This is a genomic window from Streptomyces sp. NPDC001406 (assembly GCF_042895285.1).
GTDB lineage: Bacteria > Actinomycetota > Actinomycetes > Streptomycetales > Streptomycetaceae > Streptomyces.
Genome location: NZ_JBIAWG010000026.1, coordinates 1 through 56229, shown reverse-complemented (window position 1 = coordinate 56229; position 56229 = coordinate 1). Strand labels below are relative to the sequence as shown.

General features: G+C 69.1%; 53 protein-coding genes, 4 pseudogenes and 1 riboswitch (1 of these 58 only partly in view). Of the genes and pseudogenes, 31 read left to right on the top strand and 26 right to left on the bottom strand.

What is annotated here, in order from left to right; all coding sequences use genetic code 11:
* On the bottom strand, window positions 1-2001 hold the 5' portion of the coding sequence (locus ACFY1J_RS42375; protein WP_390712727.1) for a heavy metal translocating P-type ATPase. 276 nt of this gene lie to the left of the window's left edge; 2001 of the gene's 2277 nt are visible here — the first part of the coding sequence; its start codon is at window positions 1999-2001; its stop codon lies off the left edge, out of view.
* Window positions 2002-2116: 115 nt separating this feature from the next.
* Window positions 2117-2407, bottom strand: a complete 291-nt coding sequence (locus ACFY1J_RS42370) for a heavy-metal-associated domain-containing protein (RefSeq protein ID WP_390712728.1) — start codon at window positions 2405-2407, stop codon at window positions 2117-2119.
* 154 nt (window positions 2408-2561) lie between these two features.
* Window positions 2562-2713: riboswitch (cobalamin riboswitch) on the top strand.
* Between the two features lie 30 nt (window positions 2714-2743).
* Here ACFY1J_RS42370 and ACFY1J_RS42365 point away from each other — a divergent pair.
* A complete protein-coding gene (locus ACFY1J_RS42365; RefSeq protein WP_390712729.1) occupies window positions 2744-2980 on the top strand; it encodes a hypothetical protein in 237 nt (78 codons plus the stop codon).
* An 11-nt stretch (window positions 2981-2991) separates the two neighbouring features.
* On the top strand, window positions 2992-3735 hold the full coding sequence (locus tag ACFY1J_RS42360; RefSeq protein WP_390712730.1) for a CbtA family protein: 744 nt from the start codon (window positions 2992-2994) through the stop codon (window positions 3733-3735).
* Between the two features lie 108 nt (window positions 3736-3843).
* Here the strand turns inward: ACFY1J_RS42360 and ACFY1J_RS42355 are convergent, their stop codons facing one another.
* Window positions 3844-4710 (bottom strand): DUF5134 domain-containing protein, encoded by an 867-nt coding sequence (locus tag ACFY1J_RS42355; protein WP_390712731.1) that lies wholly within the window; start codon window positions 4708-4710, stop codon window positions 3844-3846.
* A gap of 104 nt (window positions 4711-4814) precedes the next feature.
* Window positions 4815-5324, bottom strand: a complete 510-nt coding sequence (locus ACFY1J_RS42350) for a hypothetical protein (RefSeq protein ID WP_390712732.1) — start codon at window positions 5322-5324, stop codon at window positions 4815-4817.
* Window positions 5325-5595: 271 nt separating this feature from the next.
* On the opposite strand from ACFY1J_RS42350, the gene ACFY1J_RS42345 reads away from it, so the two are divergent.
* Window positions 5596-6033, top strand: a complete 438-nt coding sequence (locus ACFY1J_RS42345; RefSeq protein WP_390712733.1) for a hypothetical protein — start codon at window positions 5596-5598, stop codon at window positions 6031-6033.
* A 388-nt stretch (window positions 6034-6421) separates the two neighbouring features.
* On the opposite strand, the gene ACFY1J_RS42340 is transcribed toward ACFY1J_RS42345, so the two are convergent.
* The 6 genes from ACFY1J_RS42340 to ACFY1J_RS42315 form a co-directional block, all read right to left on the bottom strand.
* Window positions 6422-6835 (bottom strand): cupredoxin domain-containing protein, encoded by a 414-nt coding sequence (locus ACFY1J_RS42340; RefSeq protein ID WP_390712734.1) that lies wholly within the window; start codon window positions 6833-6835, stop codon window positions 6422-6424.
* A gap of 36 nt (window positions 6836-6871) precedes the next feature.
* Window positions 6872-9460 carry a heavy metal translocating P-type ATPase gene (locus ACFY1J_RS42335; RefSeq protein WP_390733075.1) on the bottom strand — a complete coding sequence of 863 codons (2589 nt, stop codon included), beginning with the start codon at window positions 9458-9460 and terminating at the stop codon, window positions 6872-6874.
* Between the two features lie 2 nt (window positions 9461-9462).
* Window positions 9463-9783, bottom strand: a complete 321-nt coding sequence (locus ACFY1J_RS42330) for a hypothetical protein (RefSeq protein ID WP_390712736.1) — start codon at window positions 9781-9783, stop codon at window positions 9463-9465.
* The gene (locus ACFY1J_RS42325) at window positions 9783-10877 is read right to left on the bottom strand and encodes a cytochrome b N-terminal domain-containing protein (protein WP_390733074.1); all 1095 of its coding nucleotides are present in this window, start codon (window positions 10875-10877) and stop codon (window positions 9783-9785) included. The genes ACFY1J_RS42330 and ACFY1J_RS42325 overlap by 1 nt, the downstream gene beginning before the upstream one ends.
* The gene (locus ACFY1J_RS42320) at window positions 10874-11455 is read right to left on the bottom strand and encodes a hypothetical protein (protein WP_390712738.1); all 582 of its coding nucleotides are present in this window, start codon (window positions 11453-11455) and stop codon (window positions 10874-10876) included. Before ACFY1J_RS42320 ends, ACFY1J_RS42325 begins: the two co-directional genes overlap by 4 nt.
* A gap of 101 nt (window positions 11456-11556) precedes the next feature.
* Complete coding sequence (locus tag ACFY1J_RS42315; RefSeq protein WP_390712739.1) at window positions 11557-11880, bottom strand: SHOCT domain-containing protein; 324 nt, start codon at window positions 11878-11880, stop codon at window positions 11557-11559.
* 170 nt (window positions 11881-12050) lie between these two features.
* Here ACFY1J_RS42315 and ACFY1J_RS42310 point away from each other — a divergent pair, with 170 nt between their 5' ends.
* From ACFY1J_RS42310 to ACFY1J_RS42240, 15 genes are all read left to right on the top strand, one after another.
* Entirely contained in the window at window positions 12051-14801 is a 2751-nt protein-coding gene (locus ACFY1J_RS42310; protein ID WP_390712740.1) for a heavy metal translocating P-type ATPase, read from the top strand.
* Window positions 14802-14829: 28 nt separating this feature from the next.
* Window positions 14830-16872 carry an ATP-dependent zinc metalloprotease FtsH gene (gene ftsH, locus ACFY1J_RS42305; protein ID WP_390712741.1) on the top strand — a complete coding sequence of 681 codons (2043 nt, stop codon included), beginning with the start codon at window positions 14830-14832 and terminating at the stop codon, window positions 16870-16872.
* A gap of 164 nt (window positions 16873-17036) precedes the next feature.
* Window positions 17037-18497: a glycosyltransferase gene (locus tag ACFY1J_RS42300; protein WP_390712742.1), complete on the top strand. Its 1461-nt coding sequence runs from the start codon at window positions 17037-17039 to the stop codon at window positions 18495-18497.
* Between the two features lie 20 nt (window positions 18498-18517).
* A complete protein-coding gene (gene galT / locus ACFY1J_RS42295) occupies window positions 18518-19621 on the top strand; it encodes a galactose-1-phosphate uridylyltransferase (RefSeq protein WP_390712743.1) in 1104 nt (367 codons plus the stop codon).
* Between the two features lie 137 nt (window positions 19622-19758).
* On the top strand, window positions 19759-20841 hold the full coding sequence (locus ACFY1J_RS42290; protein WP_390712744.1) for a YbhN family protein: 1083 nt from the start codon (window positions 19759-19761) through the stop codon (window positions 20839-20841).
* A gap of 5 nt (window positions 20842-20846) precedes the next feature.
* Entirely contained in the window at window positions 20847-21467 is a 621-nt protein-coding gene (locus tag ACFY1J_RS42285) for a class I SAM-dependent methyltransferase (protein WP_390712745.1), read from the top strand.
* 43 nt (window positions 21468-21510) lie between these two features.
* A complete protein-coding gene (locus ACFY1J_RS42280) occupies window positions 21511-23103 on the top strand; it encodes an oleate hydratase (RefSeq protein WP_390712746.1) in 1593 nt (530 codons plus the stop codon).
* Between the two features lie 90 nt (window positions 23104-23193).
* Window positions 23194-24771 carry an ABC1 kinase family protein gene (locus tag ACFY1J_RS42275; protein ID WP_390733073.1) on the top strand — a complete coding sequence of 526 codons (1578 nt, stop codon included), beginning with the start codon at window positions 23194-23196 and terminating at the stop codon, window positions 24769-24771.
* Window positions 24772-24921: 150 nt separating this feature from the next.
* On the top strand, window positions 24922-25179 hold the full coding sequence (locus tag ACFY1J_RS42270; RefSeq protein WP_390712748.1) for a DUF2933 domain-containing protein: 258 nt from the start codon (window positions 24922-24924) through the stop codon (window positions 25177-25179).
* A 56-nt stretch (window positions 25180-25235) separates the two neighbouring features.
* Entirely contained in the window at window positions 25236-26021 is a 786-nt protein-coding gene (locus ACFY1J_RS42265; protein ID WP_390733072.1) for a PspA/IM30 family protein, read from the top strand.
* Window positions 26018-26296 carry a hypothetical protein gene (locus ACFY1J_RS42260; RefSeq protein ID WP_390712750.1) on the top strand — a complete coding sequence of 93 codons (279 nt, stop codon included), beginning with the start codon at window positions 26018-26020 and terminating at the stop codon, window positions 26294-26296. The genes ACFY1J_RS42265 and ACFY1J_RS42260 overlap by 4 nt, the downstream gene beginning before the upstream one ends.
* 5 nt (window positions 26297-26301) lie before the next feature.
* Complete coding sequence (htpX, locus tag ACFY1J_RS42255; RefSeq protein WP_390712751.1) at window positions 26302-27213, top strand: zinc metalloprotease HtpX; 912 nt, start codon at window positions 26302-26304, stop codon at window positions 27211-27213.
* Between the two features lie 28 nt (window positions 27214-27241).
* Window positions 27242-27958, top strand: a complete 717-nt coding sequence (locus tag ACFY1J_RS42250; protein WP_390712752.1) for a response regulator transcription factor — start codon at window positions 27242-27244, stop codon at window positions 27956-27958.
* Window positions 27958-29094 (top strand): sensor histidine kinase, encoded by a 1137-nt coding sequence (locus tag ACFY1J_RS42245; protein ID WP_390733071.1) that lies wholly within the window; start codon window positions 27958-27960, stop codon window positions 29092-29094. Before ACFY1J_RS42250 ends, ACFY1J_RS42245 begins: the two co-directional genes overlap by 1 nt.
* A gap of 52 nt (window positions 29095-29146) precedes the next feature.
* Window positions 29147-30736: a multicopper oxidase family protein gene (locus ACFY1J_RS42240; RefSeq protein ID WP_390712754.1), complete on the top strand. Its 1590-nt coding sequence runs from the start codon at window positions 29147-29149 to the stop codon at window positions 30734-30736.
* 580 nt (window positions 30737-31316) lie between these two features.
* Here ACFY1J_RS42240 and ACFY1J_RS42235 read toward each other — a convergent pair.
* Entirely contained in the window at window positions 31317-31556 is a 240-nt protein-coding gene (locus ACFY1J_RS42235) for a hypothetical protein (RefSeq protein WP_390712755.1), read from the bottom strand.
* Between the two features lie 844 nt (window positions 31557-32400).
* On the opposite strand from ACFY1J_RS42235, the gene ACFY1J_RS42230 reads away from it, so the two are divergent.
* The gene (locus ACFY1J_RS42230) at window positions 32401-32997 is read left to right on the top strand and encodes a peroxidase-related enzyme (RefSeq protein ID WP_390712756.1); all 597 of its coding nucleotides are present in this window, start codon (window positions 32401-32403) and stop codon (window positions 32995-32997) included.
* A 52-nt stretch (window positions 32998-33049) separates the two neighbouring features.
* Here the strand turns inward: ACFY1J_RS42230 and ACFY1J_RS42225 are convergent.
* Window positions 33050-33227: pseudogene (locus ACFY1J_RS42225) on the bottom strand (transposase); the annotation flags it as partial.
* A gap of 376 nt (window positions 33228-33603) precedes the next feature.
* Between ACFY1J_RS42225 and ACFY1J_RS42220 the strand changes: the two are divergent.
* Together ACFY1J_RS42220 and ACFY1J_RS42215 are read left to right on the top strand one after the other, a co-directional pair.
* Complete coding sequence (locus tag ACFY1J_RS42220) at window positions 33604-34281, top strand: DUF305 domain-containing protein (protein WP_390712757.1); 678 nt, start codon at window positions 33604-33606, stop codon at window positions 34279-34281.
* Entirely contained in the window at window positions 34209-34778 is a 570-nt protein-coding gene (locus tag ACFY1J_RS42215; RefSeq protein WP_390733070.1) for a class F sortase, read from the top strand. Before ACFY1J_RS42220 ends, ACFY1J_RS42215 begins: the two co-directional genes overlap by 73 nt.
* 467 nt (window positions 34779-35245) lie before the next feature.
* On the opposite strand, the gene ACFY1J_RS42210 is transcribed toward ACFY1J_RS42215, so the two are convergent.
* The 8 genes from ACFY1J_RS42210 to ACFY1J_RS42175 form a co-directional block, all read right to left on the bottom strand.
* A complete protein-coding gene (locus tag ACFY1J_RS42210; RefSeq protein WP_390733069.1) occupies window positions 35246-36739 on the bottom strand; it encodes an ABC transporter permease in 1494 nt (497 codons plus the stop codon).
* Window positions 36736-37362, bottom strand: coding sequence for an ATP-binding cassette domain-containing protein (locus tag ACFY1J_RS42205; protein WP_390712760.1), 627 nt, complete (start codon window positions 37360-37362; stop codon window positions 36736-36738). The genes ACFY1J_RS42210 and ACFY1J_RS42205 overlap by 4 nt, the downstream gene beginning before the upstream one ends.
* Before the next feature lie 101 nt (window positions 37363-37463).
* Window positions 37464-37751: a hypothetical protein gene (locus tag ACFY1J_RS42200; RefSeq protein ID WP_390712761.1), complete on the bottom strand. Its 288-nt coding sequence runs from the start codon at window positions 37749-37751 to the stop codon at window positions 37464-37466.
* Window positions 37751-38449, bottom strand: a complete 699-nt coding sequence (locus tag ACFY1J_RS42195) for a methyltransferase family protein (RefSeq protein WP_390712762.1) — start codon at window positions 38447-38449, stop codon at window positions 37751-37753. The genes ACFY1J_RS42200 and ACFY1J_RS42195 overlap by 1 nt, the downstream gene beginning before the upstream one ends.
* Window positions 38449-38700: a hypothetical protein gene (locus tag ACFY1J_RS42190; protein WP_390733068.1), complete on the bottom strand. Its 252-nt coding sequence runs from the start codon at window positions 38698-38700 to the stop codon at window positions 38449-38451. Before ACFY1J_RS42190 ends, ACFY1J_RS42195 begins: the two co-directional genes overlap by 1 nt.
* A 57-nt stretch (window positions 38701-38757) precedes the next feature.
* Window positions 38758-39021 (bottom strand): DUF2933 domain-containing protein, encoded by a 264-nt coding sequence (locus ACFY1J_RS42185; RefSeq protein ID WP_390712764.1) that lies wholly within the window; start codon window positions 39019-39021, stop codon window positions 38758-38760.
* A 154-nt stretch (window positions 39022-39175) separates the two neighbouring features.
* A complete protein-coding gene (locus ACFY1J_RS42180) occupies window positions 39176-39463 on the bottom strand; it encodes a hypothetical protein (protein WP_390712765.1) in 288 nt (95 codons plus the stop codon).
* A gap of 183 nt (window positions 39464-39646) precedes the next feature.
* Window positions 39647-40744: a DUF475 domain-containing protein gene (locus tag ACFY1J_RS42175; protein WP_390733067.1), complete on the bottom strand. Its 1098-nt coding sequence runs from the start codon at window positions 40742-40744 to the stop codon at window positions 39647-39649.
* Window positions 40745-40968: 224 nt separating this feature from the next.
* Between ACFY1J_RS42175 and ACFY1J_RS42170 the strand changes: the two genes are divergently transcribed.
* On the top strand, window positions 40969-41289 hold the full coding sequence (locus tag ACFY1J_RS42170; protein ID WP_390712767.1) for a metal-sensitive transcriptional regulator: 321 nt from the start codon (window positions 40969-40971) through the stop codon (window positions 41287-41289).
* A gap of 263 nt (window positions 41290-41552) precedes the next feature.
* Here ACFY1J_RS42170 and ACFY1J_RS42165 read toward each other — a convergent pair whose 3' ends face one another.
* The 3 genes from ACFY1J_RS42165 to ACFY1J_RS42155 form a co-directional block, all read right to left on the bottom strand.
* On the bottom strand, window positions 41553-42221 hold the full coding sequence (locus tag ACFY1J_RS42165; RefSeq protein ID WP_390712768.1) for a class I SAM-dependent methyltransferase: 669 nt from the start codon (window positions 42219-42221) through the stop codon (window positions 41553-41555).
* A gap of 80 nt (window positions 42222-42301) precedes the next feature.
* Window positions 42302-43174: a M56 family metallopeptidase gene (locus ACFY1J_RS42160; protein ID WP_390733066.1), complete on the bottom strand. Its 873-nt coding sequence runs from the start codon at window positions 43172-43174 to the stop codon at window positions 42302-42304.
* Between the two features lies 1 nt (window position 43175).
* Window positions 43176-43520 carry a BlaI/MecI/CopY family transcriptional regulator gene (locus ACFY1J_RS42155; RefSeq protein WP_390712770.1) on the bottom strand — a complete coding sequence of 115 codons (345 nt, stop codon included), beginning with the start codon at window positions 43518-43520 and terminating at the stop codon, window positions 43176-43178.
* A gap of 316 nt (window positions 43521-43836) precedes the next feature.
* Here ACFY1J_RS42155 and ACFY1J_RS42150 point away from each other — a divergent pair, with 316 nt between their 5' ends.
* The 8 genes and pseudogenes from ACFY1J_RS42150 to ACFY1J_RS42115 all read left to right on the top strand — a co-directional run bounded on the left by ACFY1J_RS42150 (window position 43837) and on the right by ACFY1J_RS42115 (window position 51351).
* On the top strand, window positions 43837-44301 hold the full coding sequence (locus ACFY1J_RS42150; RefSeq protein ID WP_390712771.1) for a hypothetical protein: 465 nt from the start codon (window positions 43837-43839) through the stop codon (window positions 44299-44301).
* Between the two features lie 204 nt (window positions 44302-44505).
* A pseudogene (locus tag ACFY1J_RS42145) lies at window positions 44506-45523 on the top strand (PLP-dependent cysteine synthase family protein).
* A 196-nt stretch (window positions 45524-45719) separates the two neighbouring features.
* Window positions 45720-46043: a hypothetical protein gene (locus ACFY1J_RS42140; RefSeq protein ID WP_390712772.1), complete on the top strand. Its 324-nt coding sequence runs from the start codon at window positions 45720-45722 to the stop codon at window positions 46041-46043.
* A 316-nt stretch (window positions 46044-46359) separates the two neighbouring features.
* Window positions 46360-46959: a hypothetical protein gene (locus ACFY1J_RS42135; RefSeq protein WP_390712773.1), complete on the top strand. Its 600-nt coding sequence runs from the start codon at window positions 46360-46362 to the stop codon at window positions 46957-46959.
* A gap of 647 nt (window positions 46960-47606) precedes the next feature.
* A pseudogene (gene ccsA, locus ACFY1J_RS42130) lies at window positions 47607-48051 on the top strand (cytochrome c biogenesis protein CcsA); the annotation flags it as partial.
* A gap of 70 nt (window positions 48052-48121) precedes the next feature.
* On the top strand, window positions 48122-48577 hold the full coding sequence (locus ACFY1J_RS42125; protein WP_390733065.1) for a hypothetical protein: 456 nt from the start codon (window positions 48122-48124) through the stop codon (window positions 48575-48577).
* 100 nt (window positions 48578-48677) lie between these two features.
* Window positions 48678-50321, top strand: coding sequence for a multicopper oxidase family protein (locus tag ACFY1J_RS42120; RefSeq protein ID WP_390733064.1), 1644 nt, complete (start codon window positions 48678-48680; stop codon window positions 50319-50321).
* A gap of 250 nt (window positions 50322-50571) precedes the next feature.
* Window positions 50572-51351, top strand: a complete 780-nt coding sequence (locus tag ACFY1J_RS42115) for a polysaccharide deacetylase family protein (RefSeq protein ID WP_390713343.1) — start codon at window positions 50572-50574, stop codon at window positions 51349-51351.
* A 64-nt stretch (window positions 51352-51415) separates the two neighbouring features.
* Here ACFY1J_RS42115 and ACFY1J_RS42110 read toward each other — a convergent pair whose 3' ends face one another.
* The 3 genes from ACFY1J_RS42110 to ACFY1J_RS42100 form a co-directional block, all read right to left on the bottom strand.
* Window positions 51416-52456 carry an NlpC/P60 family protein gene (locus ACFY1J_RS42110; protein ID WP_390713342.1) on the bottom strand — a complete coding sequence of 347 codons (1041 nt, stop codon included), beginning with the start codon at window positions 52454-52456 and terminating at the stop codon, window positions 51416-51418.
* Window positions 52457-53014: 558 nt separating this feature from the next.
* Entirely contained in the window at window positions 53015-53872 is an 858-nt protein-coding gene (locus tag ACFY1J_RS42105) for a C40 family peptidase (RefSeq protein ID WP_390713341.1), read from the bottom strand.
* A 662-nt stretch (window positions 53873-54534) separates the two neighbouring features.
* Window positions 54535-54906: a BlaI/MecI/CopY family transcriptional regulator gene (locus ACFY1J_RS42100; RefSeq protein WP_390713346.1), complete on the bottom strand. Its 372-nt coding sequence runs from the start codon at window positions 54904-54906 to the stop codon at window positions 54535-54537.
* Between the two features lie 117 nt (window positions 54907-55023).
* On the opposite strand from ACFY1J_RS42100, the pseudogene ACFY1J_RS42095 reads away from it, so the two are divergent.
* Window positions 55024-55158 (top strand): annotated as a pseudogene (locus ACFY1J_RS42095) (IS3 family transposase); the annotation flags it as partial.
* Window positions 55159-56229 lie beyond the last annotated feature (1071 nt).

Sequence of the window (56229 nt, the reverse complement as noted above, 5' to 3'; positions counted from 1 at the left end):
AAGGTCTGCGGTGGCCAGGGCAGCCGCGTCGTTGACGCCGTCGCCGACCATGGCGACCGTACGGCCTTCGTTCTGCAGTCGCCTGACGACGTCCACCTTGTCCTGGGGGAGGACCTCGGCGATCACCTCGTCGATTCCCACCGCCCGGGCCACGGACTCTGCGACGAGCTGGTTGTCGCCGGTCAGCAGGACGGGCCGCAGGCCGAGTCGACGCAGTTCGGCGACGGCTTCGGCGCTGGTCTCCTTGACCGCGTCGGCGACGGTGAGCACACCGCGCGCGTGACCGTCCCAGGCGACGGCCAGCGCCGTACGGCCCTCGGCCTCCGCCGCGGACTTGGCCTCGGCCAGCTCGAGGGGCAGCTCGATGGCCCATTCCTTCAGAAGCCGCTCGCGTCCGACGAGCACCGCGTGCCCGTCGACGATGCCCTGGACGCCCAGGCCGGCGACGTTGTCGAAGTTCTCCGGGACCGGCAGGTTTCCGACCCGCTCGATGGCCCCGGCGGCAATCGCCCGCGCGATCGGGTGCTCGGAGGCCTGCTCCAACGTGCCCGCCACCCAAAGCAGTTCGCCCTCCTTCATGCCTTTGGCGACGTACACGTCCTGGAGGGTCATCCGGCCGGTGGTCACGGTGCCGGTCTTGTCCAGGACGACGGTGTCGACCCGCCGCGTGGACTCCAGCACCTCCGGACCCTTGATCAGGATGCCGAGCTGGGCGCCGCGCCCTGTGCCGACCATCAGTGCGGTCGGCGTGGCCAGACCCAGCGCGCACGGGCAGGCGATGATGAGCACGGCGACGGCCGCGGTGAACGCGGCGGTGGCGTCACCGGTGACGAACAGCCAGGTCAGCAGGGTGCCTAGGGCGATGAGGATGACCCCAGGCACGAAGACCGACGAGATCCGGTCGGCGAGGCGCTGCACCTCGGCCTTGCCGTTCTGCGCGTCCTCGACCAGCTTGGCCATCCGTGCGAGCTGGGTGTCCACGCCGACGCGGGTCGCCTCCACGACGAGCCGGCCGCCGGCGTTGACCGTGGCACCGGTTACCGCGTCGCCGACGGTCACATCGACGGGTACGGACTCGCCGGTCAGCATGGACGCGTCCACGGCGGAGACGCCTTCGACGACGGTGCCGTCGGTGGCGACCTTCTCGCCGGGCCGTACGACGAACCGGTCGCCGACCGCCAACTGTGCGACGGGAACGCGGACTTCCTTGCCGTCACGCAGCACGGAGACGTCCTTGGCGCCGAGCTCCAGCAGCGCCCGCAGGGCGGCGCCTGCCTTGCGCTTGGACTTCGCCTCCAGATAGCGCCCCGAGAGGATGAAGGCGGTCACGCCGGCCGCGGCCTCCAGGTAGATGGAGGAGGAGCCGTCCGTGCGGGAGACGGTGAGGCCGAAGCCGTGCCGCATGCCCGGCATGCCCGCATGGCCGAAGAACAGCGCCCAGAGCGACCAGCCGAAGGCGGCGAGCGTGCCGATGGAGACCAGCGTGTCCATGGTCGCCGCGCCGTGCCGGGCATTGGTGAACGCTGCCCTGTGGAAGGGGAGGGCGCCCCAGACGACAACTGGCGTGGCCAGCGACAGCGACAGCCACTGCCAGTTGTCGAACTGCAGGGCAGGAACCATCGCCATGAGGATGACCGGCACCGAAAGCACCAGAGACACAGTCAGACGCTGACGCAAGGAGAGCAGCTCGCCGTCCGGCTCCGCCGGAGCGGCCTCGGCGGTGTCGCCGGCCGGGGGAGCGGGAGGCGGCGGCTCTTCGGCGGTGTAGCCGGTCTTCACCACGGTGGCGATGAGATCGGCGACCTCGATGCCCGGGCCGTAGGCGACCTTCGCCTTCTCGGTGGCGAAGTTGACCGTGGCGGTGACGCCGTCCATTCGGTTGAGCTTCTTCTCGACGCGGGCCGCGCACGAGGCGCAGGTCATGCCGCCGATGGAGAGCTCGACTTCGGAGGGGGCAGAGGCCGTACCGCTGAGCGTCGTCTCGGGTGCCGTGCTGGTCATGCGTATCTCCTGTAAGGAGGCCGGGACGTACGGCGTCCGTATCAGCGGAGCGGTAGGTCCCGGCGTGGGGAGGCGAATCGCGTGATGGCCGGGGCGGCGAGCCCCGAAGGGGCCGTCAGGCCTGGCTGACGAGCTCGTAGCCGGCCTCATCGACGGCGGCGCGCACGGCCGCCTCGTCGAGCGGGGCGGCGGAGGTGACGGTGACCTCTCCGGTCTTGGCGACGGCCGTGACGGAGGTGACGCCTTCCAGGCCGGATATCTCCTTCGAGACCGAGCCTTCGCAGTGGCCGCAGGTCATGCCCGACACCTTGTACACGGTGGTGACGCCGATGCCCTGAACATCGGTCGCGGTGCCCGAGCCGCAGGAACCGCCGCAGCAGGAGCTGGAGTTCGTCTGTTCGGTCATTGTTTCTTCCTCAGGGTGTGGATGCGTGGGGTCGGTCCTGAGGCCGATAGGGATTCTTCGGCTCATCCCGACGACAACGGAGACTATACCCCCTGGGGGTATTTCTCCACCTGTAATGCTGCCCACACGGCTCTGGCCCTCCCGTGCTGTGCTCACTAAGGTGCTTAGTATGCGTCGCGGACCTGCGACGACAACTTCACATCGAGGCGACGGTGCGCAGGAACCTGGTGAGAATCCGGGACGGTCCCGCCACTGTGACCGGGGTGCCCCGGGAGTCAGACACTGACCCGTCGTCCTCCAGGCAAGTGGGGCGTGTGCACCCCATGAGGAGGTTCCATGAGTGCTTCGGCGGTCCCCGAGGCGCGATCGGTCACAGGGCTGGTCGTCCATCCGCTGCGCGACGGACTCATCACCGCGGCGGTGGTCATCCTCGCGCTGGTCGCGCTCGACGCGGTCTTCCTGGACCAGGGCGCACTGCTCTCCCCGGTGCTGGGCAAGATCGCGGCATCGGCCAACTACGTCCACGAGTTCGCCCACGACGGCCGCCATCTCCTCGGCGCCCCCTGCCACTGAGGAGCACGTCGATGACTTCTCTCCTGTCTCTGCTGGGGCGCGGTGCGCTTGCCGGCGGGGCCGCCGGGCTGGTCAGCGGCGGCTTCTCGTACCTGTTCGCGGAGCCGGTACTGGACCGGGCCGTGCGGCTGGAGGCCGCCCGTGAAGAGGCGAGCGGCACGACCGCCGCCGAGGTCTTCTCCCGCTCCACCCAGCACGCGGGTCTCGTGGTGGCCGCCGTCGTCACCGGCGCGGCGATCGGGGTGCTCTTCGCCGTGGTGTACGCGATCCTGTACCACAGGGACCCGGACGCCACCCCCTGGCAGCGGTCCCTGGCGCTCGCGGGAGCCGCGTTCACCGGCGTCTGGCTGCTGCCGTTCCTCCGCTATCCCGCCAATCCTCCGGGCGTTGGCGATCCGGGAACGATCGGGCTTCGGTCCGGAGCCTGGCTGGCGGCGATCGCGATCGGTGTGATCGCCGTCGTGCTGGCCTGGCGGCTGCACGAGTGGCTGGCCCAGCGCGAGTACGGCGCGCCTGCGCGCCAATTCGTCGTGGCGGCCGTTGTCGTGGCCGCTCTGGCGTTGCTGTTCGCGCTCCCCGACAACCCTGACGCGGTGAGCGCCCCGGCCACGCCGGTGTGGGACTTCCGGCTGCTCTCGGCCGCCTCCATGGGGCTGATGTGGGGCGGGATGGCCGCAGGCTTCGGCCTCCTCGGGCTGCGGGCGGCGCGCGGTGTGAGGGCGGCCACGCCCCTCCCGGCCGTTCCCGCCGCCTGACGGCTCAGGCTGCAGGGCCGCGGCCGGCATGCGCGTACGTTGCCGATGCCGGCCGCGGCCATCGAGGACCGGCCGGCATCTGCCGGGCCGGGCTGATGATGGCTGCCATCAGGCAGCCATCATCAGCAGCATCCCGGACATGGTCACCCCCATGCCGATGTGTGCCGCCAGTGCGGCGTCCGGTGCGGCGCCGACCTTACGGCGGCGGCCCCGACAAGTCGGCTCGCCCGTCCGCGCCTTGTCCCAGACGGAGAGCGTCAGCGACGCCAGGAACACAACCAGTGTGTCCGGGACGGCAAGCAGCCAGCGCCCCCAGTTCCGGCCCGCGGCGAGGTTCTTGTGCGTGCCGCGTACCCGCGCCCACACGGACGCGGCGATCGAGAGAAGGAAATACACCGCGAGCGCGGCGATGAGTATGCGCCACACGGCACTCGAGTCCCCGGAGACACCGGTACTGGCCGCCGTGTCGGTCATGCCCGGCATGCCCATCCCGGGCATGGACCCCATCCCTTCCATCCCCTCCATCGAGCTCATCCCGGCCGTGCCGCCGGTGCTCGTGGTGTCCGCTATGTTCTCCATCCCCGGCATGTTTGCCATGGGGGACCCGAGCGCGAGGACGGGACCGGACGACGTGCTCGTCATCGCGAGCGTCATGATCACCATGCCGAAGCTGCCGACGATGAGGTGCACCCAGTGGCGGCCGTGCTGCCACCCGCTCGTGCGCGTGTGCTTGACCGCCAGCGCCACACCGCCCAGCCCGAGCAGCGCGAACGCCACCGCCCACCACATGCCGTAGTCCGCGTACCAGGCGAGGGTCGCGGGCAGGGTCATGAGGGCCATACACAGGCCCATGAGGAGCTCGCCGCCCGCAGCGAGCTGTGTCTCGCCGCTGGTGGTCACCATCCGGACCGCGCTGACGGCCGCCACCAGAGCGGCGACCGCCGCGATGGACCAACTGAGCGTCGCGTTTCCCATTGCCGCCTTCCCGAGCGTCCCCGTGTGGGCCATCAACTGCTAGTGCCCTTAGTACGTTTGGGATACGGGTGGTGTTCAGGAGGCTGGTGGGATTTCGCGCATCGTCAGCTCTGCTGGGGCTTTGGGAGTCGGCCGCCGCGACCGGAGCGGGCGACTGCGACGAGGATCGCCGCGCTCATGCCGTACAGCACCACGGTCGCGGCGGTCCGGCTGGCCCCGTACGTCTGCGTCGGAGGTAGATACACGGGCCGCGTCTCGGAGATATTCCGTTCCGAACCCTGCTGGACGACGACCCAGCTCTCCGCGGTCCGGTTCCGGGCGTCCCTGAACGTCGCGCACAGGAACCAGCGGCTCTCCGCGATGCGGCCGCGCTCGGTGCCGTCGGCGACGGGTGTGAGTCGTCCGGTGGCCTTCTCTCCGGCGCGGTGTGCGACCAACTCGACGGGGCGAAGTGCCGGGTCGTCCGTGGTGAGCGTGACGTCGACCCCGTGCTGCCCGACGAACGCCGTCCACCGCGCCTGGCCCACAGCGGTGCCCTGCCCCGGGTCGTGGGCGAGGGCGCGGGTCGCGGTGAGGAGAGGGAGAGCGAGCAGGAGGACCGAGGCGACGGCCATGGCCTGTACTCCGCGGCGCCAGATGCGCGGCACGCCTTCGGACGCCAGGACTATCAGACAGAGCCGAGCCGGGAAGGGCCAACAGCAGTGAGGGAGTGACCTGATCGGTGGAGACGGCAGTGCCGTGCGGCACCACCGGAAGCAGCAGCACGAACGTCGCGTGCACGGCCATCGGCGCAACGAGGGCCAACCACCACGGCGAGGGGCGCCACCGGTGCACGAGGTCGACCGCAACCGCCACGATGAGCACCGGCGGGACGATCGGCGTGGAGTGACCGAGCAGGGTGAGGAAGGCGACCGTCAGCAGCCGGGCCGCGGTGACCAGCAGGGCGGCGCCGACGACGGCGTCCGGGCGCGGGTCGAAGCGGCGGATGACCACCACGGCCAGGGTCACGCCGGCGCTGACGACCGGCAGATACCAGAGCGCCGAGAACTGGGGCGCGTCGGAGTCGTACTCCATGACCGGCACCAGCGCCGCGGCCAGCACCAGGGAGTCGGCGGCCGAGACCGCCAGACGGCTGCCGCCTTCCTGTACGACGGCTCGCGACAGCGCCACGGCAGTGCCATCGTCGCCACGATGGCCAGCAGGTGTGGGGGGTTCCACAGTACGGCGTCCCGGCCGAAGGCGGTGTGCCAGGCCGCATCCGCGGGCGCCGCGATGCCCACGGCCGCTCCGGAGACGACGGTCCCTCGCAGGACGGGTCCCTAAGGATGCCGGCCACTCCCTGCCGACGGGCATGCGGCCACGCCCAGCGGGCGAGTGCTCCGAGGGTGACCAGGATCGAGCCGTAGAGCAGCACGTGCGGTGCGCTCCAGAAGCCGTCACGTCCCACATCCGTGTGCAGCGAGTCGTCCCAGTAGGTGCTGAACAGCGCGAGTGCGCCGCTCGTCACCGCTGCCAGCAGCCAGCCCATGCCTCTGCCACTCTCCGCCGAGAAGTGCCGTAACCTCTCCGATGTCCTATACCCCATAGGGGTATAGGACATCGGCTGGGCAGGACTCTCGCCCCAGCCGGAGCCCTTGAGTTGGTCGTTCGACTGAGGGCGGGTTGACTACCACTGTGCGGCCCTATGGGCGCGGTGGACGCTGGCGCGGGCTCAGCGCACGGTCAGCGTCCCCTTCATGTTCGGGTGGAAGGTACAGGTGAAGGCGTAACTGCCGGCCTTGGACGGGGCGGTGAAGGTCCCCGACTTGCCGCCGGCGATGCTGCCGGTGTCGAAGGCCCCACCCTCTGAGGCCGTGACGGTGTGCGCGGTGGAGTCCTCGTTGACCACGGTGATCTTCTCGCCTGCCTTCACCGTCAACGTGGCTGGGTTGAAGGCGAAGTTCTTCATCGTGATGCGTGGCGCGCCGGCGTTCGTAGAGGCGGGAGCGGGGGCCGAGGAAGCCGGGCTTGGCGTGGTCGATGTCGATCCGCCTCCCGAATTGGAGCAGGCGGTCGAGAACGACAGGGCTGCAATCGCCGCGAGGAGCAGGGGAACGGTGCGTCGGCGACGGGCTGAAGGTGACATCGGGGCGACCCTTCGGGGGTGGGGTACGGGGCGGCGTCAGGCGGCCCGCCGGGCGGGCTTGTCGACGGCGGGGGCGGCGGTCTCCGGTGGGGGTGACGCGGGGGCTGGGGCCGTGCCGGGCAGCCGGAGTCCTTTCAGGGACAGGGCGTTGACGGCGACGATGAAGCTGGAGCCGGACATGGACAGTGCGGCGATCTCTGGGCGGAGGACCAGACCGAAGGCCGGTTCGAAGACGCCGGCGGCGATGGGCAGGGCGATCGCGTTGTAGCCGATGGCCCAGCCGAGGTTCTGACGCATCTTGCGCAGGGTGCCGCGACCGATGCGCAGGGCGGTGGGCACGTCCAGCGGATCGGAGCGCATCAGGACGAGGTCGGCGGTCTCAATGGCGACATCGGTGCCCGCGCCGATGGCGATGCCGAGGTCGGCTTGGGCGAGGGCCGGGGCATCGTTGACGCCGTCGCCGACCATCGCCACCTTGCGGCCGGTGGCCTGGAGTTCGGCGACCTTGGCCGCTTTGTCGCCGGGGAGGACTTCGGCGATGACGGTGTCGATGCCCAGTTGCTGTGCGATCCGCTCGGCGGTGGCCTGGTTGTCGCCGGTGAGCATGACGACCTCGACGCCGAGGGCGTGCAGTTCTTTCACAGCGGTGGCGGACGTGTCTCGGGGCGCGTCGGCGATGCCGATCAGTCCGGCCGCTCGGCCGTCAACGGCGGCGATCACGACGGTGCGGCCGGTGGCGGCCAACTCGTCCCGTTTCTGCGTCAGTTCCCCGAGGTCGATGCCCTCGCGTTCGGCCAGGCGGCGGTTGCCGACCACGACCCGGTGGCCGGACACCTGGGCGATGGCGCCGTGGCCAGGGACGTTCTCGAAGCCGTCCGCACGTTCGGTGGCGAGTTCCTTCGCCTCGGCGTGCCGCACGACGGCCTCCGCGAGGGGGTGTTCCGATTCGCGCTCGACCGCCGCGACCAGGCGAAGCAACTCGTTCTCCGTCATGCCGGTGCCTGTGATCACGTCGGTGACCTCCGGCTCGCCCTTGGTGAGCGTGCCGGTCTTGTCCATGACCACGGTCTGGATGCGGGCAGAGGTCTCCAGGCCCATGGCGTTCTTGAACAGCACGCCCCGCTTGGCGCCCAGCCCGGTGCCGACCATGATCGCGGTGGGGGTGGCCAGGCCGAGTGCGTCCGGGCAGGTGATCACGACGACGGTGATGGCGAACAGCATCGCGGCGCCGAAGGATCGATCGGTGGCCAGCAGCCAGACGGCCAGGGTGGCGGCCCCGCCGATCAGGGCGACGAAGACCAGCCAGAACGCCGCCCGGTCGGCCAGTCGCTGGCCGGGCGCCTTGGAGTTCTGGGCCTGCTGGACGAGCTTGACGATCTGGGCGAGGGCGGTGTCCGAGCCGACTTTGGTCGCGCGGACGCGGAGCGTGCCGTTGGCGTTGATGGTGGCGCCGACGACCTGCGCGCCGGGTTCTTCGTGTACGGGCAGGCTCTCGCCGGTGACCATCGACTCGTCGACCTCGCTGGTGCCCTCCTCGACCACGCCGTCGACGGCGATCTTCGCGCCCGGGCGGACCAGCAGCAGGTCGCCGACCTTTACCTCGGCGGTGGGCACCTCGACGGGCTCGTCGTTGCGCAGCACCAGCGCCTTGGGCGGGGCCAGGTCGAGGAGCGTGCGGATGGCATCGTTGGCGCCGCCGCGGGCCCGCATCTCGAACCAGTGGCCGAGCAGCACGAAGGAGGCCAGCACGGTGGCCGCCTCGTAGAAGACGTCCCCGCCGCCGGTGAGCGTGACGATCAGGGAGTACAGCCAGCCGGAGCCGACGGCGACCGCGACCAGCACCATCATGTCCAGGGTGCGGGCGCGCAGGGCTCGTATGGCGCCGTCGAAGAAGATCGTGCACGAGTAGAAGATCACCGGCAGGCTCAGCAGCAGTGCCCACACGTCCTCGCGCAGCCCGAACGGCACCGGCACGTCCAGGTTGAAGACGTCCCTGCCGATCGGCGACCAGATCACGATGGGGATCGAGAACAGCGCGGCGACGAGGAACCGGTTGCGCATGTCGGCGACCATGGACGCCATCGACATCGCTCCGTGCCCGCCGTGGCCCATCATCTCGTGGGGTGAGGGCATCTCCTCCTCGTGTTCGTGGGCCGCGTGCTCGGCAGGAGCGCTGGGCTCGTGGACGTGTGGCTCGTGCACCTGGGGTTCGGCGCCGTGCTCGGACGGCACAGTCGCTGCCGCGGGGCCCGTGTGGGCAGTCGGCGCCGGCGCGGTCAGGGAAGGGGGATCGGGTTCGGCCATCGGGTCGCAGACGTGGGCCGGGACCGACTGGCCTGCGCAGTGGTAGCCGCACTCCTCCACCCAGTGCCGCAACTCGGCCAGGGACGTACGCCGTGGGTCGAAGACCACCGTCGCCGTCTGCCCCACCGGGTTGGCCTCGACATCCAGCACGCCCGGCTGCCGACGCAGGACAGCGGTGACGGTGCTCTGCTGGGAGGCCCAGCTGAGGCCCCGTACGTCCAGCACCGCGGTGCTGCGCTCCTTGGGCGGCGGCGCGGGCCGAGGCTCCGAGGGACCGTCATGATGCGCGTGGCCAGCGTGCTCCACGTGGTGGTCGCGCACGGTCACTTCTCCTTCGACGGATGGGTGCCCGAGGCGTGCGCCGTGGTCGGACGCCGTCCGGGTGGGCGCAGCCGCAGACGGCGGGGCAGGCGCGGAGGCCCGGCGAGTACGGTCAGGATGCGAGCCGCCTGGACGCTGGAGGCTGCCAGCACGAGCCCGCTGATCAGGACGAGGACTCCGGTGCCGAGGCCGGGTGCCGAGCGCAGCCCCTGGTACAGCGCGCCCATCGCGAGTGTGGCCACGATGGTCAGCGCCCAGAACCACCGTTGCGCGCGGCGGACGTCGACACCGGCCCCTCGGGGTGTGCGACCGGGGGTGTTCATCAGTGGCCCTTCGGGTTGTTGACCCACACCTCGACAGTGACAGCTATGAGACTTAGTAGCAACACTGTTGCGATGGCCATGGAGATCTTGCGTTCACGCCACAGTCGGCGTGGGCTGCGGTCGAGGAACGGCACCAGGAAGATCAGGGCGAAGACGCCCGCGATGACGTAGGCGATCGAGGCGACCCCGAACCACTCCTCCATGGGGAAGAACCACCAGAACATCCACAGCGGCCGAGTGATCTCGATGTCGGCGACCGGCGTCGGACCGAGCACCGGAGGCAGGACCACGGCCAGGATCGACAGCACGCCCAGCAGGACGAGTCCGAAGGCGCCGACCCGCTTCAGGTGCGCGGTGAACGGCTCGGGCACCTCCTCCTCCGGCTTCGGGATCGCCGGGTGGGACGAGATCTTGTGCCGTTTGACGAGCAGCGCGTGCCAGACGAAGAGCAGCAGGATCAGGCCGGGGATGATGACCGCGTGGGCGGTGTACAGGCGTTCCACGATCGGCACCCGGTCCGTCAGCTTCGGCGTGAACCAGATGCCTGCGCCGCCCAGCAGTTTGGCGACGTCGAGGTTGTGGGCCAGGGCCTCGTAGCCCTCCTGGTCCCACTTGATGACGGTGCCGGTGAAGACGGCGAGGAAGGCGAGCAGGAACATGGCGCTGCCGATGATCCAGTTGCCCTCGCGCGGCTTCTTGAAGGAGGCGTGGAAGAACACCCGCAGCAGGTGGAGCAGGGCGAAGACGAACATTGCCTGGGCCGCCCAGTAGTGCAGGCCGCGGGCGAAGCCGCCCAGCCAGACGTCGGTGACGAGGCCGCGCACCGACTGGTTGGCGTCCTCCGGGGTCGGCGAGTAGAACTGCGCCATGTAGACGCCGGTGACCAGCAGCGTCACGAATGACACCACGGTCAGGCCGCCCAGGCTCCAGGTCAGGTTGTTGGCGTGCTCGGGCACCGGATAGGCCAGCGCCTTGATGCCCATCCGGTCGTCGATCACATCGACGGCTCGCCGGAAGCTGCCGCGGTGAGCGGTCTCTGCTGCGGTGGGCTCGGGTCCGGCGTCGGCAGCGCGTTCGGGCTGGTGGGCGGTCATGACGCCTCCCGATGCCTGCGGTCGCGGTGTTCCAGTTCGCGGAGGGTGTGCGGCGGGCGCAGGCGGCGCGAGAGCCACAGCCCACCGCCGATCGCGGCGGCGCCCAGGCCGAGCAGTACGGCGTCACCGCCGTCGGAGATGCCGCGTGCGGGGCGGAACTCGTCGAGGACGACGCTCGTGCCGGTCTCGTCGCCGGTTGCGGGTCGGCCGGACTTGGGTGCGGAAGGCAGCTTGCCGCCCAGCGAGTCCAGCAGCAGCCCCTTGACCTGACCGCTGACGGCCGCGCCGTAGCCCGGCTGCTCGATCAGGTCCTGCGCCTTGCGGACCTTGGTCAGGTCGACGCCTTCCTTGTGCGGGGCCATGAGGGCGTCGTCGACGCGCTCGGCGACCTGGTCTTCGTAGGCATCATTGGCGATCAGCGCGACGGCCTGCTCAACGAGCACCGCCGACTCGTCGCTCTCCTCCCCGTGCGCCCAGGCAGTGCCGGAGGTGGCGATGGGGATCAGCAGAGCAGCCGCGGCGACCGCTCCCGACACGATCAGACCTGGCCTTCGCCGGAAGGCCTCGTTTCTACGCATGACGGTCAACCTCGTTCATGGCGCTCTTCTGCGCTTGCTGAGGAATGACGGTCCGCGGCCGTGGGGTCTCCGCGGTGGAGAGCGGGACGTGCCCGCTTGGATCAGTGCTTGGTCAGGTCGGCACTGGTGGAATGCAGCACCCGCAGTCGACGCTGGTACTCCTCCTCGTCGATCTCGCCGCGTGCGAACCGCTCGGCGAGCAGCTGCTCGGCGGAGGGCGGCGTCGGCGGCGTCCAAGGGGTGGTGTCGTGTGAGACGCCGGGTGCGGACCGGCTGAGAGCGCGGTAGAGCAGGACGAAGGCCGTGATGATCAGGCCCCAGAAGACGAGCATTCCGAGGGAGGCGCCGAACCATCCCCAGCCGCTCATGTTGTGGTCGTACCAGAACATCATGGCGATCACTTCCAGGATCGAAGAGCTGGACATGGACTGCAACCGCGCCAGGAAGGGCGGTTTACAGCCACCGTCCTCTCACTAAGGGAATTAGTGCATAGGCCGGATGGCCCTGTGCCGGGGACGGTGGGCCCCTACTGGGTGGGGGTAGGAGTGACGACAGTGGATGCGGTACTGCCACCCCCGGGGTGAAGGAGTCCGCCATGAACCCGGCCGACCTGGTCGTCATCGTCGTCTCCGCCGTCGCCGTCGCCGCACTGGGCTGGTTCTTCTTCGGCCCGCGCCGGGCGCGCGCGGCAGAGTTCTCTGACGGGGTGCAGCGGGTCACGGTGACCGTGCGCGGCGGCTACAGCCCCGACGTGATCCGGCTGCGCCAGGGGGTTCCGGCGGAACTGGTCTTCGATCGTCAGGAATCCGGCGAGTGCACCAACAGGGTCGTCTTCCCCGAGTTGCGCGTAAGCGCCGCGCTGCCGGCGTACGAGCGGACGACAGTACGGCTCACTCCGGAGCAGCCAGGGGCGTTCGGCTTCGCGTGCGGGATGAACATGATCCATGGCACCGTGGTGGTCGAACCGGGTGAAGGGCCGGGTGCGGATGGCTCTCCCCCGCCTGGCGAGAACACCCAGAGGTCGGGCACCCACGCCCCGTTCGCCGGGCCGAGCGAAGGGCAGGCCGCCAGGGCGGAAGCCGCCGAGGCCGCCGAGCGGCGAGCGGAGATACGAGATCTGAGCCGTCGCGTGGCCTTCGGCGCCGTACTGACCGCGCCGGTGCTCTTCGCGGTGATGGCCGACTCGCTCTTCAACGCGGACTGGGTGCCCGGCTGGATGCTCAACCACTGGTTGCAGCTGCTGCTGATCACTCCCGTGATGTTCTACACCGGGTGGCCCATCCACCGCACCGGCTGGCTCACCCTCGCCCACCGCGCCGCCGACATGAACTCGCTCATCACCCTCGGCACGGTTGCCGCGTACGGCTACAGCCTGCTGGTGACCGTCGGCCCCGGCCTGCTGCCCGAGGACTTGCGAGAGGTGTACTTCGAGGCGGTCGGGGTGATCCTCACCCTGATCCTGCTCGGACGGTTGTTGGAAGCCAGGGCCAAGGCCGGCACCGGCGAGGCCATCCGCGCCCTGCTCGGGCTGCAGGCGCGTACTGCCCGCGTCGTACGCGACGGGGTTGAGGCCGAGATCCCGGTGGAGGACGTACAGGTCGGCGACGAGGTCGTCGTGCGGCCCGGCGAGAAGATGCCGGTGGACGCAGAAGTGCTCTCCGGCTCCTCCGCTGTGGACGAGTCGATGGTCACCGGGGAGCCCATGCCGGTCACCAAGCGTGCCGGGGACACGGTCATCGGTGCAACCGTCAACGGCACGGGCTCGCTGCGCGTGCGCGCGGCGAAGGTCGGCGCGGACACGATGCTGGCCCAGATCATCCGGCTGGTGCGGCAGGCACAGGCGTCCAAGGCGCCCATCCAGCGGCTCGCCGACGCCACCTCCGCCTACTTCGTGCCGGCTGTGATCGCCATCGCTATTGCCACCTTCGCGATCTGGTACACCCTTGGGCCATCCCCCGCACTCACGCTGGCGCTGGTCTCCGCGGTCGCCGTCTTGATCATCGCCTGCCCGTGCGCGCTGGGCCTGGCCACGCCGATGTCCATCATGGTCGGCACCGGCAAGGGCGCTCGCGCGGGCATTCTGATCCGCTCGGCCGAGGCCCTGGAGACCGCCCACAAGCTGGACACCGTCGTCCTCGACAAGACCGGCACCATCACCGCCGGGGCGCCCGTTCTCACCGACCTCTGCCCGATCGGCGACGTCGAAACCGATCGATTGCTCGCTCTGGTGGCCGCAGCCGAACGCGACAGTGAGCACCCGTTGGCCGCTGCGATCGTCGATGGTGCCCGCAAGGCCGGTCTCGAACTGCCTTCCACGTCCGGGTTCGACTCGGTGACCGGCAAGGGCGTGCAGGCCACGGTGGACGGCCACGCCGTGCTGGTCGGGGCGATACGGCTACTCGCCGATGTCGGTATCGAGACCGCGGAGCTCGAACCGATCGCGGCCGGGCTGTCCGCGCAGGGCAAGACGCCGGTGCTGGCCGCGGTCGATGGTCGGCCGGCCGGTGTGCTCGCAGTGGCCGACACTGTCAAGGAGGACTCGGCCGCGGCCATCGGCGCGCTGCGGCAGATGGGCGTCGACGTGGTCATGCTGACCGGCGACAACCGTCGTACGGCCGCCGCCATCGCCACGGAGGTCGGCATCGAACGGGTGCTCGCCGAGGTGCTGCCCGAGCACAAGGCCGACGCTGTACGCACTCTGCAGGCCGAGGGCCGCCGGGTGGGCATGGTCGGCGACGGCATCAACGATGCCCCTGCCCTGGCCGCTGCCGACGTGGGCCTGGCCATCGGCACCGGCACGGACGTGGCCATCGAGGCCGCCGACATCACCCTCATCTCCGGCTCGCTGTCCGGTGTCGTCACCGCGATCCGGCTGTCTCGCGCGACCATGCGCAACATTCGGCAGAACCTGTTCTTCGCTCTGGTCTACAACGCTGTTGGCGTCCCGGTCGCCGCCGGAGCCCTCTACCCCGTGTGGGGCATCCGGCTCAGCCCGATCATCGCGGCTGCCGCCATGGCCCTGTCCTCCCTGTCCGTGGTCACCAATGCCAACCGGCTGCGCCACTGGCGCTCAGCTCCGCTGACCGGTGCCGTTCCTACCGTGGTCAAGCCACGCGTGGAGGTCCCGGAGGACCGTCACACCGCCAGTCCGGGCACGCCCCGCGACCGCACGGACACCTCGGTCGAGACCACCACGGTCACCGACCCGGTCTGCGGCATGAGCATCAGCCCGGACGCCGCCGCCGAACAGCGCGAACTGGACGGCCACACCTACCACTTCTGCTCCCAGCAGTGCGCCAGCACGTTCGACGCCGACCCCGCCCGCTATGTCAGAGCCGGCGCATAGGAGCGCCCGAGACCCTACGGAGTCAGCCATGACCAAGCAGGCCGAACCCCCGCCTCCGGGCGACCGGCCTTCGCCGGCCGCGCCGCCTCCGCCGCCCGCCTGGCGGCACTGGCTGTGGCCGCTGGCGATCCTCCTGGCCGTCGGCCTGTGGGTGGCGCTGCCCGGGACGCGTTCCAGCGAGCCGGTGAAGATGGACCTGACGTACTCGAAGTTCCTCACCGACGTCGACAGCGGCAAGGTGAAGAACGTCACCCTCAAGACCGACGGCGAGGCGAGCGGCACGCTCACCAATGGACACCGCTTCACCACCGTCGTCCCCGTCCAGCTTGCCGGTGACCAGTTGCTGAACCGCCTGGAGAAGAACAAGGTGGCGGTGACGGCCTCGCCGCCCTCCACCTCGCCGTCCTTCGGTTCCCAGGTGCTGTCCTGGATCCTGCTGCTCGGCCCGTTCGTGCTGATCATCTGGTTCTGGCGCAGGCTGTCGAAGGGCGCGGCCGGCCAGATGCAGGGCATGCTGGGCGGCGTCGGCAAGTCCAAGGTCAAGGTGTTCGACGCGGAACGCCCGGAGACGACGTTCGTAGACGTCGCCGGGTACGAGGGCGCCAAGGCCGAGATCGCCGAGGTCGTTGACTTCCTGCGCCGGCCCGACCGTTACCGCCGTGCCGGGGCGATGGCACCGCGTGGCGTCCTGATGGTCGGCCCGCCCGGCACCGGCAAGACACTGCTCGCCCGGGCGGTCGCAGGCGAGGCCGAAGTGCCGTTCCTGTCGGTGGCCGGGTCCAGCTTCGTCGAGATGTACGTCGGGGTCGGCGCCGCTCGGGTGCGGGACCTGTTCGCCGAGGCCCGCAAGCGGGCGCCCGCCATCGTCTTCGTCGACGAGATCGACGCGCTCGGCAGCCGCCGCGCCGCGGCCGGATCGATCGTCTCCAACGACGAACGCGAGCAGACGCTCAACCAACTCCTCTCGGAGATGGACGGGTTCGAGGCATCCGAAGGCATCGTCGTCCTGGCCGCCACAAACCGGCCCGAGGTCCTGGACCCTGCCCTGTTGCGCCCCGGACGCTTCGACCGCCAGGTCACCATCCCGCTGCCCACCCTGGCCGAGCGCGCTGCGATCCTGGCCGTGCACTGCCAGGACAAGCAGCTGGGCCCCGACCTCGACCTGGACGTGGTGGCGCGCGGCACGCCTGGCTTCTCCGGCGCGGACCTGGCCAACCTGGCCAACGAGGCCGCCATTGTGGCCGTGCGCGACGGTCGCGAGGTGCTGGTCGCGGAAGATTTCGACGCGGCCCGGGACCGGATCCTGCTCGGCCGCCGGGAGGGCTCGAACGTGCTGTTGCCCGCCGAGAAGGAGGCCGTGGCCGTCCACGAGGCCGGGCATGCCCTGGTTGCTGCACTGTCTCCGAGCGCGGATCCGGTGGCCAAGGTCACCATCCTGCCTGCGGGACAGGCCTTGGGAGTGACCGAGCAACTGCCTTTGGTGGAGCGGCACTTGTACGGTGAGGACTACCTCACCCAGACGCTCGCGGTACGGCTCGGCGGCCGCGCAGCCGAACTGGTCGTCCTGGACCAGGGGTCCACCGGGGCGGCCAACGACCTCGCGGGCGCCACCGAGTTGGCCACCAAGATGGTCCGCGAGTTCGGCCTCTCACCGGCCCTCGGTCCCGTCGGTTACCCGCAGGGCGGGTCGGTGTTCCTCGGCAGCGGCGGTCCCGCCATGAGCAGCCGTTCCTTCGCCGAGGCCACTCAGGCCGCCATCGACGCCGAGGTCGCCCGCCTGCTCCGGGAGGCCGAGCAGCAGGCCACCGATCTGCTCACCGAACACCGTACACAGCTGGACGAGTTGGCGGATCTGCTGCTCAAGCAGGAGACGGTGGACGGCACCGTGGTCTACGGCCTCCTGGGCACCGAACCCCCGAGTGCCCACCCCACCGGCGAGACGATCGCGCCCCGTCGCGTCTCCGTCACCAAGGAATCCGCCGCACACCGCAGTGGCCATGCGCACGCGGCACCCGCTCCGGCCCCGGGCCAGGACCGGTCGCCCGGCACGTCTACGAAGGCCGAGCCATGACATGCCCCGTTATCCCCCGACAGGAGCTGCCCAGGGCGGCGCACAGATGGTGGGTGCTGGCATCGCCATGGGGCAGATCGGCCGGGGCCTCGGCCTGACCGGGCTGGACCGGGTGGTCAACCCACGAGGCGCCCGCCGACCGGCGAGGAGAGAGGTGACCGAAGATGCTGCAGAACGTGGACGTGGGTCGGCGGTGCCTGGACGCCTACCGCTCGTGCGCGGGCGACGCGGTCGTGGACGAACTGCGCCGTCTCGCGGAGCCGTTGGACGGCGTGCGGGTGCTGCACGTGAACGCCACCGCCTACGGCGGCGGCGTGGCGGAGATCCTGCGCTCCGAGGTGCCGCTGCTGCGCGACCTGGGCGTCGTCGCCGAGTGGAAGACCATCACCGCGGAGCAGGGTTTCTTCGAGGTGACCAAGGCTGTCCACAACGGCCTGCAGGGCGATCCGCGCGGCGTGACCGACGATGAGTGGCAGGTGTACGACACCGCCTCCGAGCAGGTCGCCGCACAGTTGGAGGAGTCGTACGACGTGGTGGTCGTGCACGACCCGCAGCCGCTGGCCCTGCCACATCTCCACGGCAGAGGCGGGGCGAAATGGGTGTGGCGCTGCCACATCGACAGCTCCCGGCCCAACCCGCACGTCTGGGCCCGGCTGCGGCCGCTGCTGTCCGCCTACGACGCCGGCGTCTTCACCCTGGGCGGGTTCGTCCCGCCCGACATCCCGGTGAACCGGGTGGAGATCATTCCCCCCGCGATCGACCCGCTCAGCCCGAAGAACATGCCCGTGGACGACACGCTCACGACCGGCGTGCTGGACTGGATCGGCGTGGACACCGCACGCCCGCTGCTGGTGCAGGTCTCCCGCTTCGACCCCTGGAAGGACCCGCTTGGCGTCATCGACGCCTACCGGGCGGTTAAGCGCCAGGTACCGGGTGTGCAGCTGGCCCTGGTCGGCTCGATGGCCCTGGACGACCCGGAGGGCTGGCGGGTCTACCGGCAGATCACGTCCGCCGCAGCTGATGACCCGGACATCTCGCTGTTCACCAACCTCACCGGGGTCGGGAACATCGAGGTCAACGCCTTCCAGCGGCACGCCGACGTGGTCCTTCAGAAGTCGCTGCGGGAGGGTTTCGGTCTGGTGGTGTCCGAAGCCACCTGGAAGGGCACGCCGGTGGTCGCGGGCCGGGCCGGCGGAATTCCGCTGCAGCTGCCCGACGGGGTCGGCGGTCACTTGGTGGACACCGTCGACGAGTGTGCCCAGGCGGTTCTGGGCCTGCTCGCTGATCCGGTGGATGCGCGCCGTCTCGCCGTCACCGGGCGGGAGCTGGTGCGCGAGCGGTTCCTGCTGCCCCGCCTCATCGGCGACGAACTCCGTCTGATCACCAGCCTGCTCGGCCACGCCCCCGCGCCCCCGACGGCGTTGGCTGCCGCGGGCACGGCGGGCGAAGACCGGGATCCGGTCTGCGGGATGCGTGTGGACGGTGCCGGCGTCCACCCCACGGAGTACCGGGGCCGAGCCTTCCAATTCTGCTCCGCCTCCTGCGCCCGTCAGTTCGCCGCCGACCCTGAGCTGTTCTGGCGCGCCGTGGCACGAGCCGCCCGGAGCGCCTCCGCCACCGCGTGAACCACGAAGGAGTGGCCGTCATGTCCGAGCTGCGTCGGGACCCGTTCACCCGAGACTGGGTGGCCATCGCGCCCGGCCGCCGCGAGCGCCCTCGGCAGATGCCCGCCCCGGTCGGCTCGCACGTACGCCGGGTTCCAGCCGCTGATCCGGCCTGTCCCTTCTGCCCGGGCCGCGAGGAGTCCACCCCGCCCGAGCTGTGGCGCCTGCCCGCCCTCGTCGATACCTCACCCGGCGCCTGGCGGCTGCGAGTCGTGCCCAACAGATACCCCGTCGTGGCCTCTGCCGACAGGCCCGCCCGCCACCACACCACCGGACTGCACACCTCGGCGGAGGGTATCGGCAGCCACGAGGTCGTGATCGAATCCCCCGCCCACGATTGGGACTTGCCCGACGGTGACGATGCCGCTGTCACCGACGTCCTGCGTGCCTACCGGGCCCGCTGCCTTGCCCTGCGCGACCGCCGCCCGGGCCTGGTCCTGCCCTTCCGCAACCACGGTGCGGCGGCGGGCACGTCGCTGCCCCACCCTCACTCGCAGATCGTCGCGACACCGATCGTTCCGGCCCGCTTCCGCCAGCTGTTCGACGTCGCCCGTGCCTACTACGACGACCACGGCAGCTGCCTGTACACCGACCACACCACAGCCGAACTCACCGACGGCGAGCGCGTCATCGCCACCACAGGCCACGCCGCCGCGCTGGCCCCCTTCGCCGCCCGCACACCGTACGAGACCTGGATAGTGCCCCGCCGCCACCAGGCATCCTTCGCCGACGCCTCCGACGAGGACCTGAAACAGACCGCGGGACTCCTGCGCCAGATCCTCGGGGCACTGTGCGATCTGCTCGGCGACGTCCCCTACAACTACGCTTTGATCAGCGCCCCCAACGGCGAGGAGACCACCGCCTACTTCGCCTGGCACCTCCAGATCGCCCCCCGCCTGACCGAGCCCGCCGGGTTCGAACTCGGCACCGGCATCGCGGTCAACCCCGTCCCGCCCGAACAGGCCGCCGCCCACCTGCGTCAGGCTCTGGCGGCCCGCCCTGCCCCTCCCGTACCCCAGACGGCCGCCGCTTCGGCCTCCGACCGCTCCCGGACGCGGGATCGCACGGCCGGCAGGCAACCATGAAGACGAGCAGTGACGTGAGCGACGTCCCCGTACGACCGGACAACGGCCGTCCCGTACCCGCCCGGCAGTCGGAGCCGACCGCCGGGCCGGAAGCGGCTGGACGGCCTCGGTGGCAGGTGTGGGCGTGGTGGGCCGGTATGGTCGCTGTCGTCGCGCTTGCCGTGGCCGGAGGCGTCTCCCACCGCCACGAACTGGCGGGCACCTCCCATCTCCTCACCCACCTCAGCATTCTCAAACTGGCCGTTGCCCTCGCCTTCGAGGCGGCGTCGTTCGTCTCCCTCGCTGTTCTCCAGCGATGGCTGCTGCGCGGGGCGGAAACACGGCCTGGCCTGGGGACCATGACAGGGCTCACGTTCGCCGCGAACGCGATGGCCGGCGCGGTCCCGGGCGGCAGTGCCCTGTCCGTTGCGTGGGTGATCCGCCAGCTCCGTCGCCGGGGCATCGTGCTGGCGCTTGCTGCGGCGATGCTCGTCGTCGCCGGGGCCCTGTCCATACTCGCTCTCGCGCTGCTTCTGACGGTCGGTGCGCTGGTGGCCGATCCGGACGGACCGGGGGCGGGGCTGCGGACCGTGGTTCTCACGGCCGCGGTGGCGCTCACCGCAGCGATCGTGGTGGCCGTCTGTCTCACCCGGTCCTCGGGTCTGCGCCGCGCGATCCGGTACGTGGGGCGGCGCGTCACCGGGCGATGGCGGATCGGGAGGCGGCTCGGCAACCTGCTTACCGACGTGCTGCACCAGGCCGAGACCATCCAGCCCGGGCTGCACGGCTGGGTCCGTCCCTTCGGGTGGGCGCTGCTGAACTGGGTGTGCGATGCCGCTGCCCTGACCGCCTCCCTGTGGGCGCTGGGCATCGATGTGCCTTGGCGCGGCCTCCTGATCGCCTATGGGCTGACCCAGATTTCGATCAGCCTGCGCCTCACCCCCGGCAGTCTCGGCGTCGCCGAGGCCAGCCTGAGCACCGTGCTCGTCGTCCAGGGTCTGCGCGCCGACCAGGCGATCGCCGCCGCGCTCCTCTACCGCGTCGTCAGCTTCTGGGCCGTTCAGCCGATCGGCTGGGCGGCCTGGCTCCACCTCACCCTCCGGGACACCCGCTCTCTTACCCGCACCAGTCCCGCGGGCCCGAGGGCATCCGCCGCCGACGGGACCACGAGACCGCATGCGCGCTCCTCCTGGCACCGCGAAGGTCACCGCAATCGACACGGCACTCCACGAAACAGGTGACGAGCATGTTGATGAACAAGGTCGAGTCCGCCCTGGTCAACAGCGGCCCGCGCAGAGCGCTGCAGCGGTTCTACGAAGCACCGCTACTGGCCCGCCTCGGCGGCCGGATCCCGGGCGGACGGGCCCTGGAGATCGGCTGCGGGAGCGGGTACGGCACACGGCTCATCCTGGACCGCTTCGGCGCCGCCTCGGTGGACGCCGTCGATCTGGACCCCCGGGCCGTCGAGTCCGCCCGCCGACGCCTGGCCGGATACGGCGATCGGGTCCGGCTGGCCGTGGGATCCGCGACCGACCTGCGGGCCGCCCTGGAAGCCGAGGACGACGGCTACGACGCGGTGTTCGACTTCGCGATCATCCATCACGTCGAGGACTGGCGCGCAGCCGTCGCCGAGGCGGCCCGGGTACTGCGTCCGGGCGGGCGCTTCTACTTCGAGGAAGTCACCCTCACCGCCCTGAACCGCCCTACCTACCGGCGCCTGTTCGACCATCCCGGCAAGGACCGTTTCACCGCCGGTGACTTCCTCGCCGAGCTGCCCCGTCACGGCCTGTACCCGGACGAACAGTGGTGCACCCGGGTTGGCGGCGACTACGTCCTGGGCGTCGCCGAATTGCGCCTGGCGGACTGACCGACGGCATCCCATCGCCACGCACGAACACGGAGGAAGGATCATGACCACGAAGACATCCGACGCCCGGGCCTACCTGGTGGGAGGAGGTATCGCCTCCCTGGCTGCCGCGGTGTTCCTGATCAGGGACGCCGGACTGCGCGGGGAGAACATCCGCATCCTGGAGGAACTCCCGGTCGTCGGCGGCGCGCTCGACGGCACCGGCGACCCGGGCCGCGGCTTCGTCGCCCGCGGCGGACGCATGTTGGAAGAAGAAGCGTACGTCTGCCTGTGGGACCTGCTGGAGACCATCCCGACGCTCACTGACCCCGACAAGACCGTCAAGGACGAGGTGTGGGAGTTCAGCAGCGAGTGGCCCTCGCACGCCGGCGCCCGCCTCATCGACCGCGACCACAAGATCCTCGACCCGGCCGCCTTGGGCCTGAACCTGCGGGACAAGGCCGAGTTGGTCCGCCTGCTGGCGCTGCCGGAGCACGTCATTGGTGCCCGTCGCATCGACGAGTTCTTCTCCGATCACTTCTTCGCCACGAACTTCTGGGCCATGTGGCGCACCACCTTCGCCTTCCAGAACTGGCACAGCGCCATCGAACTCAAACGCTACATGCTCCGCTTCGCTCAGGAGCTGCCGCGCATCCACACTCTGGCCGGCGTGCGTCGTACCCGCCTGAACCAGTTCGACTCGATCGTCCGCCCCATCCAGCAGTGGCTCGCCGACCGCGGTGTGGTCACCGAACACGGCACCACGGTCACCGACGCGGACTTCACCGGCGACGCCGTGAGCGGCCGCCGGATCACGGCACTGCGCGTCGTACGCGACGGCCGGCCGGGCACGTACGAACTCGGCGAGCACGACTACGCCTTCATCACCCTCGGGTCGATGACCGCGGACGCCGCCTACGGCGCCGACGACCGCGCGCCCGAGCTGATCCGCGACAAACGTGACGGCGCCTTCCGACTGTGGGAGGCCGTCGCCCGCAAGGCCCCCGACTTCGGCCGCCCCAACACCTTCTGCGGCAACGTCGACGCCAACAAGTGGGAGTCGTTCACCCTCACCATGCGCAGCCCGCTGCTGATCCACCGCATCCAGGACTTCTCGGGCAATGTCCCCGGTGCCGGCGGACTGATGACCTTCAAGGACTCGGCGTGGCTGATGTCGCTGGTGGTGCCACACCAGCCGTACTTCGCCGCCCAGCCCGAGGGCACCTACACCGCCTGGGGCTATGGACTGTTCCTCGACGAAAAGAGCGACTACGTCGACAAGACGATGTCGGAGGCCACCGGACAGGAGATCCTCACCGAACTCGTCCACCAGCTCGGCTTCGAGGACGCCTTGGACGAGATCCGAGCCACGACCACCGTCGTCCCGGTGATGATGCCCCATATCACCAGCCAGTTCGCCCCGCGCCGGGTCGAGGACCGGCCCCTGGTCCTTCCGCGCGGTGCTCGGAACTTCGCGTTCCTGGGCCAGTACACCGAGATTCCCGAGGACGTGGTCTTCACGGTGGAGTACTCGGTGCGTGGTGCCATGCACGGCGTGTACGGGCTGTTGGGCGTCGACCGGCCGATCCCCGGCATCTACCACGCCCTGTCAGACCCCGAGGTCGCACTCAGCACCCTCAAGGCGGCCCTGGCCTGACATCCCTACCGGCATCGGCAGCCTGCCCGGCGCACCGCCGGGACCGGCTGCCGCATCGCCTGTGCCGCCCCACCGATGGAGGTGAGGTCCGTGCCACGGCACCCGACACCGCTGGCCGCTGCCGCCCGGGTCGGAGAGATCGCCACCGTGCTCTGGGCCGGCGGATTCCGCTGGCTGGTCGACGCCCTCGGCCTGCGGGCCTGCGTGTCATTGCGCTGCCGGGCCCTGTGCACCCTGGGGCTGCGGCCGTGCGAGCGCCACGCGGCCATGGACCGGCCTCTGCCGGGGCGCATCCGCCACGTCCTGGAACAACTGGGGCCGACCTTTGTCAAGGCCGGGCAGATGCTCGCGCTGCGCCCGGACTACGTGCCCGCCGCATTCGCCGAGGCACTACAAGGGCTCTACGCCGACGTACCACCGTTCCCGGCCGCGGACGCGGCCCGGGTCGTCACCGAGGAACTCGGTCGGCCACCGCGGGAGGCGTTCGCTGAGTTCGAGCCGGAGCCCTTCGCGGCCGCCTCCCTGTCCCAGGTGCACCGGGCGCGGCTGCCCGACGGCACCGAGGTGGCGGTGAAGGTGCAGCGGCCCGGGGTGGACACGCAGGTGGAGGAGGACCTGGTGCTGCTGCGCTGGCTTGCGCGGCGCCTGGAGCGGCGCAGTGCGGCGGCGCGCCGGTTCCGCCCGGCCGACGCCGTCGAGGAGGTTGCCGAATGGACGCGACGGGAGCTCGACTTCCGCCGGGAGGCCAGTACTGCGCAGGAGCTGCGCCGCCACTTCGCCGACGAAGACTCGGTGATCATCCCGCGGGTGCACGAGCGGTGGACGGCGCGGCGAGTGCTGACCATGGACCTTCTTCACGGGCAGCGGCCGGCCCCGGCCGCCGAGTTGCGGCAGGCCGGGCTCGACCCGCAGCGCGTCCTCGAGACGGGTGCGCGCGCGGTGCTGCGGCAGGTCTTCGAGTTCGGGGTCTTCCACGCCGACCCCCACCCGGGCAATCTGCTCCTGCTACCCGGCGACAAGGTCGCCTTCCTGGACTTCGGCATGTTCGGGCGCGTGGACTCCCGGCAGCGCCACCGCATGGGCCTGATGCTGTGGGCGCTCGTGGACGGCGACTACGACACCGCCGTCGGGCAGCTGCTGCGCCTGTCGGAACGACGCCCGGGAGCCGACGTGCCCGGCTTCCGGCGGGCCGTCGCCGGCCTCGTCGACGACTGGTACGGCCAGCCGGCCCGGGAGTACTCAGTGGCCCGGTTGCTGCTGGCCGAGCTCGGCGCGGGCGCGGCGCACGACATCGTCTTCCCGCGCGAGCTCATGCTCCTGGCCCGCACCCTGCTCACCCTGGAATCCACCGCCGCGCTCATCGACCCGGACATCACCCTCGCCGACCTCACCCGCACGGTGCTGCCCGACCTGAAGGGCATCCTGCTCCCCGCTCTTCCCACCCCCACCGCGCTCGCCCACGCGTGGGCGGACACCAGCCGGGCCCGGCTGGTCCTCGCTCTCGAACTGGACCTCCCTGAAGCACTTCAGCACCTGAACGATCTCCTCACTGCCGCCACCGCGCCGCCCGCCCCCTCCCCGCAGCGAGAGCGGGCGCCCCTGCTCGCGCTCCTGACCGCCGCGGCGGCCGGGGCGGCGCTGGCCCGCCTCGGCCGCCGGAGACGCTGATGAGCGCACGGATCTGCGCACCGCGGCCTGCCGTGAGGATGGGACCGTTCGGCCCAGTGCTAAGGCCTTTAGTACCTGTGCGGGGTTGCCCTACGTGAGGGAACCTGGAGGTCAAGGGAATCTGGCCACAGCGACACTCGGGAGCCGGAGATGAAACCGAAACTGCTCACGGGCATCGTGGTCGCGGCAGTCGTTGCCGTCGTACTTCTCTGGCTCGGTGTCTCGCCCTACGTACTGCTTCTCATCGCCTTCGTGTCGGCGTGCCCGCTGAGCATGGCTTTCATGCACGGGGGCCATAGTGCTCACGGCGAGGGGCCGCACGCGCGTGAGGGTGAGGAGCACCCCGAGCATCACCATGGCGACCGCGGTGGGAGCAGGTTCACGAAGAAGGGCCCGCAGTACCACTGAGTCGTGCGCAGGCCGGGGGGACACAGACCTCGGACCGCCAAGAAGGGACTGGCACCATGAGCAGCATCGCTCGCCGTATCGCGGACCTGTTCCGGACCAAGGCGAACAAGGTCCTGGACCGGGCTGAGGATCCGCGTGAGGTGCTGGACTACTCCTACGCGAAGCAGCAGGAGTTGCTGCTGAGGGTGCGGCGCGGTGTGGCGGACGTGGCCACCAGCCGCAAGCGCCTTGAACTGCAGATGTCCACCCTGGAACAGTCGAGCGGCAAGCTTCAGGGGCAGGCCCAGCAGGCCCTCGCCGTCGGCCGGGAAGACCTCGCTCGGGAGGCCCTGGGACGCCGGGCGGCGGTGGCCGCGCAGCTCACAGACCTGCAGGGGCAGTATGCCGCGCTTGAGGCCCAGGAAGAGAAGCTGACCCTGGCCTCGCAACGCCTCGAAGCCAAGGTGGATGCCTTCCGGACCCGGAAAGAGACCCTCAAGGCCACCTATACCGCGGCCGAGGCGCAGACCCGGATCACCGAGGCCGTGACCGGCATCGGCGAGGAGATGGGCGACGTCGGCATGGCCATCCAGCGGGCCCAGGACAAGACCGAACAGCTGCAGGCCCGCGCCGGGGCACTGGACGAGCTGATCGCCTCCGGCGCCCTGGAGGACGCAACCCTCCCGGCCGGCCGCGACGACATCCAGACCGAGCTGGACAAGGCGTCCGCGGCCGGGGACATCGAGCTGGAACTGGCCCGGATGAAAGCCGAGCTCCCCGCTGCCCCCGAGGCACCGCCCGCGCTGGAAGACCGCCCGTCTGCAGACGCGGACCGGGAGCCGGACAAGGAGGCACCGTCGTGATCATGCGGATTCTCGGCGAAGGCCAGTACGAGATCGCCGACGCCCACCTGGACAAGCTCAACGAGCTGGACGCCGTGCTGCAGTCGGCTGCCGCCTCCGGCGACGAACGGGCGTTCGCCGTCGGACTGCGGGCGCTGCTGGACGCAGTACGCGCCCTGGGCACCCCGCTGCCGGCCGACACACTCGCGCCGTCGGACCTGATCCTGCCCGACGCGGACACCGGCCTGCACGAGGTCGAGGCGCTGCTGGGCGACGAGGGCCTGATCCCGGGGTGATGGTCGTGCGTAGCCGCTTCGCTCCCGACCGGCAGCTGACCGCCCGCATGGGCCTGACGATGTTCCTGCTCGGGCTGTTGTACGTCGCGTTCGTCGCCGTGCTGATCGCGCTGCTCAAGTCGTGGATCCTGGTGGTGGTCATCGCCGCCGGGCTGCTGGCCGCCCAGTACTGGTTCTCCGACCGGATCGCCCTGTTCGCGATGCACGGCCGCATCGTCACCCCCGAAGAGCAGCCCCAGCTGCACGGTGTCGTCGACCGGCTGTGCACCACCGCGGACATGCCCAAGCCGCAGGTGGCCGTCTCCGAGATGGACCTGCCCAACGCGTTCGCCACCGGCCGCAACGCCGACCACGCCGTGGTGTGCGTGACGACAGGCCTGCTGCGCCGCCTGGAGCCCGAGGAACTCGAGGGCGTACTGGCCCATGAACTGTCCCACGTCGCGCACCGCGATGTCGCGGTGATCACCATCGCGTCGTTCCTGGGCGTGATCGCCGGGCTCATGGTCCGCTTCGCCTTCTACTCCGAGCTGTTCGGCGGCGGGCGCGACCGGCGCGACGACCAGAACACCGCCGCTCTGCTGTTCGCGGTCATGGCGGTCTCGGCCCTCGTCTACGCGCTCAGTTTCCTGCTCATCCGTGCCCTGTCCCGGTACCGGGAGCTGGCGGCCGACCGGGCCGCCGCCCTGCTCACCGGCCGCCCCTCGGCGCTGGCGTCGGCGTTGACCAAGGTCACGGGCGATATCGCCCGCATCCCCACCCAGGACCTGCGCACCGCGCAGGCCTTCAACGCCTTTTTCTTCACTCCCGCCCTCGGACCAGGCACGGTCGTGGCGAATCTGTTCTCCACCCACCCCACCCTGGAGCGCCGCCTGGAGCAGCTCGGGAAGATATCCGCCGAGTTGGGCCGCCAGGCCTGACGAGACGCACGTCAAGGAGGACCCCGGCATGGCAGGCGGCCCTGTCGCACAGACCACCCGGCGTGCCCTGGTAGTCGACGACGAGGTGGAGCTGGGCCGCCTGGTCGGCGACTACCTCTCCCGGGAGGGGTTCGCCGTGGACGTCGTACGGACTGGCGCTGACGCCCTGGAGTCGGCGCGGTCCGCGGAACCTGACGTGGTGGTCCTCGACCTGATGATGCCAGGTATCGACGGGGTGGAGGTGTGCCGACAGCTCCGCACCTTCACCGACGCATACGTGATCATGCTGACTGCTCGTGCGGACGAGGTCGACAAACTCGTCGGCCTGTCCGTGGGCGCCGACGACTACCTGACCAAGCCGTTCAGCCCGAGGGAGTTGGTCGCCCGGGTCAAGGCAATGCTGCGCCGGCCCCGGGCCGGGCAGCCGATGCCGGGGCAGGAGCTGGTGCGCCGCTTCGGGGACCTGGCCGTCGACCCGGAGGCGCGGGAGGTCACCGTCGCCGGTCGCCCGGTCGAGTTGACCCGACTGGAGTTCGACCTGCTGGAGGCGCTGTCGTCCCGTCCGCGTCTGGCGTTCAGCCGACGGCAGCTGATCGGGCGGGTCTGGGGGCCCGACTGGGGCGGCGACGAGCACATCGTGGATGTCCACGTCGCCCGTCTGCGGCGCAAGCTCGGCGACGACCCGGCCGCCTCCCGCTTCGTGCTCACCGTGCGCGGGGTGGGTTATCGGATGGGTACCGGGTGATGACTCGGCGCCCCGGCCTGACGGCGCGGCTGGTGATGGCTCAGCTACTGGTGGTGTTCGTCGGCTTGGCCACACTTTTCGTCGTGGCCTCCGCCGTCGGCCCGCCACTGCTCAGGCGCCACCTGCGCAGCGCGGTGGGGGCGGTGTCCCCTCATCTCTCCCGGCATCTGGAGCACGCGTTCCTGGCCGCGGGCGGCATCTCCCTGGCCATCGGCATCGCGGCTTTCCTGGCTGCCGCCGTCGTTGCTGCCGTACTCCTCACGCGGCGGCTGTCCCGTCCCATCCATGAGCTGGCCGATGCGGCTGACCGCGTCACCGCCGGCGACTACACCGCGCGTCTGGGTCCGACGCGACTCGGCCCGGAGTTCGAGACCCTCACCAGCGCCTTCAACACCATGGCCGACGCCCTGGAGAACACCGAGCGCACCCGGCGCCGACTGCTCGGCGACGTCGCCCACGAACTGCGCACCCCACTCGCCACCATCGAGGCATACCTGGAGGGCCTCGCCGACGGGGTACGCACCCTCGACGAACACACCCTGGAGGTGCTGGGCGCGCAGACCACCCGGCTGCACCGGCTGGTCGAGGACATTTCGCTGGTCTCCCGAGCCGAGGAACACCAGCTCAGCCTGGCCCGGAGCACTCTCCCGGCGGCCCGGCTGGTCGACGCGGCCGCGACCGCCGTTCGCCCGGGCTTCCGGACCAGGGGCGTGGACCTGCGTGTCATGGTCGCCCCCGGCACACCCGCGGTCGACGCGGACCGGGACCGGCTTGTCCAGGTGCTGGTCAACCTGCTGACCAACGCGCTGCGTCACACCCCGTCGGGTGGGACGGTCACCCTCGCCGCCGAACCCGCGGGCGGGGGTGCCGTGATCAGTGTCGCCGACACCGGCGAGGGCATCGCCCCCGAGCACCTGCCGCACGTCTTCGAACGCTTCTACCGGGCCGATCCGGCCCGCGATCGGGAGCATGGAGGCTCCGGCATCGGCCTGACCATCGCTCGCGCCCTCGTCCAGGCACACGGCGGCACCCTCACCGCGAGCAGTGAGGGACCAGGCAAGGGCGCGGTCTTCCGGATCGGCCTTCCACCCGCGAGCGACGGTCCGGACCTTCAGGGAAGCAACGTCGGAGCTTGACGGAATCGTCATGATTCGCCTGAACCATCGGAGCTCATAGGAGGAACGCAGAATGAGTACACGATGGTTCACACCCCGCTGGCTGGGCGCTCTGATCGCCGTCGCGCTGATCGCAGGCGCCGGGGTCGGGATCGGCCTGTGGGCAAGCGGTTCAGGCTCTTCGAAGCCCCGAGCCTCGACCCTGGTCGGGCCGGGCGACCGCGCTGTGAGCACGGCCGAGACTGCCCGTCAGAAGAAGGGCGCCGATGTGCGGGACGTGACCCTGACCGCTGCCTCCACCACCCTCCGCCTCGACGGGCACAAGGTCACCACCTGGGCCTTCAACGGAACCGTTCCCGGCCCTGAAATCCGCGTCAAGGCCGGTGACGTGCTGCGTGCCCGGGTGATCAACCGGTTGCCCGACCCGCTGACCATCCACTGGCACGGGATCGCGCTGCGCAACGACATGGACGGCGTCCCCGACGTGACGCAGAAGGCGATCAAGCCCGGCGGACAGTTCGTCTACCGGTTCACGGTCACCGACCCCGGCACCTTCTTCTACCACTCCCACGAAGGCACCCAACTGGACCGCGGACTGTACGGCCCGCTGATCGTGGACGACCCCAGGGACACCACCGCTCCCCGCCGTGACATCACCGTCTTGCTCGACGACTGGATCGAGGGCACCGGCCGCACCCCCGACCAGGTGCTCGCCAACCTCCGCTCCGGCGCCTCGAAGAATGGCGATTCCTCGGATATGGGATCCATGCCGGGTATGGACGACTCGTCGATGCCGGGGATGAACAGCTCGTCCATGGGCGGCTCGGAGATGAGCGACAGTATGCCCACCAAGGACAAGCCACTGGGCAGTGACGTAACGGACCTGACCTACCCGTACTACCTCGTCAACGGCCGTCCGGCGACGGACCCGGCCACGTTCAAGGTCACCCCCGGAGAGCGCGTCCGGCTGCGGATCATCAATGCCGCCTCGACCACCCCGTTCCGTGTCGCGGTCGGCGGCAGCCGGCTGACGCTCACCGCATCGGACGGCTTCCCGGTCCGGCCCGTCACGACCGATACCGTCCTGGTGGGCATGGGTGAGCGGTATGACGCGGTCGTCACCGTGCCCCGCAGCGGGGTCGCCCCGCTGGTCGCGAAGGTCGAGGGCGCGTCGGCGCAGGCACTGGCGGTGCTCCGTACCGGGACGGGATCGAACCCCATGCCCGACGTCAAGCCGAAGGAGCTCGGCGGCCGTCTCCTGGCGTACGCCGATCTGGAGGCCACCCACGCCGTCGCATTGCCCGCACGTCAGCCCGACCGGACCTACGCCCTTGACCTGACCGGCAGCATGACCACGTACAAGTGGGGAGCGGCCGTGGGCGGCATGAAGCGCGGCACTCTGCCGGTCCGGCAAGGCCAGCGCGTCAGGCTGGTCCTCGACAACCGCACCATGATGTGGCACCCGATCCACCTGCACGGCCACACCTTCCAGGTGGTTACCGGCTCCACCCCGGGGCCACGCAAGGACACGGTCATCGTCCCGCCCATGAGCCGGGTCACCGTCGAGGTAGAAGCGAACAACCCGGGACAGTGGGCGCTGCACTGCCACAACATCTACCACGCCGAGGCAGGCATGCTGACGATGCTGTCCTACGTGAAATAGCCAGTGGTCCCCTCCGAGGGGATGGTCCGTCCCCGGCCTGGACTCGGGGAGCTCGGAGGCGCGACACGGACTCCGCGCCGCGCCCCGTCCTGCCTCATCACTGCGGGCTGAACGGCCGTCCGGGGGTGGGGCTTTCGACCCAAGTGCCATAGCCGCAATCGCTCTACCGTCGCCACAGGGCGGGGGAACCGCGGCCTGAGGGCCCCGGCAACGATGAACACACCCATGAAAGGTCAGCCCGTGAGGAAATCCCACGTCTTCCTGGCAGCAGCAGCCGTGGACCCTTCCTGATCACGGCCCAGGCGCCCGCCGCCATCGCGGCCCGCAGCACGCCGCGGTCACCCCAGTACCCAGTTGCGGCCTGCCGCCCGCAGTCCCCGTTCGTACTCCCGCGACCAGTTGGGCTGTGGCCGAGCCGGGCATGGAGTGGCGGCGGGGCCGGGCTACGCGGCTGCGCGCGGCCCTCGGGGTGCTGGGGAGATCGGCTGCAAGTCGCGGGGCATGCACGCCTGGTCAGCACCTGGAATCGAACCCGGCATCGACGGCAGGCCCTCGGCCGGACCGTCTGCCGGAGCAGGCGTCAGGGGCCGGCGCCGCCCGTCGGGGTTCCTCTTTCTTCGAGGCGACGCAGGATTTGCGTGTTCTGCTGCCGGATCTCCTCGATGCTGCGCATAATCCGCTTGGGCGGGAACTCCTCGGGCATTCGCTCGAACATCTCAAGGCACTTCCTCATGGCCCGCTCGCCCAGCGCCGGTCCGAAGCGGCGGAATGCGGCCAGGGCTACCACGGAGGCCGCGGCGCCGATAATCATTTTCTTCACTTGATCTCTCCTTTGTGGCCGGTCTGAGCAGGGCTTCAAGATCCCTTAAGGCTGCCATTTGCCAGGGCACCGGCTTGACGAAGTTGCCCGTCCCAAAACTTCGGCCGCGGTTGCGACCTCGTAGCAATACCTGCCGTACGACAGCCTCGAGTCATGGCAGGAGGTCGGCAAGTTGAAGACGGGCGGCATCGGGCGCTCTTGCTCGTCGCGGCACTGGCTACGGCTGCAGCTCACTTGCACGCCCACATGATTCGTGACGAAGGGAACGAAGGACCGGGCCAGCTGGCTCGTTATCGCTGCCGGGAGCGGCTCTTCTGATCCGGTGGATTCGGGTTCGGCGCGCCTGGCGGCGTCCTGCTCCTGATGCCGCAGTCTGATACGCGTGACCGCGGCCGTGGATTCTGGCGACCTCCCCGGCTTCTCATTCTGGCGACCTCCACGGCTTCTCAAGGGGAGTGTGCGCCCGCCGCCTCATCGGATCCAAACCAGGGTGATCAGGCACGGCACCTCTGCGGATACGCTGCAAACGAGTAGCCGCGATGAGGGCAGACCGGGACCAGCGGCTTACCGGCAGATGCAGCGGAGGTCGTGGCGAGCGGCGTCCGACGGCTACCCGACCGGCCCCGATTGCCGAGCGCAATGGGAATCGCTGCGAAAGAGCGACCTCGACGTTCAGCGGTGTGTTCAGAGAGATTCGAAGCCGCAGCACGGAGCACAGTAAGAGAACGCGGCCATCGCATCGATGATCGGTGTCGCGACAATCTACGGCGTCCACGAGTGTGGACAGGGGATCTAGCGCTGCATTCCTTCTGTGAATCAGCGCCCTGCGAAAGGAGCACCGATCATGTCACCCGCTGATACTGCCAACCCGGCGTGGATCACCGTGCCACTGGCAGACAGCTTGCCTGGAAAGGTCGCTACTGAGATCGATCCGATCGCAAGGAAGATCGGATTTGTGCCAAACGTAGCCCGACTCCTCGCGGTCAGCCCCGACCATTTCGTTGGATGGTGGAGCTACTTCGACGAGCTGATGCGCGGACCGTCGGGCCTGAGCAAAACTCAACGAGAGATGATCGCGGTGGTTATCTCCGCCGAAGCTCGCTGCCCTTACTGCGTGGCCGCGCATGCCGCCGCACTGCGGCTGCGCACCAAGGACGCTGCCTTGGTTGACCGCCTCGCCACCAACTACCGGCACGTCGATCTTGCACGCCAAGATCGGCTGATGCTGGACTTCGCCGTCAAGCTCACCCAGACGCCCGAGGTATGCGAGGAAGAGGACATCGTTCGCCTGCGGGACGCCGGGTTCACCGACGCGGACATCCTGCATATCGTGGAAGTCACAGCGATCTTCAACTACAACGTGCGGCTGGCCACCGCCACTGGATTGCTCCCCAACGCCGGGTACCGCGAGCTCGGCCAGACCGCGGCGGCGGAAGGCTGAGGCATGGCACTGGCCCTGCGGCCGCACTCGACGATGACCTGGCCAGGTCGGGCAGCGTGTGTGGCACGGTCCGGGCGGCGTCGGCGTGTTGCCGCGTGGCGGGCCTCGGTCTTCGACTCGCCTGGATACATGTCGGCGATCGGCCGCATCGCAAGCCCGGGCAGGTGGGCGACACGGCACCCCACGTCACAGGCCACGGCCAGCGGAAGGGCACCGATCAAGGCGGGCTGCCTGCAGCTACCTGACGTTTCTCGGCCCGCCGCAGGATACGGACGTTTCCGTTCCCTTCCGGGGCGGTGTTCCGGCGGGCACAGGACGAGGCGTGGGACAGGGGACGTCCCGGTCTGATGCTCTGAGATGGCGTGCTGCATCACGCCTCGATCGCAGCGGCGGCCTCGGAGGAAGCAGGTCAGGTGCTGGGAGTCGATGGACGTGCCGGTACACCAAGATGCCTCTGCGTGTGCGGCCCGCTGGAGGCGCATTGATGGGCTGTGCGAGTGGGACGCGCCGAGCATTCGGGTAAATCTCGCGGATCTGTTCCGGTTACCGCTCGGTTGCGAGGAATGCGGTCATGGGCACAACGCCACCGACCCGATCGGAGCTTGCATGAATCCCCGAATACCCGGGAGCCGTGTGTGTGCGGTCACGCTGATGGCCGCCGGCTTCGCGCTCGCAATAGCGCCCGCCGCTGTCGCGGACGGCAACAGCGCGTTCAACGAGAAAGAGTTCCTGACCCAGACCATCACCCACCAGTTCGGTGGAGTCCGCATGGCCGAGCTGTGCGCGGACAAGGCGACCCGTGCCGACCTGAAGGGCGTGTGCGGGAAGATCAAGCAGACCCAGTCCGAGGAAATCACCGCCATACGCTCGTGGCTGAAGGCCTGGTACGGCGCGGCCGAGACCCCGATCGTGCCGCCGATGATGAAGCCGATACTGGACAAGCTCTCCGGCCTGTCGGGCCGCACGCTCGATGTGGAGCTCTCCCACCATTTCGCCATGCACTTCCGTGAGTTCCTGCCCCGCGTGGACAAGTGCCGCAAACAGGCCAAGCACGACGAGCTACGCGCCCTGTGTCAGAAGATGTACGAGACCCAGGCCGAGGAGATCAGCACGTTCGAGGCGGTCACCGCCGGAAAGCCGATCACGGTGGACGCCGGCCAGGGTGGCCTGGCCACCGCAAGCACGAACAACGGCGACGCCCGCACGGCCGGATGGCTTGCCGTCGGGGGCGTGGCCGCGGCGCTGGGCACCGCCGCCCTGGGGCGGCGCCTGCGCCACCGGTGAGAAACAGGCGCGCCAGGCACACCCTCTGGAGGCTGACCACACTGCTGCTGTGGATCAACGCGCTCGCTGGCGCCAGCGTCCCGGCGTGCTCTGGCCTCACTGGAGCGGCACCGGGAAGAGCAGTGCCGCCCCAGCCGGCTGCTGCGCCTGTGCGCCTGGTCCTGGCCGCCGTGGGCCTCAATGCGGTCGTGGTGCCCGTCGGAGTAGGGGCCGATGGGCGCCTCGCCGTGCCTGATGACGGAAAGGCGGCCGGCTGGTGGATGGACACCGCGGTGCCGGGCAGCCGCCAGGGCAGCGTCGTCATCGTCGGGCACCTGGACACCCGGCGCGGGGCCGCCGTCTTCGGCTCCCTGAGCCAGGCCAAGGTCGGCGACCCGGTCACGGTCACCACGCCCTCCGGCACGGTCGGCTACCAGGTGCGGGCGGTCACCGTACGCCGCGGAGCCGCGCTGCCCACGCAGTTCATCACCACGATCGGCCCGCCCCGCTGGTGCTGATCACCTGCACCGGGCCGTACCGCGAAGGTCGCGGTTACCGCGACCGGCTTTACATCCAAGCCGCTCCCGCCCCGCCGCCGAGCCGCTGAAGCCGACCGCCCCGGAGCCTGCGGACCGACGGGGCCCAGCGAAGACGGTTGCGGCAGTCGGCCCGGTGTTTCGCGTACAGGGCGCCTCCCCCGTACGCATCGACACCGCATCACTGGAGGCATCAATGACCTGCGCGGTCAAGGAGATGCTCAACACCTACCCCGCCGACCTGGCCGATGCGGACCGCGACAAGCTCGCACGCTGCAGCGAGGAATGGATCGCTCCCACACAGGATCAGCTTGACGCGAATGCGGACAGCAACGTCTCTGAACCGTTGCTGAGGCAGTCGCGGATTTGCTACGCCACTGCCGTTGAACCGTCGTCAGTGTTAGCGGAATTGCGGATCCAGGCGTGCCTCCCGCAAGTGGGCGGGTGTTTTACGTGGAGGTGGTGGCGGTGTGGCGGAAGAGGATGGCTGCGGCGAGGGTGAGTCCGGTCAGCCAGGCGAGGGCGAAGAGCAGGGGGCCGGTTTCGTCGAAGGTGGGGGTGAGGGCTGCGTCGATCAGGACGCGGGTGGCGCCGTAGCCGGGCAGGGCGTGTGCCCAGCCGGGCGGGGCAGGGCGAAGCATGGGGCTTTGTTCGATGCCCAGGTCGATGAAGGGCACCAGGAAGGCGATGAGGACGCCGCCGACGCGGCCGAACAGCGGGCCGAGCAGGACGCCGACGAGGCCGTAGGTGAGGGCGATCAGGACGTTCGCCGTGATGTAGAGGCCCCATTGGCGGGCGTCGAAGACAGTAGCCGTCACCGCGAGAGAGGCAGCGGTGGCCAGCAGCGCGCCGAGGACCACCACGGTCATGCGGGAGGCGAGCAGGGCTGCGGGGCGGAACCCGGCGAGGGAAAGGCGCTGGTCACCCGCGCGGGCGTCCAGGACGGTGAACAGCCCGGCGAGCGTGGCCAGGGATGCGATGGCGATCGGCGCCATGGTGCCGCCGTGGATGTCGGGCAGCCACGCCCGCTGGAGGAGCGTGCGGCCGCCTTCGCGCACGGTCAGCGACGTGGATTCCTCGGGGGTGGTGGCCACGGTGAGGAGGATGAAGAGGACGGGCACCGCGATGAGCAGCATCCACAGCACCCGGTTGCGGCCGGCCTCCCGCAGCCCCGTTCGCACGCCCGCGGCCAGTTGGGCCGTGGTCGAGCCGGGCCGGGCGTGGCGGCGGGGACGGGCGACACGGCTCGTCGTGGTGATCACCATCCAGCTGACCGCGGTCGCTGCGGCGGCCCAGATCAGGGCCCAGCCCAAGTCACCGATGCGGCCGCCGTGGCCGGAGGGCAAGTCCACCATCCACAGCGTCACGAAGTGCGTCGGCAGCACCCGGGTCGCCGCACGGTCCGCCGCGCCCATCACGGGCCCGAAGAAGACGTCCAGGATCCAGACGAACAGCACCAGCACGGTGCCGTTGACCGGGCTGGTCACGGTCGCGCCGATCAGTGCCCCGATGGCCAGGTAGATCAGTGCGTACATCAGTGTTCCGGCCAGTACCCGCCCCGGGGCGTCACCGAGTCCGGTCCGTAGCTGCAGGGCCAGCAGAGCTGCGGCAGTGGCCAGCAGGGCCAGGACCAGGCCGGTGGCCATCCGGGCGGCTACCAGGCGGTGGGTGGTCAGCCCGGCCAGGACCAGGCGGCGGTCGGCGGCGCGGGCGGCACGCACTTGGAAGTACATGGCGATCGCTGCGATGAATCCCGCCGCCCATCCGGCCGTGGCGGACTGCACGGCGGGCCCGCCGGTGCCGCCGAGCAGTTCGGCGGCGTCCGCCAGCGGGCGCGCGGCCACCACCACGAACACCACCGGCACCAGGACGAGCACCAGCAGATTCACCGGGGTCCGTGCGGCCTCGGCGAGGAACCGGCGGGTGAACGGCAGGGCTGTCATCGGGGCACCGCCCGACCGTCCCGCAATTCCACAATGCGGTCGAAACGCTCCTGGTCGGTCACGAAGTGACTGATGATCAGAACCGACCGTCCCGCCTGGCGGCGCTCGCCGACCAGGTTCCAGAACTTGAGGTAGGTGTCGAAGTCGAAGCCCGCGTACGGCTCGTCCAGCAGCAGCACTTCCGGGTCCGCGAGCAGCGCCAGGCCCAGGTTCAGCTTGGACAGGGTCCCGCCGGAGAGTTGGTCCGCGCGGGTGCTCGCGTAGCGTTCGAAGCCGAGGGCCGCGTAGATCTCCCGGCGCGAGCGGCGCTCGGCCTCGCCGGTCATGGCGTAGGCGCGGCCGAACAGCTCGAAGTGTTCGTCGCAGGTGAGGCGTTCGTAGACGACCGGCTCCTGCGGGCAGTAGCCCAGGTTCCCGGTGTGCGTCACGGTACCGGCGTCGGCGGCCAGCGCCCCGACCAGGATCTTCATCAGGGTGCTCTTACCGGAGCCGTTCTCGCCCACGATGCCGACCACTTCACCGGCGCCCAGGGTGAGGTCGACGCCGCGCAGCACTGCTGTCCGGTGCCGGGCCGGCCATACGCCGCGCCGGTAGGTCTTCTCGATGCCGGTCGCCTCCAGCACGGTACGGAAGGAGGTTGCCCGCGCTGGTTCTGCCGCGGGGCCGGGCGCCGCGTCTGCCTGCCGCGACCCGCTGGTCTGCGTTTTCCGGAGCTCCCCGCCGCTCACGGCCGGCTCCCGGTCTCGGACGCCGTTCGCGTGCGAGGCGGCAGGTCGCGCAGGGTGTCTCCGACGGCGTAGACCAGGGCGGCAGTGATAGTGGTAGCACCCCACAGGCCCCAGGCGGCCGCGGGCGCGTCCTCGGCCAGGAGCCCGGGGAGGGCGAGTACACCAGCCACCGGCAGAGCAATCGCCACCTGCCACGACGGACCGCCCACACGGTGCACCCGGACGCCGCACGCTGCGACGATCACGAGGCCGACGGCGATCAGGACCCAGGTCAGTACCGTCATCACCGCTCACCTCCGGGCCGCGGGCCGATGCGGCCCGCGGACACCACCGTCGGCCTGCGGTCGACTGGTGGCCGATGGCGCAGCTTCGGCCAGAACGCCGGTGTCCGTGCCGCGTACGCGGTCCACTGCTCACCGAACCGGGCGGCGACCTCGCGTTCCTCGCTGCGGGCCAGCCGGGCGTACACGTACACCAGGACCGGGAACATGATCAGGGTCGGGATGGTCGGCCACTGCAGCAGGAAACCGATCATGATGAGCAGGAAGCCGTCGTACTGCGGGTGCCGCACGAGGGCGTACAGCCCCGTGGTGGCCAACCAGTCGTGCTGAGCGGCCTCGTGCAACACCTTCCACGCGGCAGCGATCAGCCAGAAGCCGGCGCCGATGGCGACATAGCTGGCGAGGTGGAAGGGGCTGAGGTGCGGGTCGCCGGTCCAGCCGGTCAGGTCGTTCCACAGGTGGCCGCCCGCATGGGTGTCCTTCAGCAGCGGGAAGCGCGAGCCCAGCCAGCTGCCCAGCAGGTAGATCGTCAGCGGGGTGCCGTACATCTCGGTGAACAGCGCCACCAGAAAGGCGCTGTAGGCGCCCATCGCCCGCCAGTCCCGCTTGCTCTTCGGGTGGAAGAAGCTCGCGGCGAAGGCGATGAACAGCAGGGTGTTGAGCACCACCAGCGGCCACAGGCCGTATGCGGCGTCAGCCATCACTTCCTCCTTGGGGTGCGTTCTCCGGCAGCGAGGTTGTGCATTCTTGTGCGATAGGCGTCCGCGTCGATCCGGCCGTGCAGCCGCAGGCCCACGAGCCACCTCTCGGCGCTCTCCAGCGCGGCGCGACGGCCCCGGAGCCGGGCCAGGGGCGGGAGGCGGCTTTCGCTCGGCGTCACCATGCGGGCCATTTCGTAGAACACGGCAGTCAGGATCAGCGAGCCGGCCAGGAGCGCCGCCAGGGCACTCATGACTCAGCCTTCACCGGATTCGTGCGGCGGTGGAAGCAGCCTCGTCCCCGCTCCGTCCTAGGCTCGGCCATGACCGTAGGGGTGTCGGTGATCCCGCTTGCGCAGGGGATCGCGGTCATCGTCGACAGACTGGTCCGTCTGGTCGTGCCCGCCATGCATGTCCTCGCCGTGCATGCCGCGCATCATGAAGAACATCATCAGCGGGCAGCCGGCCAGGATGGCCAGGAAGATGATCGTGCCGATGGGCACGCCCAGAGCCACCAGCCCGACGACCAAGATCGCCGCGGCGATGGCGTACAGCGGTCGCTTGTCCCTAGTCATGACGTCGCCTCCTCGACTATCTCGAATACCTCCACCCGGTAGGGGTGGTCTATTTCAAGCGTGAGCCTGTTGTCCGTTGGCAGGTAGGGGCTGAGCGTGCTGTGCGGGAGGGCCGATGTTCCCCAATGGGGAGGGCCGGACGGCCCTGCTTGCCTCACGTCGTCCATCCCCGGGCGCCGCGGACACGGCGCAGCGCCGGGACGCGTACGTCCGGACGGCTGCTCCTGTGAGCCAGCTCGGCGATTGCCCGGCGGTAGGCGGCGCGATCGATACGTCCCGTCAGCAGCAGCCTCGCCAGATGGCACTCGGTGGCACCGGCCGCGGCACGCCGACCGCCGAGCCGGGCCAGCAGGACGCCGCACCGGCCGCGTGCGAAGAAGGCTCGTCGTGCGGTGTCCAGAACCACCCACGTCAGCAGGCTCACCCCGATCAGCGTCGACACATCTGCCTTTCTTCATGGAGGAGTGGGCCGGTGGACCGGTCATCGTGACCAGCGCCTTTGCCACAGGTAGTTACGGACCTCTCCACCGTGGCTCCGACGGCATGCCGCACCACAGGGAGCTAAAGTCCTTAGTAGTGGACCGAACGGCCCTGTCGGGTGCCTGTTCCGGCGATGCGGAACCGGTCAGCGGGTCATGGGTTCCTTCGGAGGTGTGCGCCGTTCATCGCCTTCCGGCGTCGCGACCGCCCGGTCAGCCGCTCGGTCGCGATGGTTGCGGACCAGCGAGGAGAGGAACGAGGCCAGAATGAGAGCGACTCCGATCCCGCTGGTGACTGCCTGGGGCACGTCGTAGCGGATCGTCAGGAAGAGGATGAGGGCGAGCGCGGCGATCGCGTAGTGCGCCCCGTGTTCCAGGTAGACGTAGTCGTCCAGAGTGCCCTTGCGTACGAGATGCACGGTCAGTGAGCGGATGAACATCGCGCCGATGCCCAGGCCAAGGGCGATCTGGAAGATGTTCTGACTGACGGCGAACGCGCCCACCACGCCGTCGAACGAGAACGAGGCATCGAGCATCTCGAGGTAGAGGAACAGGAAGAAGGCGGCCCTGCCGGCAGTGGCCGCGGGCCCCGGGCCACCGTCTCCGCCCTCGCGGTCGTGCTGTTCGAAGTACTGGGACAGGCCACCGACCGTCAGATAGGTCAGAAGCCCCAGCAGTCCGGCGACCAGCACCGTGGTACGGGCGGCTCCTGCCAGCGTGACGGCTGCGGCCAGCAGAATGCCGAGTGCGAGGAGCACCGCGAGGCGGTCGAGCCGCCCGGCCCTCGCCAGGGTGCGTTCCACGGGTGCCAGCCAGTGGACGTCCCGCTCGGCGAGCAGGAAGTCGAGGGCGATCATCAGAAGGAATATGCCACCGAAGGCGGCGATGGCCGGGTGTGCGTGGTCGAGGTGTTCGGCGTAGGCGTCAGGATCGCTGACCGCCATGTCGAGGACGGAGCCCGGGCTGAGGCGAGTGGCGGCGGAGACCACCAGGAGCGGGAGGAATAGCCGCATCCCGAAGACGGCGATCAGAATGCCCACCGTCAGGAACATCCGTTGCCAGAAGGCGCTCATCCGGCGCAGCACAGTGGCATTGATCACGGCGTTGTCGAACGACAGCGACACTTCCAGTACCCCGAGCACGGCCACCGCGGCCAGTCCTCCCGGCCCCCAGACGAGCAGGGCGACGGCAAGACCCACAGTGGTGACACCGAAGGACCAGCCGAAGGTTCGCAGGGCGCTCATCGGGACTCATCTCTTCAGGGGCCCGTACGGTCGGGGACCGGAGACCGCGTGGCGTGCGCAGTGCCTGCCACCGTCCTGTCACGCGCAGCGCCACGCACAGGGGTCTGTCGGCCCTGCGGACGGGACGGCAGGCCCCTACGTGGGGGAGGTGTTCATGGTCAGGATTGAATACGCACCTTTTGTATGTGCGTTCATGCGGAGAGACGGAGAGGAGGGGTACGGAGATGACCGCAGCCCCAGGGCGCGTTCCGCAGGCTGCCGCGCCACCCGGTTACCACGGCCAGAAGGCCGATCACCTGTCCCGGCTGCGCAAGATCGAAGGCCAGGTGCGCGGGGTGACGCGCATGGTCGACGAGGACCGGTACTGCATCGACGTCGTCACCCAGATCGGCGCCGTCACCCGGGCCCTCAAGGAGGTTGCGCTGGGTTTGCTCCATGATCACGTAAGACACTGCGTCCTGGACGCGGCCCGTTCGGGACCCGAGGAAGCGGAGACGAAGCTCGACGAACTCTCCCTCGCCATACGTCGGTTGACGCGGATGTGATCGAGCCGGGTCCGATGCGTCGACCCTTCCCATGGGTGGTGCATGCCGGTCTGTAGTGAAGCACGGCGGTACCGCCCGCGTTCTGTAGTCTGCTCGGCCACATCAGCGCATGATGAGCCCGTCCAACCGGGTCTGGAACTCGTAGTAGTCGATCTCTCCGTGTACGTATCGGTCCTTGAGGGTCTCCACGGCGTGCTCTCTCGGGTCAAGGGCGACAGCCCCGCGGCGAGGAGGAGGCTGAGGGCGACGCGGGTGAATTCCCCTCATTGCGAAGGCGTCTCGGGCTTCCGGGCGACACCGATGACGCATGGGGAGCTCGGTGTGGTGCGGCCGTTGATCAGGAAGTCGAAGTGTCGCGCCCGCTCGATGACGAATCCTGCGGCCGTGATCGCCGACTCCGGATCCCGGGTCAGGTTGCAGCCGCCGCCCAGCAGCGGCCACACCACGTTGACGATGCGCTGCCTCCTCGCCAGCCCGGGGCGCGTCGAGCGGATGTGCTCGTAGAAGTAGAGGAGTCCGCCCGGCCGCAGGACACGGTTGGCCTCGGCAAGCGCCGCGGGAACATCGGCGACGGTGCACAGGACAAGGGAGGCCACGACCCCGTCGGCGGAGGCGTCTGGGACGGGGAGTGCCTCGGCCCGGCCGGCGCGTACCTCCACGGGCATCGAGGACTTGGCCGCTGCCTGCTCGGCGAGCCCGCGCAGACGCGGCTCGGGTTCCACGGCGATGACCTGCTCCACCGCCGGTGGGTAGTGTTGGAAGTTCGCGCCGTTACCCGCGCCGATCTCTACGATCCGGCCAGTGGCGCCGGCAAGAAGTTCCCGGCGGTGCTCCAGTCCGCCGTGGGCTTCGGCGAAGGCATTGATCCTCGGATAGATACGGGCGAAGAGCGGATTCTTCACGGGCTTCTGCCGGTGAGCGACAGCGGGCATGCGATGACTCCTCTCGGGCCGCAGGAAGCCAAGCTACTACGCTGACGTAGTAAATACTATCTCCTCGTAGTAGTTGGAGGTCAGTGGCCTCCGAACATGCAGGCCAACGGAGTCGTCGCGACCAGCCAGGCGGAACCGGCGATCGCCCAGACGTGGAGAGCGCCCCCGGCCGCAGTCAAGGCCACCTGCAAACGGCCCGCGCGGGCGGAGTACGGCGCGTCCTTCCCCTCCAGTTGACGGATCCGCGCCTCGAGCAGGCTGCGGCCTCCCATGGCGGCGGCTGGGGCATTGTGCGCCCACTGTGGTGTACCGCCTACCTTCAGCAGTGCTCCCGCCACCGCGCCGACGCCGCAGTGCGTCACCGCGCACCGGTCGGCCGCCAGTTCGCGTTCGGCGCTGAACACGGTCCTCAGGTGTTCGAGCAGAGGGAGCGTGAAGTGCCGCACTGCCAGAACGTTCGCGATGAGCGTCCTGAGCGGGTCGCGACCTCGAGCGTGCTCCGCCTCATGAGCCAGGACCGCCTGCAGTTCGGCGGATGTCGCCGACGTCACGAGCCCGCTGCTGACCGCCACCCGGGGACGCAGCAGCCCATGGGTGAACGCGAACGGGACGGTGTCCTCGACGACTTCCACCCGAGCGGTGAGGCCGGCCTTCCGGACTGTGGCGCGAACGGCTGGAGATTCATCAACGCTCAGGGTGCGGAGCCGTACGTCGACGGTCCGGGCAGCACGCAGTCCATGCCACAGCCGTCGGGCAGACCGCGCAGTTCCCACGGCCGAAAGCGTGAGGAGCGCCGCACCTGCCCACGCCCTGCCTGACCGCAGGACGTCCGCGCCGTGATGGGTGATCTGCCAGCTCAGTGCGATCATGAGGCAGCATGCGAGGAAGACGACCGTGGCACGGATCACCACTGCTGCGGTGACCAAAGCCCAGAACGCCCGATTGCCGTTCACGTCACTGTTCCAGCAGTACCTGAAGCCGCTCCCGCAGCTCCTCATCCAACGATGCCTCGGTGGCGAAACGTACGACGGCGGCATCGCCGTACTCCCGCAACACCTCGCGCACGGCGATCGCTGCCTCATCCGGGACGGCGGCCGTGTACGCGTACCCGCGCCCCTGCGGGGTGCGGTCCAGCATGCCCTTCTCGGCCAGGCGGCTCATCACCGTCATCACGGTGGTGTACGCGAGCGGCTGCTTTCGGTCCGCGTTGATCCTGTCGAGCACCTCGCGGACGGTCACCGGCGTCCCGGCCTCCCAGCAGGCTCGCATGACTTCGCCTTCCAGCGTCCCCAGAGCCACCCGCGATCACCTTCCCGACGTTTCGCTACTACGAAAGGGTAGTACGCATTCCTGCCCCGGTAGCAGTTGACGGAATATCACCGTCAGCGAGCTCGGTCGGCCCCAACCGGCTCCCGCCGTTGGTGCCTCTTCGTGTGTGTTCCGCGCGTCGGCGCCCGCCAGTCCGCGAGGACCTCGTGGCCGGCGGTGAAGTGACGCTGACCGGTTCACCATTCCCCGCGTTGTGACGCTCCACCCAGTTCATGAGGGACGGGACTCCTCACCTATACGTGATTGAAAGCTGCCAAAGTGTGATGATTCACTTACGATCTGTCGCATGCCGCAGGAATCTGCCGGCTGCGCGGGGGTGCGCAAGCCGGCCCTCGCCCTCCTCGTAGGTCTGGTGCTCATGCTCCTGACCCACGTCGTCGCCTGCGCCGCGCACCCGGCCGAGGGACACTCGCACGCCACGGTGATGGCCGCGTCAGCTGTGCACGAGGAGTCCGGAGCGGACAGCCTGCGGTCCGCATGGGAGACGGCCGACTGGGCCCTGATCCACGGAGTGGACGAGCATCCGGAGCACGGCATCGCGTGCTGCGATCCTGCCGACTGGCCCGCCGACACGCGTGTACCCGCCGGGACTCTGCTCCTGGCGTTCATGTTGATTGCGCTGCTCTCCCTGGGGCACCGCGTGGTGGACCCCGAGACGTCCGGCGCCCCGCCAGGGGGAGGGGACTGGGCGGCCGTGCCGACTCCCGGCGGCTCCCACCTGCTGAACTTGGTCTGCGTCAGCCGTACCTGACTGTGCCCGCCCGGCGTGAACCGCCGGGCCCTCCGGCACATTTACCCGTACGGCAGACACGTGGCGCCAACGTGAGCGGGGCCGCGAGAGGACCCCCACATGAGCACTGCTCTGCGCAGCATCACGTCGCACGACATCACCTCATCCCTCGCGGCGCACGAACTCCCCGAACCGGCCGGAGCCCCGTGCCGGTCACCGGCCGGCATGGTCGGCAACACCCCCGTCCTGTGGATCGGGGAGCCCTTCAACCCAGCGGGCCGTGGCTTCTGGGCGAAACTGGAGAGCGCCAACCCGGGCGGCATCAAGGACCGCCCGGCGCTCCATATGGTCGCTACAGCCCGCAAGCGGGGCGACCTCACGCCGGGCGCCCCGGTCATCGAGTCCACCAGCGGAACCCTCGGTCTCGGCCTGGCGCTGGCCGGGATCACGTACGGTCACCCTGGTCACCGATCCCGGCATGGAGCCGCTGATGGTGCACCAGCTGCGTGCGCTCGGTGCGCACGTGGACGTTGTCCCTGAGCCTCATCCGTCCGGCGGCTGGCAGGAGGCGCGCCGCATGCGCGTGCGCGAGCTGCTCGCGCGTACTCCCTCGGCCTGGTGGCCCGACCAGTACAACAATCCCGACAACGTGGCGGCCTATGCCCTACTCGGCCTCGAACTCGTCGTCCAGCTCGGCCGGATCGACGTCCTGGTGGCCGCCGTGGGGACCGGCGGCCACTCGGCCGGCATCGCCCGCACCCTGCGCATCTTCAACCCGGAGCTGAAGCTCGTGGGCGTCGACTCGGTGAACTCCACTGTCTTCGGCCAGCCGGCCGGACCGCGCCTCATGCGCGGGCTGGGCAGCAGCATCCATCCAGCCAACGTCGACCACGCGGCTTTCGACGAGGTCCACTGGGTGGCACCGGGCGAGGCGGTGTGGACCTGCCGCGAACTGGCTCGTGGTCACTACGCCAGCGGCGGCTGGAGCGTGGGTGCCGTCGCGCTCGTGGCGAACTGGATGGCCCGTACGGAGCCCGAGCGCACCCGCATCGCGGCGATCTTCCCCGACGGTGTGCACCGGTACTGGAACACCGTCTACAGCGACGCCTACTGCCGCGAGCACGACCTGCTCGGGCGCTTCCCGGCCTCCGACCCGGACGAGATCGCACATTCCGGGGAGCGCAGGGTGGAGCACTGGACACGCTGCACCAACGTCACGGTGCCGGAGGGGTTCGCGCGATGAAGTCCCTTGCCACCCAGTTCCGTTCGCCGTGGCCGGCCAACTGAAGATCACCGCATGGGCTCGGGCACGCTGGTCGTCCCAGCGCGATCGTGTGTGGCATCGCGCTCATGGGTGTGGCCTTCCTTCCCCTGCTCAGCGATGCGGACCGGTCACCCGGGACTCAGGCCCACTGACGTGGGCCGCCGCTCTGACACCGTTGTTCGCGGCGGTCGCCCTGCTGGGTCTGGGCACCGCGATGGTCTATCCGTTCGAGATGGACACCGTCGTCTCCCTCGCCGGTGGACGCCTGGTCACCACCCACTACGGGCTGTACAACACCGTCGCCGGCCTGGGCATCACCCTGGGCAACCTGACCACAGGTGCCATCTGGGACGCCGCCGACCGCCTGGGGCACCCGGAGCTGACCTGGTGGGTGCTCGCGGCGAGGGGCGCCTTCTGCGCCGCGTGTGTCGGGCTGCTGGCGCGCTCGGGCTGCCTGGCCGCGCGGCCCGAACCAGAGCTCACGGTGGTGGCCTCGTGACCGGGAACATGGCGGCTGCCCCACCTCGTGGACTCGTGGCGACCCACTGAGCGCCAGTGTGCCGCCGTCCTGGCGAGGGCCGAGCACGCGTGCATCGGAGCCAGCCCGTTTTCAACAGCTATTTGTCGGTCGGGCGTAGGGCAGCGCCCTGGGCTGCCGGCCCCGCTGCCATCTCGTCAAGAAGCCTTGGCCCACCGCACGTCTGCGATCCCGGGTAAAGGCTTCGTCATGTGTTGCCTGTGGCTGAACGGTCGACAGAGGGGAGAACGTACTAAGTGCGTCAGTAGATACAGGTGACACTACAAGGGAGAACTCCGTGTCCCGGCACCGCATCGCTCTCGCCATGGCCTCGGGCGTCGCATCCGCGCTGCTCCTGGTGGCGTGTGGCTCGTCCACCGACAACTCCGCCAACACCGGCGCTGCTACGCCGGCGGCCACTGCTCCGGCCGACAGTGGCACGTCCACTGCCGCCAGCGGTATGGGCATGGTCAGCACCAACATGCTGATGGCCAAGAAGATGTCCGGCATGGGGACGGTGGTCACCGACGCCAAGGGCTGGACGCTCTACCGCTACGACAAGGACCAGGCGTCCCCCTCCATGTCGATGTGCACCGACGACTGCGCCAAGACGTGGATGCCGGTCATGGCGGACGGCAGTGTCCAGGCGATGGGCCTGCAGGCCAAGGTCGGCACCGTGACCCGCTCCGACGGCATGAAGCAGGTCACCCTCGCCGGCTGGCCGCTGTACCGCTACATGGGCGACACCAAGGCCGGTGAGATGAACGGGCAGGGCAAGAGCGGCACGTGGTACGCCGTGACGCCGGTGGGCAAGAAAGCAGACATGGCTGGCGGCTCCGGTTCGACCGGGAGCACGTCCGGCGCAAGTAGCAGCATGTCAGGGATGCCCGGCATGTGACGGGGCGCCGGCGTGCTGTGTGTGACGCGGATGCAGCCCTGCAATGTCGGTCGCTCATTCCAGACGGGCCAACGTGTGGGCCGTGCGACCGCTCTCGAACGGCTCCGGAACAAGCTCCGGCTCGTCGGGCGCGCGGGGGCGGGATGGTTATCGGCGAGGCCCGTGTGATGCCGTGACTGCTGCTTGTAGGCCGTGGTCGTTCATGCGGTGCCGCATTCCACTGGCTGTCACTGACAGCCAGTCCCGCAGATCAAGTCCGTCCTCGCCGTGCCATGCCGCCCGGGCGACCGCGTCGATCACGGCGCACATCCAGCATGACGGCACGGGTGCGAACGCGTTCGAGGGTGGGGGTTCCGTGCTTTCGCCCGTACTGGGATCACCGTACATACCAGTTACTTTCCCGGGTGAGTGCGCCATTTGAACACGGATGCATGGTTTGCCGGTTCCGGCCGGACTTCAGGGTTGGTTTTGCGTGGCTACTGCTTCGGAGCCGAGGCCTATGACCAAGAAGCGGAAACGACGGTCACGCCGTCACACCCGTGCCCGGCCTTTCGGCCGCCTGCTCCCTGACCACGGTGTTCAGGGTGTTGTACTACGTGGGGCCGATGATCCGGCCGTGATGCGCCCGGACCGGTCGATCAGGACAGCTGCACTCGTGCTGGCTGCGGATCCACGTCTTCGTCGCGATCGTCACCCTCCTCTTCCTGGGCCGGGACCGCTGGGAGACGGCCGTCGCCGCGGCCGCGGGGGTGGACGGCTGGCGACGGTGTGGAGCCGCCTGACCTCGGCCGTGACGTTGGACAAGCTCTCCTACCGGCTCAACGTCCTGGTGTTCCCGCCGTGGACCTTCGCAGTCATCGCGGGCGCTGTGTGGGCGGGTGCCGCCTGGGGCCGCTACTGAGGCTGGGACCCGAAGGAGACCTGGGTGTCCATTGCTTGGGTCGCGTACGCCGCGTACCTGCACGCCCGGGCGCCAGCAGGCTGGAAGGGCCGTCGGGCCGCGTACCTAGGCCTGGTCGCCTTCGCCGGTTCGTCTTTAACTACTACGGAGTGAACATCTTCATCACGGGACTGCATTCGTATGCTGAAGTCAGTGGACGAGATACCCCTACCGGGTATAGTGGGCGAGTCCTGTCAGATGAAGCAGTGGGTACGGAAAGCGATGACGACAGCCACAGACCGGCGGGCGGGACCCCCTGGCAGTGCCGTGCGCTGCGCGTGGGCCGTCCTCGTGGCGCTGCTCGCAGCACTCGCTGTCCTCATCCACCACGACACGACTTCCACGGCCATGCCTGCCCGTGCCATGAGCGTGATGGCCGGCATGGACCACACCTCCGCGGCCATGGCCATGACGACGACGGCCGCCTCGACCAGTCACGGCACGGCACTGCAGGCCGCGAACACGGCCATGGACGCTGACGGCGGCGCCTGCTCGGGCCCCGGCATGCAGCACTGCTCGGCCGGAGACGTCAGCACGGCAAAACTCGCGCCACCGCCTGCCGCTGCCCACGTCGGCCGAGCCGACATCTCCTACGGCGTGCTTTCCGGGCGTGGTCTGCTCGGCGCGTCACACCGTGCGCCACCGGATCTCTCCGTCCTCTCCCGCCTGTTGATTTAGGCCGCATTCTGCGAGCCGCCGCCGCGTTCCCCATGCATACGTGAGCGGTGCTGCCCGCGCGCGGTCCAACCAACGGCATAGAGACAAGAGGACTTCCATCATGAACAGCATCAACCGCCGCTCCGTCCTGCTGGCTGGGCTCGGCGTCGCGGGCGCCGGTGCGCTTGCCGCGTGCAGCAGCGGATCCGGCGGCTCCAACGGCAGCCCCTCCTTGGTCAGCCCCGGCAGCAAGGTGGTCGCCGCCACCGACAAGAAGCGCAAGAGCACCGGCAAGGTGCAGAACGTGACCCTGACCGCCGCATCGGCCATGCTCGACCTCGGTGGCGGGGTCATGGTCAAGAGCTGGGCGTTCAGCGGCCGGACGCCGGGCAAGGAACTGCGCCTGTCCGCCGGCGACACACTCGCCGCCGAGCTCTCCAACCAGTTGCCGAACAAGACCACGACCTCCATCCGCTGGCACGGCATCGCCCCTCGCTCCGACATGGATGGCGTGCCTCCGGCCACCCAGGCCGCCGTACGGGCCGGCCGCAACTTCACCTACCGCTTCATAGCCGACACCCCGGGTACCTACTTCTTCCACCCGCACGTCGGCGTCCAGCTCGACCGCGGCCTGTATGCCCCGCTCATCGTCGAGGACCCCAAGGAGCTGTTGCAGTACGACGACGAGTGGGTCGTTGTACTGGACGACTGGGTCGACGGCGTCACGGGGACCCCTGACGAGGTCTTCGCCGAACTCAGGCAGGGCATGGGCGGCATGGACATGGGCAGCTCCAGCGCCAGTCCGAGCAGCTCGTCCTCCGACGACATGGGGGACATGGGCGGGATGGACATGAGCAACATGAGCATGAGCGGCGGGACCTCGGACAAGGCGAGCGCGTCGCCGACCGCCTCCGGCGGCATGTCGATGAAGTTCATGCTCATGGGCGCCGAGAGCAACCTGCTCGGCGGAGACGCCGGCGACGTCAAGTACCCGTACCACCTGGTCAACGGCCGGGTACCGGCCGACCCGGACGTCTACACCGGCAAGCCCGGCAAGCGGGTTCGGTTGCGCATCATCAACGCGGGCGGCGACACGGCGTACCGGGTCGCGCTCGGCGGCCACAAGCTGACCATCACCCACACCGACGGTTTCCCGGTCGAGCATCAGCAGGTAGACGCCCTGCTGGTGGGCATGGGGGAGCGGTACGACGTCCTGGTCACCCTCGCCGACGGCGTCTTCCCGCTGGTCGCCCTTGCCGAGGGTAAGGACGCTAGCGGCATGGCGCTGGTCCGTACGGGCTCCGGCAGCGCACCGAAGCCGACGGTCCGCCCGAAGGAACTGGACGGCATGATCATGACCGCCTCCCAGCTGAAGGCGGCCGAGGACGTGCGGCTGGAGACGAAGAAGGCCGACCGGGTCCACCGCATCGAACTGACCGGTGGGATGGACAAGTACAACTGGGCCATCAACGGCAAGCGGTTCGACATGAACCACCCGACCGCGAATCCCATCCTCGTCGAGCAGGGGCAGCGGATCCGCTTGGACTTCGTCAACAAGACCACTATGTGGCACCCGATGCACCTGCACGGCCACACCTACCAGCTCGGCACGGACGGCCCGCGCAAGGACACCTCGATCGTGCTGCCGAAGAAGACGGTGTCCGTCCACTTCGATGCGGACAACCCCGGCCAGTGGATGCTGCACTGTCACAACGCGTATCACGGTGAAGCCGGGATGATGGCACTCGTGGCCTACCAGGCCTGACAGAGCGAGGGGGGAGCGGGCCAGCCTGCCCGCTCCCCCGAGCGAGTCAGTGGAAGGGCTTCGGTGCAGCCGTTCACCGGATGGGCCACTTCTCGACCTCAACAAGCTGTGTCCCACCCTCTTCCGTGGTCCTCGCTGGACAACCGCTCTACACGACAGCCACGGAACACACTCGCGCGGATGAACCTACGGACCGGAATCGCCGTCAATCAGCACGTCGGCAATCACCCGATCCAGGGAAAGGTCTCCCGTGCCCCGCTACGCGCGAATACGGCGGTTGCGAACACTCATCGCCCTTGCGACAGCCGTGACCGTCGTCCTGACGATCGCGCTGATTCTTGCCCTGACGATCACGACCTACGATCACACCTCGCCGCGCGCCGCCCGGAATAAGGCTTCGGGATCGGTGTCCGGGGACGTGGATTGCCGCTTGGTGAAGTGCGTGGCCCTCACCTTCGACGGTGGACCCAGTCGGACGACCTCTGGGCTGCTGGACATCCTGAAGCGGGAGCAACTGCACGCGACGTTTTTCGTACAGGGCGAGGGCCACATCGGGAAGTACCCCGAGATCCTCCGTCGCATCTCTGACGAGGGACACGAAATCGGCAACCATACCTGGAACCACAAGGTCCTGACGCAGATCGATGCGGACGAGGTCCGTCAGGAGCTGACGCGCACGCAGAACGACATCGAGAAAATCATCGGCACCAAGCCCAACCTGATGCGTCCGCCACAGGGCCGTACCGACCGCAAGGTTGCCAAGGTCTGCAGAGAGTTGGGCCTGGCGCAGGTGCTGTGGAGCGTCACGGCCAAGGACTACGAGACGACCGACTCGGCCCTGATCACCAAGCGGGTGCTCGACCAGACTCACCGCGACGGCATCATCCTGCTGCACGACCTGCACAAGGGCACCGTGCCTGCCGTCCCGGGCATCCTCAAGGCGCTCAAACAGCGTGGCTACACCATCGTCACTGTGTCGCAGCTGCTCGCCCCCGCCAAGCCACAGCCGGGGATGGTCTACCGGCCCTGAGCCCTACGGGGGTATCCAGTACGCCGGCGGCGCAGCGTGCCGCGTCGATCTTGGAGGGTCACAGTCAGACACGGACGCCGAACATGAACGGTCCGCCGATGGTGTCCATCGACTCATAGCGGACGACCGTGCCGGTGCGCGGTGCGTGCAGGATCTGGCCGTTGCCCGCGTAAAGGCCGACGTGGTGCAGGTCGTTGAAGAAGAAGACCAAGTCGCCGACCTTGAGGTCGCTCGCCGAGGAGATGCGGGTGCCTATGTTGGCCTGTGCCTGAGAGGTGCGTGGGATGGAGACGCCGGCCTGGGCGTAAGCCCATGAGGTGAGGCCCGAGCAGTCGAAGGAGGACGGGCCGGAGGCGCCATAGACGTAGGGCGAGCCGAGTTTGCTCTGAGCGGCTGAGTAGGCGGCTCCGGCGCGACCCGAAGCCGTGCTGGCATTCCCGTTGAGCACGGTTCGCTCACTGGTACGGCTGGCGCGGCTCTCCTCGGCGGCCAGGGCCGCCTTCTCCTGTGCGGTAAGGGAGTTGAGGAGTTTCTGCGCCGCGGCGAGCTTGCCCTGGACTTCCTCCTTCTTCTTGCCGAGCTCGGCGCGAGTGGAGGCGAGGTCTTTCAGCTTCTCGGCGGCCTCGGCTCGCTGCTGGGCGAGCTCGCGCTGCTTGTCCTGGACCTTCTTCAGCGCTTGGACCTGCTGGCTGCTCAACTGGTCGAGCGTCGAGGCCTTGTCGAGGTAGTTGTCCGGGTCGGAGGACAGGAAGAGCTGCACCGAGGGGTCGATGCCGCCGGAGCGGTACTGGGCGGTGGCGAGCGAACCGAGGCCCTCGCGCAGCTTGTTGAGCGCCGCCTGGCCTCGGGCGACGTTGTCCTGGATGGCGGAGATCTCCTTCTGGAGCTTCCCCTGCTTTTCCTTGGCCCCGTCGTACTCCTCGGTGGCCTTCTCGGCCTCTTCGTACAGCTTGTCGACTTTGGACTTGACCTCGTCCTTGCTCGGCTTTGCGCTCGGTGCGGCGTTGGCGGCGTTCGCGCTCAGGGCGACGGCAGCGGCGGCCGCAGTGGTCAGCACGGTCACACGAGTGCGGCTCGGCTGCTTGGGTCGACGATGGGACGCCACGGAGGACGAACTCCTTCTTCCTTCAGCCGCCTACCGACACGTCGGCGGGCGGTGCCCTCCGCCGTCACTCACCCGTTGTGAGTGATCACCCGTGCGAAGGTTCGACCTAGACCCTAGTGATTGTCTTGTGCTCAGTTCAAACTCTGGAGCTAAAAAACTTAGTAGTTACGTGCATTCCAGGTGCTTAAGTTGCAGGCGGTAGGGCGTGGTTGACGCTGCGTCGCACCAGCGCCACTATTCAGACATCTTTCGCGAAGGTGGCGGATCGATGTGATCGAGGGAATCTCGCCTCGCTCGTCGGCGGCTCGACCGTTTCGTCCCCAGCAGGCCCGTGCGCGGAGCCGGTCGTGCAACTGATGCAGCTCGGCGCTCGCCAGTGGGTGATCACCGAAGCGTGGGCCGACCTTGTCCGCTCGGGGGTCCCCCGAGAGCTGGATGCCATCGCACGGCAGGAGCCTGCGACGACCTGCGACGCCTACGCCTGAGATGAGCCAGGAAGAGCCGCGGCCTCCGAACGGCTGCGGCCCTTCCCTCCGTACGGCTGCTCGCGAGGGTGCCTCAGAGCACCCGGACTGCGCCGGTGGGCGGGGACCAGGAGAGCGGCTTCTCGACGATGCCCGTGGAGGGGTTCTCGGCGCCGACGAACTTGCCGTCACCCACGTAGAGGGCTACATGGTAGGCCCTGCCGGCGCTGCCCCAGTAGAGGATGTCGCCTGGCTGAAGGTTGCTGAGGGAAACGGGGGTGCCTGTGGTCGACTGGTCCTGGGATACGCGCGGGAGGCTGATGCCGGCCTGTTTGAAGGCGGCCTGCAGGAGGCTGGAGCAGTCCCAGGAGTTTGGGCCGGTGGCGCCCAGAACGTAGGCGTCACCGATCTGTGCCCGGGCGAAGGCGATGACCGCCGCAGCCGAACCACTTGCCGTGGACCTGTTGGAGGAGCTTGCCGAGGTGGAGAGCGTGGTCCGGTCGGCGTTACGTGAGGCGCGCTCGGCGGCGGCCTTGCGGGCTTCCTCGGCGGCCTTCTTCTTGGCCTCCGCCTTCTTCTTCGCCTCGGCAAGGTCCGCCTTGGCCTGCTTCGCGGCCTTTGCGGCGGCCGCGTCACGCTCGGCCTGCAGCTCGTAGTTCGCGGCGGCCTGCTGTGTGGCGTCCGCGGACTGGGCGACCTGGGCGGCCAGGTCGGCCGTCAGGGTGGGCAGTTCGACGGTCTGCGTCACCGGCTCAGCCGCGTTCGCCGACGAGGTGGACGCACCGGCCACTGCCAGGGTGCTGAGGACACCACTGGCAACTCCGGCCCGCATCGCGGGGGCCGGCGTGCCGCGGCGGGGCTTCCGGTGGCTGAGTGTGTGAGCGGTGTGGGGCATGGGGACAACCGGTACCAGGGTCTCCTTCATGCCTTCAAGAAACGTGCGCTGCGTCACATCTACTCAATTGAGACCTCGAACCCCGGGTGCCTGTCCCTTGTTGACGTCGTAACGGACATTGTGGACGCCGGTGATCAAGCCGTGATCAAGGGGTCCCGCCGTTACGCCCGAATTGCCCCGCGCATATCACTGCTTGGAGCCGTTGGCCAGCCTGCTTCCCGGGCGACTCTCGTGGATGTGGTCGAGGTCACGGGTGATGTGTGCGTGCGGGTCTGTGCCTGGACCGGGCCGTGTCGTGGCATCTCGAGCTTCGCGGGGGTCCGATTGCTCCGGCGGTGTTGCGCGGTCGACGAGGGGCGACGTTGGGCCGTCATCGAGCGGAGAACCGGGACGGCCATGGCGTTCTTTTTGTCTGGCGACCAGGGTCGGTCGCCGTCCGGCGGCTGTGCGGTTGCTCCCGGGCCTTCAGGCCAGGACTCCGAACTGCAGCGCTTTGGCGTCAATTGGGCCGTATAATGCGCTCTGCCCCGATTAGCGGTGCCTGGAGGATCACGCCATGTCCGCGTTCAAGTCGAGGTGACGCAGATCGCTGTAGGAGAAGACAAGCGCGACCGGTGGCGCCTCATACCTGGGGGATGCCTGTCTTCCACTTGGCGGGCTCCAGCGCGGCTGTGGCACGGGACGAGGCGGCAACCGTTAGCCGACGAGGACGAAGGCGCCTACGGGTTCGTGCGCTTTCCGACCCCGCGCAGGGCTCTGCGCAGCGCGCTCAGTTCGGCCGGTGACATCTGGCCTACAAAGTGGGCGAGCGCCACGGGGCGGTCCTCGCTGGTTTCGAGGGCGTCCTCCATGAGGGCGGCGGCATACTCCTCGCGGCTACGGACCGGTTCGTACAGCCAGGCGCGGCCTTCTTTCTGGTCGCGAAGCAGCCAGCCCTTGCCGTGGAGGATGTTCGCGACGGTCATCACGGTGGTGTATGCGACGGGCCGCGTCCGGTTGATGTCGTCGACGATCTCGCGCACGGTCGCCGGGCGCCTCCACCGCCACAGGCGGTCCATGATCTCCGCCTCCAGGTCCCCGAGCCGTCGCATGACCAGTTTCTCCTTCTCCACCGTGGTGCTTACCGCCATCGTAGATGGCGACGGACTTGCCGGAGGGGCTGTCAGGCGCGGTATCGAGTGCCCTCCCCTGGAGGTGGGCGTCCGATGCGAACCGGGCAATACGTGTCGATCCGCTACAGCGAACGGCTGATGGACGTCGGCGCTGCGGCGTCGGTGGGCTCCGTCGCGGACTCGTACGACAATGCTATGGCCGAGGCCGTCAACGGCACCTTCAAGGCCGAGCCTCGTCCGAGCTGTCCTCACCCTCCATCTGGTCAGCTCAGAACGAGGATGGAAAAGGCTCATTACCGTCTTCGTAGCCCCGCAATGGGCTCCCGACGGCTGCCGCCATTTTTCCCCCGCCAGTCCCAAGGGCTTACCAGCGACACGCCGCTGGCCTCTTTGTCAGGTCTATTCCGCTTCATCAGAAATAGCAGACTCGATGGCAAGGCGGCGGTCTGGTGAGGGATTGTTCGACTGGCAGTGTCCGGCAGTGGCAAGCGCGGAGGCCTGTGATGCCACCGTGGCTGCGGTCACCGGCTGTCTACTCGCTGTTGGTGCTGCTCCCCGCAGCGGCGGGGTTCGCACTGTTTCAGGTCGGCCAGAGCCGCGGCCCCGCCTGGCGGTGGACCCATACGGATGACTTCAGTGCGTGGAGCGTCTGGGTGGGCTTCACCTTTGCGCTGTGGACCGCCCTCTGCGTGCGGAGCCTCAGCCTTGTCGGTACCCTTCGTGTCCTTTTCCCTGCAGCTGTCCCTGTCGTCCGCGTGCCCGTCATGTTTGCGCTTGCCGTTCTGTACGCCGCAACGATCGGGGGCACCTTGGTCACGGTGGACGGCCCGCCGTCTTGCTTCCTCTTTGATCCCTGTGTTGGGTGCCTCATCCCTGGTGAGCCGCACTTCAGGTGCGTGTCGGGGTGGTCGTCTTTGTCGGGCTCATCGCCGCTGTGCCGTCCGTTGTCGTTCTCTGGCTGGTAGCCGAGCTGCTCCGCTGGATCGGAGAGATGCTTGAGGCGGTCGACACATCTGGTTCGGTGGGGCAGCGGCTCGATGAATTGCGCGCGCTGTTGCGGTGCTCCACGGCAGCACTTGGCGCGCTCAGCCTCGACTGCTGTGGTACTCACGATCGGCGGGCTATGGAAGGTCCTCCCCTTCACATTTCCGGGGCGGGACGTCGTGTTGATAGGCGCATTCCTCACCGGGGTCTTCGCCGCGGTGTATGAGCTGCCCCCGGTTCCGTAGAGTCCTTGAAGCCAGGTCTATGATCTTGGCGTAAGGAGATCCACGAGCAAGTGCCAGCACCACGTAAATACCC

Bases quoted from the DNA above. Each gene is read 5' to 3' on its own strand.
- ACFY1J_RS42165 (WP_390712768.1), bottom strand. From the start codon at position 42,221: ATGCCCGCTGTCGCTCACCGGCAGAAGCCCGTGAAGAATCCGCTCTTC.
- ACFY1J_RS42350 (WP_390712732.1), bottom strand. From the start codon at position 5,324: ATGGCCGTCGCCTCGGTCCTCCTGCTCGCTCTCCCTCTCCTCACCGCG.
- ACFY1J_RS42250 (WP_390712752.1), top strand. From the start codon at position 27,242: ATGGCAGGCGGCCCTGTCGCACAGACCACCCGGCGTGCCCTGGTAGTC.
- ACFY1J_RS42285 (WP_390712745.1), top strand. From the start codon at position 20,847: ATGTTGATGAACAAGGTCGAGTCCGCCCTGGTCAACAGCGGCCCGCGC.
- ACFY1J_RS42210 (WP_390733069.1), bottom strand. From the start codon at position 36,739: ATGACAGCCCTGCCGTTCACCCGCCGGTTCCTCGCCGAGGCCGCACGG.
- ACFY1J_RS42150 (WP_390712771.1), top strand. From the start codon at position 43,837: ATGCCGCAGGAATCTGCCGGCTGCGCGGGGGTGCGCAAGCCGGCCCTC.
- ACFY1J_RS42245 (WP_390733071.1), top strand. From the start codon at position 27,958: ATGACTCGGCGCCCCGGCCTGACGGCGCGGCTGGTGATGGCTCAGCTA.
- ACFY1J_RS42360 (WP_390712730.1), top strand. From the start codon at position 2,992: ATGACTTCTCTCCTGTCTCTGCTGGGGCGCGGTGCGCTTGCCGGCGGG.
- ACFY1J_RS42170 (WP_390712767.1), top strand. From the start codon at position 40,969: ATGACCGCAGCCCCAGGGCGCGTTCCGCAGGCTGCCGCGCCACCCGGT.
- ACFY1J_RS42240 (WP_390712754.1), top strand. From the start codon at position 29,147: ATGAGTACACGATGGTTCACACCCCGCTGGCTGGGCGCTCTGATCGCC.
- ACFY1J_RS42290 (WP_390712744.1), top strand. From the start codon at position 19,759: ATGGTCGCTGTCGTCGCGCTTGCCGTGGCCGGAGGCGTCTCCCACCGC.
- ACFY1J_RS42330 (WP_390712736.1), bottom strand. From the start codon at position 9,783: ATGAACACCCCCGGTCGCACACCCCGAGGGGCCGGTGTCGACGTCCGC.
- ACFY1J_RS42125 (WP_390733065.1), top strand. From the start codon at position 48,122: ATGACGACAGCCACAGACCGGCGGGCGGGACCCCCTGGCAGTGCCGTG.
- ACFY1J_RS42270 (WP_390712748.1), top strand. From the start codon at position 24,922: ATGAAACCGAAACTGCTCACGGGCATCGTGGTCGCGGCAGTCGTTGCC.
- ACFY1J_RS42120 (WP_390733064.1), top strand. From the start codon at position 48,678: ATGAACAGCATCAACCGCCGCTCCGTCCTGCTGGCTGGGCTCGGCGTC.
- ACFY1J_RS42300 (WP_390712742.1), top strand. From the start codon at position 17,037: ATGCTGCAGAACGTGGACGTGGGTCGGCGGTGCCTGGACGCCTACCGC.
- ACFY1J_RS42315 (WP_390712739.1), bottom strand. From the start codon at position 11,880: ATGTCCAGCTCTTCGATCCTGGAAGTGATCGCCATGATGTTCTGGTAC.
- ACFY1J_RS42355 (WP_390712731.1), bottom strand. From the start codon at position 4,710: ATGGGAAACGCGACGCTCAGTTGGTCCATCGCGGCGGTCGCCGCTCTG.
- ACFY1J_RS42190 (WP_390733068.1), bottom strand. From the start codon at position 38,700: ATGAGTGCCCTGGCGGCGCTCCTGGCCGGCTCGCTGATCCTGACTGCC.
- ACFY1J_RS42185 (WP_390712764.1), bottom strand. From the start codon at position 39,021: ATGACTAGGGACAAGCGACCGCTGTACGCCATCGCCGCGGCGATCTTG.
- ACFY1J_RS42365 (WP_390712729.1), top strand. From the start codon at position 2,744: ATGAGTGCTTCGGCGGTCCCCGAGGCGCGATCGGTCACAGGGCTGGTC.
- ACFY1J_RS42215 (WP_390733070.1), top strand. From the start codon at position 34,209: ATGGCTTGCCGTCGGGGGCGTGGCCGCGGCGCTGGGCACCGCCGCCCT.
- ACFY1J_RS42265 (WP_390733072.1), top strand. From the start codon at position 25,236: ATGAGCAGCATCGCTCGCCGTATCGCGGACCTGTTCCGGACCAAGGCG.
- ACFY1J_RS42220 (WP_390712757.1), top strand. From the start codon at position 33,604: ATGAATCCCCGAATACCCGGGAGCCGTGTGTGTGCGGTCACGCTGATG.
- ACFY1J_RS42195 (WP_390712762.1), bottom strand. From the start codon at position 38,449: ATGGCTGACGCCGCATACGGCCTGTGGCCGCTGGTGGTGCTCAACACC.
- ACFY1J_RS42280 (WP_390712746.1), top strand. From the start codon at position 21,511: ATGACCACGAAGACATCCGACGCCCGGGCCTACCTGGTGGGAGGAGGT.
- ACFY1J_RS42100 (WP_390713346.1), bottom strand. From the start codon at position 54,906: ATGCGACGGCTCGGGGACCTGGAGGCGGAGATCATGGACCGCCTGTGG.
- ACFY1J_RS42340 (WP_390712734.1), bottom strand. From the start codon at position 6,835: ATGTCACCTTCAGCCCGTCGCCGACGCACCGTTCCCCTGCTCCTCGCG.
- ACFY1J_RS42320 (WP_390712738.1), bottom strand. From the start codon at position 11,455: ATGCGTAGAAACGAGGCCTTCCGGCGAAGGCCAGGTCTGATCGTGTCG.
- ACFY1J_RS42175 (WP_390733067.1), bottom strand. From the start codon at position 40,744: ATGAGCGCCCTGCGAACCTTCGGCTGGTCCTTCGGTGTCACCACTGTG.
- ACFY1J_RS42370 (WP_390712728.1), bottom strand. From the start codon at position 2,407: ATGACCGAACAGACGAACTCCAGCTCCTGCTGCGGCGGTTCCTGCGGC.
- ACFY1J_RS42200 (WP_390712761.1), bottom strand. From the start codon at position 37,751: ATGACGGTACTGACCTGGGTCCTGATCGCCGTCGGCCTCGTGATCGTC.
- ACFY1J_RS42310 (WP_390712740.1), top strand. From the start codon at position 12,051: ATGAACCCGGCCGACCTGGTCGTCATCGTCGTCTCCGCCGTCGCCGTC.
- ACFY1J_RS42230 (WP_390712756.1), top strand. From the start codon at position 32,401: ATGTCACCCGCTGATACTGCCAACCCGGCGTGGATCACCGTGCCACTG.
- galT (WP_390712743.1), top strand. From the start codon at position 18,518: ATGTCCGAGCTGCGTCGGGACCCGTTCACCCGAGACTGGGTGGCCATC.
- ftsH (WP_390712741.1), top strand. From the start codon at position 14,830: ATGACCAAGCAGGCCGAACCCCCGCCTCCGGGCGACCGGCCTTCGCCG.
- ACFY1J_RS42325 (WP_390733074.1), bottom strand. From the start codon at position 10,877: ATGACCGCCCACCAGCCCGAACGCGCTGCCGACGCCGGACCCGAGCCC.